Origin of the sequence: Streptomyces canus (assembly GCF_001514145.1) — a bacterium.
Classification (GTDB): domain Bacteria; phylum Actinomycetota; class Actinomycetes; order Streptomycetales; family Streptomycetaceae; genus Streptomyces; species Streptomyces canus.
The window spans coordinates 1-51,944 of sequence record NZ_KQ948689.1; the positions used below are offsets into that span (position 1 = coordinate 1).

General features: G+C 68.7%; 36 protein-coding genes and 3 pseudogenes. 15 read left to right on the forward strand and 24 right to left on the reverse strand.

Going from position 1 to position 51,944, the window contains the following annotated elements:
* Positions 1-92: 92 nt before the first annotated feature.
* Positions 93-293, reverse strand: a complete 201-nt coding sequence (locus AQJ46_RS49430; RefSeq protein WP_063803967.1) for a DUF6417 family protein — start codon at positions 291-293, stop codon at positions 93-95.
* Positions 294-1,164: 871 nt separating this feature from the next.
* Here AQJ46_RS49430 and AQJ46_RS56795 point away from each other — a divergent pair.
* The 3 genes from AQJ46_RS56795 to AQJ46_RS49445 all read left to right on the forward strand — a co-directional run bounded on the left by AQJ46_RS56795 (position 1,165) and on the right by AQJ46_RS49445 (position 3,793).
* On the forward strand, positions 1,165-2,241 hold the full coding sequence (locus AQJ46_RS56795) for a helix-turn-helix domain-containing protein (protein WP_079072841.1): 1,077 nt from the start codon (positions 1,165-1,167) through the stop codon (positions 2,239-2,241).
* A gap of 27 nt (positions 2,242-2,268) precedes the next feature.
* A complete protein-coding gene (locus AQJ46_RS49440; protein ID WP_059211922.1) occupies positions 2,269-2,829 on the forward strand; it encodes a sigma factor-like helix-turn-helix DNA-binding protein in 561 nt (186 codons plus the stop codon).
* A 148-nt stretch (positions 2,830-2,977) separates the two neighbouring features.
* Positions 2,978-3,793, forward strand: coding sequence for an SAM-dependent methyltransferase (locus tag AQJ46_RS49445; RefSeq protein WP_059211923.1), 816 nt, complete (start codon positions 2,978-2,980; stop codon positions 3,791-3,793).
* A 30-nt stretch (positions 3,794-3,823) separates the two neighbouring features.
* Here the strand turns inward: AQJ46_RS49445 and AQJ46_RS49450 are convergent, their stop codons facing one another.
* Together AQJ46_RS49450 and AQJ46_RS49455 are read right to left on the reverse strand one after the other, a co-directional pair.
* A complete protein-coding gene (locus AQJ46_RS49450; RefSeq protein WP_059211924.1) occupies positions 3,824-4,726 on the reverse strand; it encodes a helix-turn-helix domain-containing protein in 903 nt (300 codons plus the stop codon).
* Between the two features lie 33 nt (positions 4,727-4,759).
* Complete coding sequence (locus AQJ46_RS49455) at positions 4,760-5,053, reverse strand: DUF397 domain-containing protein (protein WP_079072838.1); 294 nt, start codon at positions 5,051-5,053, stop codon at positions 4,760-4,762.
* Positions 5,054-5,256: 203 nt separating this feature from the next.
* Between AQJ46_RS49455 and AQJ46_RS49460 the strand changes: the two genes are divergently transcribed.
* Both AQJ46_RS49460 and AQJ46_RS58685 read left to right on the forward strand, forming a co-directional pair.
* The gene (locus AQJ46_RS49460; RefSeq protein ID WP_059211925.1) at positions 5,257-5,802 is read left to right on the forward strand and encodes an ATP-binding protein; all 546 of its coding nucleotides are present in this window, start codon (positions 5,257-5,259) and stop codon (positions 5,800-5,802) included.
* A gap of 117 nt (positions 5,803-5,919) precedes the next feature.
* Positions 5,920-6,048 carry a hypothetical protein gene (locus AQJ46_RS58685; protein ID WP_263972923.1) on the forward strand — a complete coding sequence of 43 codons (129 nt, stop codon included), beginning with the start codon at positions 5,920-5,922 and terminating at the stop codon, positions 6,046-6,048.
* Between the two features lie 111 nt (positions 6,049-6,159).
* Here AQJ46_RS58685 and AQJ46_RS49465 read toward each other — a convergent pair whose 3' ends face one another.
* The 4 genes from AQJ46_RS49465 to AQJ46_RS49480 form a co-directional block, all read right to left on the reverse strand.
* Complete coding sequence (locus tag AQJ46_RS49465) at positions 6,160-6,828, reverse strand: HNH endonuclease family protein (RefSeq protein ID WP_059211926.1); 669 nt, start codon at positions 6,826-6,828, stop codon at positions 6,160-6,162.
* A gap of 491 nt (positions 6,829-7,319) precedes the next feature.
* Complete coding sequence (locus AQJ46_RS49470) at positions 7,320-8,162, reverse strand: DUF6461 domain-containing protein (RefSeq protein ID WP_059211927.1); 843 nt, start codon at positions 8,160-8,162, stop codon at positions 7,320-7,322.
* A 176-nt stretch (positions 8,163-8,338) separates the two neighbouring features.
* Positions 8,339-9,004: an Lsr2 family DNA-binding protein gene (locus AQJ46_RS49475; protein ID WP_059211928.1), complete on the reverse strand. Its 666-nt coding sequence runs from the start codon at positions 9,002-9,004 to the stop codon at positions 8,339-8,341.
* The gene (locus AQJ46_RS49480; RefSeq protein WP_225887656.1) at positions 9,001-13,665 is read right to left on the reverse strand and encodes an RHS repeat-associated core domain-containing protein; all 4,665 of its coding nucleotides are present in this window, start codon (positions 13,663-13,665) and stop codon (positions 9,001-9,003) included. The genes AQJ46_RS49475 and AQJ46_RS49480 overlap by 4 nt, the downstream gene beginning before the upstream one ends.
* A 133-nt stretch (positions 13,666-13,798) precedes the next feature.
* Between AQJ46_RS49480 and AQJ46_RS49485 the strand changes: the two genes are divergently transcribed.
* Both AQJ46_RS49485 and AQJ46_RS49490 read left to right on the forward strand, forming a co-directional pair.
* A complete protein-coding gene (locus tag AQJ46_RS49485; protein WP_059211930.1) occupies positions 13,799-15,286 on the forward strand; it encodes an NUDIX domain-containing protein in 1,488 nt (495 codons plus the stop codon).
* 294 nt (positions 15,287-15,580) lie between these two features.
* Complete coding sequence (locus AQJ46_RS49490) at positions 15,581-16,291, forward strand: class I SAM-dependent methyltransferase (protein WP_059211931.1); 711 nt, start codon at positions 15,581-15,583, stop codon at positions 16,289-16,291.
* 162 nt (positions 16,292-16,453) lie between these two features.
* On the opposite strand, the gene AQJ46_RS49495 is transcribed toward AQJ46_RS49490, so the two are convergent.
* Together AQJ46_RS49495 and AQJ46_RS49500 are read right to left on the reverse strand one after the other, a co-directional pair.
* Positions 16,454-18,337, reverse strand: coding sequence for an ATP-dependent helicase (locus AQJ46_RS49495; RefSeq protein WP_059211932.1), 1,884 nt, complete (start codon positions 18,335-18,337; stop codon positions 16,454-16,456).
* A complete protein-coding gene (locus AQJ46_RS49500; RefSeq protein ID WP_059211933.1) occupies positions 18,321-20,318 on the reverse strand; it encodes an ATP-dependent nuclease in 1,998 nt (665 codons plus the stop codon). Before AQJ46_RS49500 ends, AQJ46_RS49495 begins: the two co-directional genes overlap by 17 nt.
* A gap of 445 nt (positions 20,319-20,763) precedes the next feature.
* On the opposite strand from AQJ46_RS49500, the gene AQJ46_RS49505 reads away from it, so the two are divergent.
* Complete coding sequence (locus AQJ46_RS49505; RefSeq protein WP_159064242.1) at positions 20,764-21,699, forward strand: hypothetical protein; 936 nt, start codon at positions 20,764-20,766, stop codon at positions 21,697-21,699.
* A gap of 1,065 nt (positions 21,700-22,764) precedes the next feature.
* Here the strand turns inward: AQJ46_RS49505 and AQJ46_RS49510 are convergent.
* A complete protein-coding gene (locus AQJ46_RS49510; RefSeq protein ID WP_059211935.1) occupies positions 22,765-26,712 on the reverse strand; it encodes an nSTAND1 domain-containing NTPase in 3,948 nt (1,315 codons plus the stop codon).
* Complete coding sequence (locus tag AQJ46_RS49515; RefSeq protein WP_059211936.1) at positions 26,709-27,125, reverse strand: hypothetical protein; 417 nt, start codon at positions 27,123-27,125, stop codon at positions 26,709-26,711. The genes AQJ46_RS49510 and AQJ46_RS49515 overlap by 4 nt, the downstream gene beginning before the upstream one ends.
* A 623-nt stretch (positions 27,126-27,748) precedes the next feature.
* Between AQJ46_RS49515 and tap the strand changes: the two are divergent.
* Both tap and tpg read left to right on the forward strand, forming a co-directional pair.
* Positions 27,749-28,864: pseudogene (gene tap / locus AQJ46_RS49525) on the forward strand (telomere-associated protein Tap); the annotation flags it as partial.
* A gap of 97 nt (positions 28,865-28,961) precedes the next feature.
* Positions 28,962-29,519, forward strand: a complete 558-nt coding sequence (gene tpg, locus AQJ46_RS49530) for a telomere-protecting terminal protein Tpg (protein WP_059211938.1) — start codon at positions 28,962-28,964, stop codon at positions 29,517-29,519.
* A gap of 529 nt (positions 29,520-30,048) precedes the next feature.
* Here the strand turns inward: tpg and AQJ46_RS58200 are convergent.
* Complete coding sequence (locus tag AQJ46_RS58200; protein ID WP_404828538.1) at positions 30,049-31,938, reverse strand: SpoIIE family protein phosphatase; 1,890 nt, start codon at positions 31,936-31,938, stop codon at positions 30,049-30,051.
* A gap of 1,062 nt (positions 31,939-33,000) precedes the next feature.
* Between AQJ46_RS58200 and AQJ46_RS49540 the strand changes: the two genes are divergently transcribed.
* Together AQJ46_RS49540 and AQJ46_RS49545 are read left to right on the forward strand one after the other, a co-directional pair.
* Positions 33,001-33,198 carry a hypothetical protein gene (locus AQJ46_RS49540; RefSeq protein WP_059211939.1) on the forward strand — a complete coding sequence of 66 codons (198 nt, stop codon included), beginning with the start codon at positions 33,001-33,003 and terminating at the stop codon, positions 33,196-33,198.
* A 318-nt stretch (positions 33,199-33,516) separates the two neighbouring features.
* Positions 33,517-34,611 carry a hypothetical protein gene (locus AQJ46_RS49545; protein WP_059211940.1) on the forward strand — a complete coding sequence of 365 codons (1,095 nt, stop codon included), beginning with the start codon at positions 33,517-33,519 and terminating at the stop codon, positions 34,609-34,611.
* Between the two features lie 42 nt (positions 34,612-34,653).
* Here the strand turns inward: AQJ46_RS49545 and AQJ46_RS49550 are convergent, their stop codons facing one another.
* The 5 genes and pseudogenes from AQJ46_RS49550 to AQJ46_RS49565 form a co-directional block, all read right to left on the reverse strand.
* Complete coding sequence (locus tag AQJ46_RS49550; RefSeq protein ID WP_059211941.1) at positions 34,654-35,403, reverse strand: ATP-binding protein; 750 nt, start codon at positions 35,401-35,403, stop codon at positions 34,654-34,656.
* Positions 35,400-37,096, reverse strand: a pseudogene (locus AQJ46_RS59325) (Mu transposase C-terminal domain-containing protein). Before AQJ46_RS59325 ends, AQJ46_RS49550 begins: the two are co-directional and overlap by 4 nt.
* Before the next feature lie 202 nt (positions 37,097-37,298).
* Positions 37,299-38,765, reverse strand: coding sequence for an ATP-binding protein (locus tag AQJ46_RS55090; RefSeq protein ID WP_063803965.1), 1,467 nt, complete (start codon positions 38,763-38,765; stop codon positions 37,299-37,301).
* Entirely contained in the window at positions 38,702-39,448 is a 747-nt protein-coding gene (locus AQJ46_RS49560; protein WP_063803966.1) for a PIN domain-containing protein, read from the reverse strand. Before AQJ46_RS49560 ends, AQJ46_RS55090 begins: the two co-directional genes overlap by 64 nt.
* 121 nt (positions 39,449-39,569) lie before the next feature.
* Positions 39,570-40,568, reverse strand: coding sequence for a hypothetical protein (locus AQJ46_RS49565; protein WP_159064243.1), 999 nt, complete (start codon positions 40,566-40,568; stop codon positions 39,570-39,572).
* Positions 40,569-40,653: 85 nt separating this feature from the next.
* Between AQJ46_RS49565 and AQJ46_RS49570 the strand changes: the two genes are divergently transcribed.
* Positions 40,654-42,006 (forward strand): AlbA family DNA-binding domain-containing protein, encoded by a 1,353-nt coding sequence (locus tag AQJ46_RS49570; RefSeq protein ID WP_059211943.1) that lies wholly within the window; start codon positions 40,654-40,656, stop codon positions 42,004-42,006.
* Positions 42,007-42,499: 493 nt separating this feature from the next.
* On the forward strand, positions 42,500-43,396 hold the full coding sequence (locus AQJ46_RS49575) for a replication-relaxation family protein (protein ID WP_059211944.1): 897 nt from the start codon (positions 42,500-42,502) through the stop codon (positions 43,394-43,396).
* Between the two features lie 130 nt (positions 43,397-43,526).
* On the opposite strand, the pseudogene AQJ46_RS49580 reads toward AQJ46_RS49575, so the two are convergent.
* From AQJ46_RS49580 to AQJ46_RS49605, 7 genes and pseudogenes are all read right to left on the reverse strand, one after another.
* Positions 43,527-44,058 (reverse strand): annotated as a pseudogene (locus tag AQJ46_RS49580) (kinase).
* 179 nt (positions 44,059-44,237) lie between these two features.
* Positions 44,238-44,675 (reverse strand): SRPBCC domain-containing protein, encoded by a 438-nt coding sequence (locus AQJ46_RS49585; protein ID WP_059211945.1) that lies wholly within the window; start codon positions 44,673-44,675, stop codon positions 44,238-44,240.
* Positions 44,676-44,738: 63 nt separating this feature from the next.
* Complete coding sequence (locus AQJ46_RS49590) at positions 44,739-45,317, reverse strand: TetR/AcrR family transcriptional regulator (protein ID WP_059211950.1); 579 nt, start codon at positions 45,315-45,317, stop codon at positions 44,739-44,741.
* Between the two features lie 22 nt (positions 45,318-45,339).
* Positions 45,340-46,173, reverse strand: coding sequence for an alpha/beta fold hydrolase (locus tag AQJ46_RS49595; protein ID WP_059211946.1), 834 nt, complete (start codon positions 46,171-46,173; stop codon positions 45,340-45,342).
* 314 nt (positions 46,174-46,487) lie between these two features.
* Complete coding sequence (locus AQJ46_RS55955; protein WP_159064244.1) at positions 46,488-46,646, reverse strand: hypothetical protein; 159 nt, start codon at positions 46,644-46,646, stop codon at positions 46,488-46,490.
* 104 nt (positions 46,647-46,750) lie between these two features.
* Positions 46,751-47,710 (reverse strand): hypothetical protein, encoded by a 960-nt coding sequence (locus AQJ46_RS56440; RefSeq protein WP_225887658.1) that lies wholly within the window; start codon positions 47,708-47,710, stop codon positions 46,751-46,753.
* Positions 47,711-48,002: 292 nt separating this feature from the next.
* The gene (locus tag AQJ46_RS49605) at positions 48,003-48,524 is read right to left on the reverse strand and encodes a hypothetical protein (RefSeq protein ID WP_063803968.1); all 522 of its coding nucleotides are present in this window, start codon (positions 48,522-48,524) and stop codon (positions 48,003-48,005) included.
* Between the two features lie 687 nt (positions 48,525-49,211).
* On the opposite strand from AQJ46_RS49605, the gene AQJ46_RS49610 reads away from it, so the two are divergent.
* Positions 49,212-51,944 (forward strand): tetratricopeptide repeat protein (locus AQJ46_RS49610; protein WP_159064245.1); only part of this gene is annotated, 2,733 nt, incomplete at its 3' end.

Below are 51,944 nucleotides of genomic sequence, written 5' to 3' on the forward strand. Positions count from 1 at the left end.
GGGACCGGAGCGGAGAGTAGCTCAGCCCTGTCCGGCACGCTCTCTACCGTTCCTGCACGATGAACCTGCCTCGTCGTTGTCTCAGCCAGCCGCTACAGGAGCGATGGGACGCGGGCGGAGATCTCGCGGATCATCCGGTCAGCCGGGCCGGACAAGGGGCCGCCTTCCTGGGCTACCGCTCGGAGCAGGTCAAGCAATTCGTGCGCTTCGTCCAGGTTCAGTACGGGCAGTCGCTCCACGGTGTCCGGGAGCGGTGCGAAGTCCATGTCGTCGATTGCTGCGTAGTCGTCCATAGTCTGGGCAACGGGCGGCGAGGTCGTCTCGTCACGCCAGCTGGAACCGTCCTTGCAAATTTGCACGGACTACTGGAACTCCTGAGGCTGGCGGGTGCGGTTCGGTCACCTGCTGTCCATCAACAGGGCGTGCGTGGGGCGCGTTTGGAGTGGCGGACTCCGGTAAATCCTAGCTACTGCCCCGTATTTATGAGGAGGGGCGCGGTCTTTTCCCGTTCCGGTCGACTTCGTTCAGTGTCGGTCAGGAATGAAACCGTTCAGGTGTTCGCCTCGGCATTGTCCGGCAATTTGTCACCGCTGTGACATTCGAACTTTGCGCGATGAACCGTTTATATAGCGCCGGGTGTGACGGAGGCACTACCGTCCGTTGACGCGAGGGTGACCCCGGGCAGGCTCGCTACCAACTCCGGGGTCCCCTCATCCACAAGACCAAGAAAGGCAGATGAGTGCCCTGTGCTTGACCCGTTTTCCGTTGCGGCCCGGTGGGCGGCAACTCGCGACGACGCTAGCATTCCGCGTCTTCTTCGACCTGAAACCCGTAGTGCGAGTGCCTGGGCTGTCACGGTGCAGGCGAGTGTGTTCCTAGCTGTCTTCGTCCTGCCCGTGATCCTGATCCGCGGCTGGTGGGCGGCGCCCGCTACCACGGCGCTGGTGGCCGGGCTGATGGTGGCAATGCGTCAGTCGCGCTGCCACTACCAGCGTCTTCGGCTGAGCTGAGCCGTCCTGGCGCCCGGCGGTGTGCCTGCGGGCGCGTCGCCGGGCCGCCGGACGGGCGCCGCTGTTGCGGCTTTGGAAATTGCGAGTTCCTCTTCCGGGCGCGCAGGAACGCGCGCACTTGGGGGAGAAACGGCCACAGCATGTGGGAGGGACGATGGCGGGCACTACTCCCCGCTATGACATCTGCCGCTACTGCCAGGAGCGGTTCGCCCAGACCAGCGGTCCGGGGCGGAAAAAGGAGTACTGCGGCCTCGAGTGCCGGCGCAACGCCCAGCGCGAGCGGGACGGCCGGCTGGGGCATCAGCACGCGCGCACTGCGCTGCCGCTGGGGCGGCGGATCGCGGAGGATCTGCAGACACTGGCGGCGGCGTTACTGGAGGCCGAGTACGACGCACGGCCTTTGAAGGAGCTGCTGTGCCACGCGCGCGAGGTGACGCGCGAGGTGGAGCACTACACGGCCGCGGCGGTGCAGGATGCCCGTAACCAGGGCACGAGCTGGGAACAGGTGGCCGAGGCTGCCCAGTTGAGTGCGACGACGGCGCGTACCCGGTGGCCCGAGGGCCGGGTGAAGGAGCGGCTGAAACGACGGGCCGCGGAGCGCGCTGTGCTGCGGCAGCCCGCCACGCCGTTGGTGGAGGGCCCGGATACAGCGGAGGGTGGCACGCAGTCGCAGGCGGCCGAGCGGGCGTCGGCCAAGCTGGCTTCCGCGCTCTCCCACCTGCACCGGGCAAGCAACCTGACGATCCGGGAAGTGGCCGGGCAGACCTCACTGTCACCGTCGTACATCTCGCGCATTCTCTCGGGCGAGCGCACTCCGCAGTGGCCGGTGGTGTCCACGCTGGCCGAGTTGTTCGGCGGGGAGCCGGACGAGCTAAGGGTGCTCTTCGAGAGCGCGCACGGGCTGGTGGCGCCGGCCCGGCATGCGATCCCCGATGCAGTGGGCCGTCTGCAGGCGGCGCTGCGGGGCCTTCATCTGGCGGCCGGCCGGCCGCAGTCCGGGGTGATCCGCAAGGCCTCGCACGGGGCCCTGAGTACGCAGGCGATCGGCGAGATTTTGGGCGGCGTGATGATCCCTGGGTGGGAGCAGACGGCGGCGCTGGTGACCGCGCTGGGCGGCTGGCCTGCGGATGTGCGGCCGTTGTGGGAGGCCGTGCATTACACGTTCCTGTTGTGCACGGACCCCGAGGAGGGCCCCCGGCAGTTGTCCGCCGTGCGTCTTGAGACCGACTGATGCTTTCTCGCCCGGAGATGAGGTGCCATGTTCATGTCCTTGCGCCGCCGCGGTGATCTGCCGGCGCGGGCGTTCTGCCCCGGGCCGGCTGCGCCCGAGGCCGCACAACCGGTGATCAAACTGGTCCTGCCGCTGGAGTACACGGCGTTTTGCCTGCTGCACCAGGAACGCTATCTGCACTACACACGGGAGCGGGTGCAGGATGCCTGGATGAGCCGGCAGGTGGTGGAGGCGGTCCTGGGCAATCTCGCCACGCTCTGGCCGACGGTCATCAGCAGTCCCCGCCCGGCCGCGGTGGCGTGGCGGCTGCTGGATGCGCTGATCTCCTCGGCGCTGCGCGGCACGGCCCCGCCCGCGCGGCCGGTGGATGCGGTGCACCGGATGCTGCCGCCGGCGCAGGCGGATGCGGTGATCCTGCGCTGCCGGCTGCGTCTGAGTGAGGCGCAGGCGGCCGAGTTGATGGGGGTCGAGGCGCCGGCGGTCGCCTCGCAGCTGCGGATGGCGCAGCGGGCCCTGCCGGGTGAACTGACGGCGGCGACCTCTGGATGGGAGGGGGCGCAGCCGGGGGCGGGCCGCGTACGCCGGTAACAGCGTTCGGCGGGGCCCTGCTAGCGCACTTCAGCCCGCAGGGGGTGATTCTACGGAGAACCATCCCGGGCCAGGCGCGGCATTCCTACCATGAAGTGTCTGCAGCGTGCAGCGTGCTGCAGATGCTAGGACGGGGTGGGGAGCCGCATTGGAGCGCGGGCGGGTGCCGCTAGGGGACGTCGTCGACGTCACGTCGCCAAATCTTGCCCGGATGACCAACTATCTGCTGGGCGGCAAAGACCACTATCCCGCCGACCGCCAGGCATGCGAACGGCTGCTGGCCATCGCCCCGGGCGCCCGGTCGGTCGCCGAGGGCACGCACCGCTTCCTGCTGCGGGTGACCAGTCACCTGGCCCGTCAGTACAAGGTCCGCCAGTTCGTGGTCTTCCAAGCCGGGCTGCCCAACCCGGTGGACGTGCATCAGATCGCCCAGAGCATCGACGTGTGCTCACGGGTCGTGTATGCCGATGACGACCTGCTCGCGCTCGCTCATGGCCGGGCACTGCGGGAGGACGGACGGCGCACTGTGGTGGTGCAGGCCGATCCGCTGCAGGCAGCCTCGCTCCTGCTCGATCCGGCGGTGCGCCGCCTCGTCGACGCCCGTCTGCCGGTGGCGGTGCTGATGGTGTCCGTCCTGCACCAAATCCCCCAGCCCGCCCATCCGGTCGGGTTGCTGGAGCGGACGGCCCGCCTGCTGGCACCGGGCAGTTTTGTCGCGGCCAGCCATCTGGTCAGTGAGGACGCCCGGGTGCGGCGGCAGGCTGATGCGGTGCTGCTGGAAGCGACCGGCGGACGGTGGGGACGGGTGCGTACACGATCCGAGATCGAGCCGTTCTTCGGTGCGCTGCCGCTGCTCACCCCAGGGCTGGTGGATGTCTCCCAGTGGCGGCCGGGCAGTGACCGCACCGCGGGCCGGGGCAGCCGTGCCTGGGCCGAGTACGGCGGCGTGGCCATGGTGCGCTGACCTGGGCCCCGGCAGGAGCGCCGCGGGAGGTCAGCTCACGAAGTCGGCAAGCAGTTCGAGGCTGTCCTGCGGGGACAGGGCAGCCTGGGCGAGGCCGTCCAGGACACGGCGGTAGTGCTCGGTCGCCTCGGGCTTGTCCAGGTACTCGGCATCCTGCAGCTGCTCGAGATAGACGACGTCGGGCAACGCCGGCAGATCGAAGCGCAGGTGCGTTATGGGAAAGCCTCCTGCGATGCAGCCGGGCCGGTTGAACGGGGCGATCTGCACCGTGACGTGGTCGAGCCGTGCCATCGTCATGAGGTGCCGCAGCTGGTCGCGCATGACCTGCTCGCCTCCCATCGGGCGGCGCAGCACAGCCTCGTCGAGAACGGCCCACAGGTGGGGTGCATCATCGCGGGCGAGCACCAGCTGGCGGGTCCTGCGCAGATCGATCCGGGCCTCCACCTCCTCCTGAGAGGCCAACGGATAGGCCTGGCGCACGACGGCCTCGGTGTAGGCAGATGTCTGCAACAGGCCGGGCACTAGCTGCACCTCATAGGTGCGGATGGTGGAGGCCGCCTCCTGCAGGCCGACCAACTTGCCGGCCCAGTCGGGCAGGACCCCGTCGAAGCGGTGCCACCAGCCGGGCTCACGGGCGACGCGCACCATCTCCTCGAAGCCAGCCCGGGTCGGGACATCGCGGACGCCGTAGAGGGTGAGCAGGTCCATCACGTCGTCCATCTTGCAGGTGACCAGGGCGCGTTCCATCCGGGAGATCTTGGCTTCCGAGCTCCGGATGGAGCGCCCCGCCGCCTCCGCGTCGATCCCGGCCTGCCTGCGCAGGCTGCGCAGAAGGTGCCCCAGGACCAGGCGCACCGCGATCGGGCTGCGCGCCGAGGCGGCGAGGTAGTACTCCAGGGTCAAGGCATCGACAGGGCGGGCGGACGCGGGCATAAGGGGTCTCCTGTACTGGGCAGACGACGAACGTCAGTCTTCCAGGATGCCGCCCGGCAAGAGCCTCAATTGGGCTGTTTCTGTATGGCGTTGGGTGGCGATCAGATCGAACTCGCCGTCCTTCACCCCCGCGATGAAGGCCGCGATCTCGGCCTGGGTGTAGACCAGCGCGGGACCGTGCGGATCCCGGGAGTTGCGCACCGCCACCTCGCCACCGGCCAGTAAGGCCACCTCAACACAGTTGCCGTCCGCCGTACTGTGACGGCTTTTCTGCCACGTCACGTTGTGCAGGGAATCCGCCGGGACACCGTTGACGATCCGCATCATGTCCGCCTTCTTTCGGCGCTGTCTTAATTTCACTCACCTCTGGTCCATGCCGTTCTCCTTGCCGAGTACAAGCGTTCCCGTCCTGTCTCGTTCGGATGCAAGTCACGGATGCAATTGCATCCGGAGCGGGCAGGGGCGGATACTAACCAGCCGGGCCGCATATGCGCGCCCGTGAGCTGGGCGTCTTTCCGGGGGGATGAACAGTGGCACCACGCGTCATAGCGGCATCAGACCGAGTCACAGAATTCGACAATGCGTTCGCGCCCCCTGCCCCAGCCCCACTCGAACACCCCCCCGCGGCCTCATCCCTCACACCGGACTGGGGACTCGAACTGGGCATCAGCACCGCCGACTTCGCCGCCCGGGCCTTCACCACCAACCCGGACAGTCTCAAAACCATCCGCCGCTTCATCCGCGAAACCATCACCGACTGGGGGCTGAGCCCGCTCGCCGACGACCTCACCACCGTCGTCAACGAACTCACCACCAACGCCGTACAACACGCACTGACGCCGCACCGCGCCTCACGCAGTAGGGCCTGGCTGGGCATCGCCCGCACCGGAAACACCGTGGTGTGCGCCGTGACCGACCCCAGCCCCACTCCCCCGGCCTACCGTCGTCCAGAGTCCCTGGCGGAAGCCGGCCGAGGACTGCTCATCGTGAACGCCCTCACCAGCCAATGGGGCTACGCCCCCACCCCATCCAACGGAAAAGCCGTCTGGGCCCGCATCTCCACACCCGACCGCTGACACTTGTCGGGCGGCGCTCTGCACGGTGAGGAAGGCCGGGGGTCGCGACACTCACGATGAGCATGATCGGTGATCTCGCTGGGCGGGCTGTTTCTGCTTCGTGCGCGGCGACACCGTGTGCACGAGAAACCTGGACGGGCCGTACGCAAGGCCGGCACCGGCGGCCAGGCCATCGAATACCTCGGCGAATGGGACTACCCCCTCAACAAGGTCCAAGCCCTCGACCTCTACATGTCCCGCCGCTGACACTGGGGCCCGCCGCTTTGCCGACACGGCACCCCTTTGCCCGGGCAGCTGTGGCGCCGTGGAGCCCGTCCTGGCCCGCCGCTTTCCCCCGAGCGGCGGGCCAGGACGCGTTCAGCGGGCGAGGACGACGTCGACGGGCTGGTTCGGGCAGGAGGCGAGGATGCCAGTGAGCGCAGTCTGTTCGGCGGGGTCGATGGCGAGCTGCCAGCGGGTCTTCACTGCCACCCAGTCGGTGGCGTAGGTGCAGCGGTAGCCGGCCGCGGGTGGCTGCCAGGTGGCCGGGTCCTGATCACTCTTGGACCGGTTGGAGGCCGCGGAGACGGCGATCAGCGCGCGGTCGTCTGCGAGGTCGTTGGCGTAGTCCTCGCGTTCCTTGGCTGTCCAGGTGGAGGCGCCGGAGTCCCAGGCTTCGGCGAGCGGGACCATGTGGTCGATGTCGAGCGCGCGGGCCGCGGTGAAGTAGGTGTCGTCGTACGGCGAGTACCAGGAGCCGCCGGTGAGCTGGCAGCCGGCGCTCTGCTCGGGGGTCGTGACGGCCTCGGCCAGAAGAACCTCGGCCCGGGTGGAACAGCCGTCGCGGTCGGCGTCGATCCAGTGCCGGAACTTGGTGCGCTCGTACCCGGTGCGGTCCTCGTCCTGGACGGGGAGGGCGGCCAGGACGTCGCGGACGGGCAGGGCGATCGTGTCGCCTGGGTCGGCGGCATGGGCGGCGGGGGCGAGCAGCAGGGCGGCGAGCGCGGACAGTGCGGCAGCCGCGGTCCGTACGGGGGTGGAACGCAACGAAGCTCTCCTTCGAAAGATCACGGACAGGTCGTGATCTTCGTAGCTGGTCGGTTCCGGTCCGCGCCCGCTGATGGGCCGTCATCTCACCCGTGCGGGCGGTAAGTCACATCGCCGGGCCGCTGTCGTTGCAGGGCGTGGCCGTGGGGTGGTTGCTGCAAAGGGGCGAATGTGCGCCGTGAACTTCGGCGCCGCCGGATCCTGCCGGTGATCTGCCGCAGGGGGCCCGGAACATCAAGGGCCTGGGCAAGCTCCGCTACATTGTCGGGCAGCCCTTCGCCCTGCTGCACCAGTTCAAGCGCCTGGCCGTGCGCGGTGGGCGCGACGGCTCGACCTCCGCCATGCTTCGTCTCGCTGGGCTGTGGCCTCATCTGCTGGCGACGGCTCAGGAGGGCTGCCGGACCATGATCGCAGAAGCCCCCGTGGCGGCAAGTTCCCTTGTAGAGAGAGGGCGGCGAGTGCGCCGGGGTACCCTCCACGCGCCCCGCTCGCTACTCACCCGTCTCGTGCTCCGAACGATCCATGGCCAGCGGCTCGTTGTAACCGGTCACGACCGGCGCGTTTGCGTCCGCCCGTACACGGTCCGACGCCGACGCGATCTCCTCGTAGGTCCATTCCCTGTACAGGCGCTCCCCGTGGGCATCGGTGATGTCGATGACCACGCCGGTCCACTCCTCGGCGGGCTGTTCGGGGACGAGTCCCAGCTCGTACGTAGCGTCCTGGAGGAGGGATTCGGTGACGCGTATGCCGGTGAGTATCTCGGCCAGAGCGAGGACCGCCGCCTTCCGGTCGACGTCCGGGGCGCTCTCGTCGTGCTCTCCCTCGGGTGTCAGGGGGAAGCCGACTTCCCGCAGCAGGGGAACCAGTTCATCGGGCGTGTTGCCGTCGCGGGACGAGGGGCCCTCGAACGTCGTACGGAGCTCACCGTCTTCGAACCAGTGGAAGAGGTGGATGGGCTTGCCGCCGTTGGTCGAGTGCGCCACGACCCGGCCGCCCTGCGACAGTATCTCCACGCACTCGCCCGCGATCCCCAGGCCCCCGTCGAAGCCGAGGACGAGTGTCCAGTCGCCGTTCTCGCCCGGAGCGCTGAAGGCGCCCGCGACGTAGGACTCGTCCCCGTAGTCGTAATCCACCTCGGCGCGGTGAGCGTCGTCCGCCTCGATCAGCCCGGCCGTTCCCTCCCCGGTGCCACGCGGTTCCGCGTCCATCGCGCTCAACACCTCGCGCGGGGTCCGCCCCCATATCAGTGTCAGGGTGTATCCGCTCTCCATCGCGTGGCGGAAGAGCGGCGAGGTGCGGATCCAGGCATAGTCGCGCGCGGTCACCAAGTTCATACGGCGCAGTGTGCCTGATGCCCCTGACAACGCCCGGTGCAAGCCGGTTCATACAGTCGGATCTGGCACTCGGCTCGCGGCCAGCCCGTATCAGCAACATGATCTTGTTACGAGCTCCAAGCTGGACACCCTCAGTGCCAGAACGCAGAACGGCAGAACGGCAGAACGATCCAACTTCACTCCCCTCTTTCTGCGGCTTGCTGCCAGGCCTCGCGGATTGCTGCGGGGATGCGGCCGAGGTCGGGGACGTCGTAGCCGTTGGCGCGAGCCCATTCGCGGATGGTGTTGGTGTCGACCGACCGGCTCGCGGGGGGCGTGAGCGGTGCTGCGTCGTCTCGGCGGGAGGGTGTGAAGGTGGCTCCCTGGTGGAGGATGTCCGGGGGGAAGAGGGGGATGTGGAGTTCGCCGCTGAGGAGTGCGGTGAGGAGGTCGGTGAGGGTGCCGTCGAAGGTGTACCAGTCGTGGCCGCGGGCTTCGTTGATGGCGATGCGCCACGTGTCGGGCTCGGACTCGGGTTCGGTGATCCAGAAGAGGTAGTTGCCGTTGTCGGTGACTCCTGCGACGAGGAGGTGCCGGGGGTCGTGGGGTACGGGGAAGGTGCCCTGGTCCCGGTCGCGCTGGAGTTGTTCCTGGACGCTTGAGGCCAGGGGGCCCGTGAGGCTGCCGGAGGGGTGGTAGACGTGGAGGAAGTTGCAGAAGCTCCCTGGACCGTAGGTTGCGGCAAGTTCTTTGTAGTCCCGGGGCAGTGAGCGGCCGAGAGCACGTTCTGCGGCCGTCCAGTCGATCGCGGGAGGGGCTGCTGGGGGCGGGCAGAGCCGGGTGAGGTCGTCGATGGTGCTCACAGGAGTCCTCGTCGGTGTCGCTGTTGCTGCTCGTGGGCGGGGTTGTCCAGAAGCTGGTCCAGGGAGAAGCCACCGGTGCCGTGGGCTTCGAGCTGAATGTACTTCGGGACCGAGTCCGGCAGGTCGTCGCTGTATTCGAGGTAGACGTTGTAGGTGATCACTTCGCCGTTGTGCTGGACAGCGTTGTAGATGTCCTGCTCGTGGTCGCGCATGTCGGGGCTGTTGGTGGGGTTCTGGGTAATGGTGAAGAGGTTGTCGAGGGTGTCGCCGGATCCTCCGAGCATCCGGGCCAGCAGGTGGCCTCGGGCCTGGTTGTAGTCGCCGCCGAGGAAGCCGGGCGGCTCCAGCGAGTTCCTGGCGTGGGTGCCCTCGTCGAGCATGTCCCTGGTGATGACGGCGTTCATCTCGTAGGGGCGCCCGTGCTCGTCGCGGGTGAAGGTGACCCGTCCGCCCCAGGTCGGATCGGTCGTGCAGCCGGCCAGGCCGAGCGGGTCGGCGAGGGTGAACGGGTTGGGGACGTAGGTGTAGTGGTTGACGGCCGGGCCCAGACCCAGGGGGTCGGGTGTGGTGTAGCGGCCGAGTTCGGGGTCGTAGTAGCGGTTGAGGTTGTAGTGCAGGCCCGTTTCCGCATCGAAGTACTGCCCCGGGTAGCGCAGCGGCGTGTACGCGGTGGCATCACGGTGGGACTGGGTGGCGCCCCATGCGGTGCTGCGGCTGTGCCAGGCGATGGTGCCGTCGGGGGCGATGAGGTCGGAGGGGGCCCCGGCAAGATCGGTGACGATGGCGAAGAACCGGCGGTCGCTCTCGCCCTGCGCCCGGGTTTTGGCTTCGCGCTGCGCCAGGGGATGCAGGCCTGTGTAGTCCCAGATGAGGGTGACACCGTTGGCGTGCTGCTCGGCGAGCTGTCCGCCGTCCCAGCAGTACGTCGTCACGTCCTCGATACGGCCGTCCGCGCTCAGCCGGTGCTTGGCGGTGCGCCGGCCCAGCGCATCGTAGAAGTAGCGCCAGCACACGCCGCCGGGAGCCTGGACCTGCATGAGGCGGTCTTCGGCATCCCACGTGAACGCCCAGGTCAGGTGCTTGCCGCTGAGCGTGGTGACGCGCTTTTCGGCGAGACGGCCCTGGGCGTCGTAGGTGTAGCGGGTGCGTCCGGCCTGGGTTATCCGGCTACCCGAGTAGGTGCGCTCGCCGGCGGCGTCCTGTCCCGGGGTGCCCGGCGGCAGCGCGGCGTGGGCCTGGTCGCCGGCGGTGTTGTAGGCGTACTGCTCGCTCCAGCCCTCGGCGGTGACAGCGGTGATGCGGCTTGCTGCGTCCAGCGTGTAGGTGCGCCGGCCGGTGCGGCTGTCCTCGATGGTGTGCGGGGTGCCGTTCGGGGTGTAGGCGAAGGAGCGCTCGAAGAGGGTGTCGTGCGGGCCGGTGAAGGCCTGGTTCACGATGCGGCCGACGGGATCCCACGCCTGGCTGAAGGTGAGCTGGTCGTTAAGGGTGCGGCTGACTTCCCGTCCCAGCACGTCGCGTTCGAAGCGGAAGGTCTGCTCGCCCGCCGTGTAGGCCGCAAGACCCCGCTCGTCATAGGTGAGGGTGCTGGTGGCGCCGGACGGGGTGCGCCGGTGGGTGCGCCGTCCCAGCACGTCGTAGGCGCGGGCCAGGGCGCGGCCGTTGACGCTCTCGGTGACGACCCGCCCGCCCGGGTCGCGTTCGAGGTGGATCTGGGCGTGGGGGTTGGTGACCTCCACCAGGTGACCGGCGGTGTCGTGGGTGAAGGTCGAGGTGGTGCCGTCGTCGTGCTGCATGCGCACGATGCGCCCCAGCAGGTCACGCTCGTAGGTCAGGGACTGTCCGGCGGCGTTGGTGCGGCGCGTCAGACGGCCCACGGCGTCGTGTTCGTAGGTCAGGGTGCGGCCGTCGAAGTCCGTCTCTGAAATCAGGCGGCCGGCAGCGTCGTACTGGTAGCGCCACTGCTGCCCCTGGGCGTTCACTACGGTGGCCAGCCGCAGTTCGGTGTCGTGGGTGAACTGGTAGGCGGCGCCCTCGGTGGTGCGGGTGGCGGTGCGCCGGTCGAAGTGGGTGACCGCGTGCGTGGTGGTGTGCCCGGCCCGGTCGGTGTGGGTGAGCAGGTTGCCCTCGCCGTCCCAGGTCCACTCCTCGCGGGTGCCGTCGGGCAGTTCCCGCCACAGCGGCCGGCCCTCGATCGTCCAGGCCATGCGCAGGGTTCCACCAAGGGCGTCCGTCACCTCGGTGACCCGGCCGAAGCGGTCACGGGCCAGGATGACGCGGGCACCGTCGGGTGCCGTGACCTCCACCGGCAGCCCTGCCGCATCGTTGCGTATCCGGGTGACCTCACCGGCCGCGTTGCGCACCGCGGTGACATGACCGTGCTCGTCGACCTCGTACTCGGTACGGGCCCCGTCGACGTCGATCACCGCGGTGCGGTTGCCGCGCTCGTCGTAGGCGAAGTGGCGCTGGCGGCCACCGCGTTCGGTGACCATCACCGGAAGGTCCAGCTCGTTGAAGACCGCAGTGGTGCGGACCCCGTCGGCGGCGACGAACCCCACGAGGTTGCCCCGGCCGTCGCGCTCGAAGCGCACGGTGTGGCCCAGCGCGTCGGTCTGCTCCAAGATCCGGTCCCGCGCATCGAACACAGAGCGGGTGGTGTGGCCCAGAGGGTCGGTCTCCGCGACGATCTGCTGCCGCTCGTCCAGCTGGTAGACCGTCGTGGCACCCGTCGAATCGGTGTACCGCGTGATCCGGTTCGCCGTGTCGTAGACGAACGTGGACGAGAGCATCCCGGAAGGACCCACCGTCTGCACCACCCGGCCTACCGCGTCATAGACGTAGCGGTAGACGGAGTCGTTGCGGTCCGTCCACGACGTGATGCGGCCCTGCATGTCGTAGGTGAAGCGCAGCGGTCTGCCGGAGGAGTTGATGACCTCGGTGAGATCGCCGTCTTCGTCGTAGCCGAACTCGACCACAGGCAGGGCAGGTTCGCCGCCGGCCCGGCCGCGGACGGCGAGGGCGGTGACGCGGCCGCGGTCGCCGCTGACGTTGATGTCGTAGCCGCCGCTGTGGGTGATGTCGAGGGGGCGGCCGGTGGCGTCGCGGTGGATGTCGATCTGGTTGCCGTTGCGGTCCTCGATGGTGGTCAGCCACAGCTGCCAGCCCTTGCCGCCCGGCTTGGAGAAGTAGCGCGTCCAGCCCGTGCGCGGGTCGGTCGCCGCGAACTCCAGGTCCTGGGCGCCCGTCTCGGAGATCCGCCGCAGCGCGATACGCGGACCCTCCAGCGGCATCACCTCGGGGGTCTGTGGGCCGGGCAGCCGGTCGTAGATGAGGACGGTGCCGTCCTCGCGCGCCCACATCGCCTGGTTGCGGATGTCGACCTCGATGCGCTCGTCCAGCGTCGAGGCCCACGAGCGGCCGAACCACACCCCGAAGGTGTAGTCGGACAGGTGCGTGCGCTTAAGGACCAGCGGCAGCACTCCGGGAAGATCCAGGTCCCTTTGTTCCAGCAGCATCTGGCCGCTGGCCACATCGACCGGGTCGGTGCGGCAGACGCGCTTGTCCGGCTCCACACCATGACGGCGCGCCTCATCGCGGGCGCTGTTCAGCGGATCCGGCCCCCTGCCGTCCCGCCCGCCGCTGCGGGCGCCGGGCACCTTGGGGGTGTCCGACTCGCCCTTGGTGAGGGCCTTGAGCCGGTCGGAGATGTCGCTGTCGTTTTGGCGGTGGGTGCGCGAGGTGGCGCGCAACCCGCCGGGCACGTCCTCCGTGAGGTGCTTGCCGACTTTCTTCAGCGCCTTCTCCGCGCCGTTGAGGGCGCCGTGCAGCACGGAGTCGAAGGCCTGGGTGAACGGGTCGCGGCCCCGGGTGCGGCCGAAGGCGCCCTTGGCCCGGCCCAGCGAGCCGAGGGAGTCGGTGTGCATGGCCTCGCCGTGGCGGGACAGCTTGCCCGCGCCGTTCTCGTACTCCTCGTGATCGATGAAGACCCGGCCGCCACCCCCTCCCCCGCCGCCCCCGGAGGGCCCGCCCGCGGAGGCGAGAGTCATGCCGGTGTGGCTGCCGCCGTGACCGCCCGCCCCCGCGCCGCCGGAGGCGGGGGTAGCGGGCGGGAGTTTGATGAGGTTGTCGGTGAGTTCCAGGACGGTGTCCTCGACCATCTGCTCCAGCCGGCCGGTGATCGGCTCGGTGACCCGGGCAAGGAGTTCGTCGACGATCTGGTCGGCCGCCTCGTCGATGATCCGCTTGATCAGCTGGCGCATCGCGGCGGTCTCCGCCGCCCCAACGATCGCGGACAGGCCGCCCGTGACGACCGCGAGACCCAGGCTGATACCGATCGAGGCGGCCATCACCCCGAGCTCGATCTCAGCCTTGGTCTTCATCCCGTAGATGATGTCCGCCACCACGTCACAGGCGTCCGAGAACAGCCGGGCGATATCCGGCACCTTCTCCAGATGCCCGGACTTCACCAGGTCCCAGTGCTCCTGCAGGGCATCGACCGCGGCACCCTCACTAGAGGCCAGGATGCGGCTGACCGCCGCATGCGCCTCCGCACCGTGCCCCTCGAACTGGTCGGCGAACTCCCGCATGGCATCGGCCATTTCGCGGTAGTCGTCCTCATCGACGTTCGGCCAGTTGATCCCGATGAAGTCCAGGATCTCGTCCATCCACCCAGGCAGGACGTAGCCCATCCCCCGTCAACACCCCTCACCACTCTGGCCACTTCACGCGCACCAACCCAAAGCACACACCCCCGCCACCCTAACCGCCGCCCCTCTCCGCGCCCTCTGAGGTACACCCATGCCGCTGCCGCACGACGACATCCGCACCACCGTCGAGACCTACTTCGCCCGCCACCCTCACGAGCGCCCACAGCTCGGCGGCCTCCTGAAGGCCCTCGACCGGCCAACCAACATCGCCAGCCGCTCCCCCCTCACCGGACACGTCACTTGCGGCGCGATCGTCGTCGACCCCCTCGGCCGCGTCCTGCACGTGCTGCACCGTGCGAGCGGGAAGGTCGCTCCCGGAGGACACGCCGAGCCCGAAGACGAGTCCCTGGCACAGGCGGCTCTGCGGGAGCTGCACGAGGAGACCGGGTTCCCACCCCAGGCCGTGGCGCCGTGGCCCGGCTACGAGACCGTGCCGTTCGACATCGGCATCCACGACATCGACGCCCACCCGGGCAACGGCGAACCCAGCCACCAGCACTTCGAGCTCCGCTTCCTCTTCCGCCTGCTGACCGCGGCAGAAGTGCCGGCGGTGCTGCAGGATGAAGAGGTGGTCGGCGTCGAGTGGCATCTTGTGGACAGGGTGGCCTCCCCCTCACTGCGCGAGAAGCTGATCAAACTCCCACTCGCCGCCGAACCGGAGACCGCCAACGCCTCCGCCCTCATCTACAACGACCGCGGCGAGTACCTGCTCCACCTGCGCGACTACTTCCCCGGCCAGATCTGGGAGCCAGGCATGTGGTCACTGCTGGGCGGCGGCAGAGAGCCCCAGGACGCCACCCTGGAACACACCGTGCGGCGTGAGCTGGACGAGGAAGCCGGCCTCCACCTCACTGACCTGACCCCGTTCGGCGCCGAGGAAGCAAAGAACGACGCCGGCGCGACCGTGCCCATCGCCATCTACGCCGGCCGCTGGAACGGCGACCCTCGTGATCTCCACCTGACGGAAGGGGTGATGCTGGCATGGTTCGCCCCCGACGACCTCCACCGCCTGCGCATCGCACCCACCACCAGCGACCTCGTACGGCGTCACGCCGCCAGCCGCCCGGTCGGCGCATCCCGCACGGCTCCCCAGGGCGGGGCCGCATCGGAAGAGGAGCGCCATCCGGCCTCCCCACACGGCACGGTCCCCCACATCATCGGCGTCCACCTCTACCTGGAGCGGCCCGATGGAACGGTGCTGCTCGGGCTGCGCCACCCCGACTCCGCGTTCGCGCCCTCCACCTGGCACGCCCTGGCCGGCCACTGCGCGCAGGAGAGCGCCATCACCTGCCTGATCAGAGAGGCACAAGAGGAGGCCGGCCTGCAGATCCAGGCCCAGGACGTCGAACTCGTCCACGTCGTCCACCACATCGACCAGGCCGGGGACCGGCCCCGCATGGGCCTGTTCTTCCACGCCAGGACCTGGACCGGCGAGCCAGACCTGCGCGAGCCGGACAAGTGCACTCAATGGAAGTTCTGGGACCCGACCGCGCTCCCCAACAACCTCGTCCCCTACACCCGGGTTGCCCTCGAGGGCGTCCGCGTCGGCCGCCCCTACTCCGAAACGGGCTGGGCATGAGCACGCCCCACCGTCCACCCGCACCTCCACCCGGGGACGTGCAACAGCTCGCCGAGCAGGCGGTCGGGCGCATCGCCACCTGAACGGCCGCTTCCTGGGCCCGCGAGAGCAGCCGGGTATGGCGGGCCCGCGGAGCAGAGGGCGAGAGCTGGTACGTCAAGATCCACCAGAACACGCGGTTCCACCACCGCAAGGTGGGAGCAATCGTCAAGACCTGTGGATGGCTGCTCACCGGGTCTAGTGATCAAAAAATTTGTGTCGCCTGTGGGTGGCGAGTGACCGAAGCGTCCGCCTATGGATTGGAGCGCCTGGCACGACCAGTACGACGCGGCCGACTCGTGGATGGCACGGCGACTGCGGACAGTTCAAGCACATGTCCGCGCTGCCTTGTCTGATGCCCCGGCTGGTGGGTTGAAGGTGATCAACCTCTGCGCTGGGGAAGGCCGCGACCTCCTGGACGTTCTGGCCGAGCATCCCCGCCGCGGCGATGTGCGAGCGAGGCTTGTCGAGCTGGACCCGCGCAACACCGCCGTCGCTCTGGAAAGGGCTGGCCGGGCAGGCTTGCACCAGGTCGAGGTCGTAACAGACGACGCCTCCCTCATCGACCATTACGAGGACATGACCCCTGCAGATCTCGTCCTGATCTGTGGCGTTTTCGGCAACATCACCGACGCCGATATCGAGCACACGATCGCGGCCTGCAATCAGCTGTGCAAGACCGGCGGCACCGTCATCTGGACCCGGCATCGCGCCGAGCCTGACCGGGTACCGCTGATCTGTGAATGGTTCGAAGGGCAAGGCTTCGAACCGCTGTGGCTGTCAGCACCGGACACAGGCTTTGGGGTCGGTGTGCACCGGTTCGTCGGCGCACCTCAGCCCTTGCGGCGCAGCATTCGTCTGTTCGAGTTCGTGGGCTACGACGTGCTCCGTCAGGCCGTGGCAGCGGAATCCCTCGGCCCTAACGACCCCACGCCGCACGACCAACGGGCAGCTCCCGGTATCTGATCCGGATAGCGGAGCCTCTCCTCCGTGCCCTACCGCCCATCCTGCTCGCACATAGGTGGAGAGCATGCGGTGCTGGGTGCCGGCCCGACGGACGCCGCCGGGGTTGGCCGAGCGCAAGAAGCTCTCCGCGAAGTAGTTCCCCGCCACACGCCCCCTTCCCCCTCAGGTCTGTTGCTCCGACGAGCCCGTTGACGGCAGGCGTTGGTACATCTCGATCAGGAAGTCGGACGGTCCGTCCGAACGCCAGTATCCGCTCCTGGTGTGGTAGCCCGGGCCGTAGATCAGGTGCAGGGTGCTCTCGGCGCGGGTCAGGGCAACATAGAACGTGCGCTGTTGCTCGGCGAGTTCCTTTGCGGTGGCCGGACGCCACCTGCCCCGTTCTGGAACGTTGCGCGGAATGATGCCGTTGAGCAGCCCGGGCAGGATCACGGTGTCGAACTCCCGGCCCTTGGCTGAGTGGTAGGTGGTCAGGAGGACCTTCCCGATGACCTCTTCGCCCTGAGCCAGGTCCTCCAGGGCGAGGCTCTTGGCCTGGCACAGGTCAGCCAGTTTGTCGAGGCTGGTGTTGTTGTCCTTGTCCGGGTGCAGTTGAGCGATCGCGTCGAGCGTGAGGGCATCGCGCAATTGCTGGAGCCATTCGTGGGCGGGAGCGTCCAGGGGGTAGGGCGGCTGGGGGTCGAGGCAGATCTGCAGGGAGCGCAACAGGGCCAGGCGGGAGGCGGACGGGGGTAGTTGGGCTTCTGTGCGCAGGGCGGTAAGAGCGTGCTCCAGCTGCGCGAGCGGGGGCGCTTCGGCCCGGCGGAGCATGTCGGGTCGTTCGTCTGCGGTGGCGGTGTGGATCTGGTAGTTGGTCACCGCGCGGCTGGCGCAGCGTTGGATGAACCGGGAGAGGGTTCCGGTGGGGAGTTTGTCGTCGCGTTCGTAGAGAAAGTTGATTTCGCGTCGGGTCAGTTCGTCGAGCAGGGCGTCGAGGAGGGGGCCGCGTTGCGGGTAGAGGATGGCGATGCGTTCTGGTCGGACCTGCTGTTGCTCTGCCTGTTGGGTGAGGTCGCAGGCGAGGCGTGCGTGGTCGTCGAGGCCTGCTTCGACGGGGTGGAGGTTGACGTTTCCGGGAGGGGCCCCTTCGCGTGCACGGCGCTCGCGGGATGTGCCGAGAGCTGCTTCGGCGGCGACGATGATTTGTTGTCCGCTGCGGTAGTTGACGTCGAGAGGCAGGTCGCGGAAGTCGCCGCGCTCGGCCAGGGCGGTCAGGTACTTGGCGTCGGCTCCGCTGAACCCGTATACGGACTGGTCGGTGTCCCCGACGGCGAAGACCGTGATGCCAGCCAGGTCATGCAGTGCCACGACCAGTTCGTGGAGCACTCCCCCGAGGTCTTGATATTCGTCGACGATGAGGTGGGGAAAGCGTGCGTGCAGGAGGTCGCGCACAGGTTCGTGCTCGCGCACGATGCGCAGGGCCCGGGTCACCATGGACTCGAAGTCGGTCTGTCCCCGGGTGGTGAGTTCTTCTTCGTAGAGGCGGGCTGCCGCTACCTCACGAGGATCGAAGGCGTCGAGCAGTTCGCCACAGGCCAGAGCGCGGCGGATCCTGGTGCTCTCGCCGGTGCGGAACTGGGCGAGGGTCTCGGCGATGCCAATGCGGTCGAAGCAGTGCTGCAGGAGTATCTGGGCGTCTTTGTCGCCCAGTACCTGTCCTGCTTGGGGTGCGGGTTCCTTGGTGAGCGGGGCGAAAGCGCGCAGGATCTCGTTGAGGCAGAAGGCGTGGACGGTGGAGCAGGTGATCCGCCCGTCGGCCCGGACGCCGCGTTTGAGGACGCGGCGGCGGATCTCGTCGGCTGCAGCGTTGGTGTAAGTGATGCAGGCGACGCCGCGGAAGGCGGAGATCTGGGTTTCGAGCAGGTAGGCGGCGCGGGCGACGAGAGTGCGGGTCTTGCCGCTGCCCGGGCCGGCGCGCAGGACGACGCTGCCGGGGTGCACCACGGCGGCGCGCTGTGTGGGGTGGAGTTCCTTGAGTTCGCTCAGCAGTGCGTCACTGACCTGCAGCATCGGTGTCCCGCGACTCGGTGTTGTTGGTGTCCTGTGGGTCGATAAAGAGCGAGGTGCCGCGGACCTTGTAGGAGATGTCGTCCAGGGCGAGGAAGAGGTAGGAAGCGGTGCCCAGGCTGTGCAGGGTCGGGGTGTCCAGGAGTGTGTCCGGGGTGGTGATCTGGGCGGCCGTGCGGATGCGGGCTTGCAGGTCAACGGCGCGGATGTGCGCGGCAAGCCGCTGCGCGAAGCGGCCTTTGCCCACGTCGGAGATGCGGTCCAGCATGTCCTTGCGGACGTCGGCATCCACGGTCGGGTTCTGCTCGTTGGCGACGCCACGGCGCACGTCGTCGCTCGCGTTGGTGTTGCTGCTGAGTTCCGTGAATGCCTGCACGATCTCGTCGCCGAAGAGGGCGCACAGATCGGTTTCCAGGGTCTGGGCGCCGACGTACACGCCGATGCTCTGCAGGGCGTCGGCGAGGGGACCGCGGCTGGCGGTGTAGGCGGCCGTACCGTGCTCGGGCAGTTGCAGAACCTGAGTGAGGAGCGCTGCGGTCTGGGTGGGGTCGGGGTGGAGGCCCGCGCCCCTGATGAGGCCGGCCTCGCGCCGGCCTCGCTTGTCAGGGGCGGCGTCGCCGTCCGTGATGATCACGTGGGGGGTGTTCAGGCCGTGGGATCCCAGCAGGGCCCGGTAGGGCTTGAAGTCGGTTCCGTGGACGCTGGCGACGACCGTGCCATAGGCGTCGAGGTCGAATCCCGCAGCGGCGGCCAGGGCCGGCAGGACGTACAGCTCGGCCAGTCCTTCGACCAGGATGACGGCGGAGGCGAACAGAACCTCGGCGCGGCTGATGTCGATGTAGCGCTCGAGGTCCGCGGCTTCTTCGCTGGTGACGGGGAGGGCGGCGGTGCTGGCCCCGACGGTGCCGGTCTCCGTGGCGCGCAGGACGATGAAGGAGCGGATGGGGGCGACCGCGGCGATGTGGGGGCTGTGTGTGGTGAGGATGAGGGCCGGTCCGCTGCGCAGCAGATAGCCGAACAGGTGGCGCTGGAGGCTGACGTGGAGGTGTGCTTCGGGTTCCTCGACGGCGATCAGGGTGGCGACGAACTGATCGTCCCGGCGCTGTTGACTGAGGGCTTCCAGCAGCAGGCCGAGGTAGATGACATTGGCGCTGCCGAGGCTGGTGTCGGAAATGCCTCTGCGGCGGGCGGCGTCCAGGAAGAGGCGGACGGCGCGGATGAGTTCGTCGGGCTGGGAGGAGGCGAAGCCGAGGGTGGGCTCAACGGCCAGGCGCGGGCCGAGCATGGCCTGCAGCCGGTCGGTCAGGTGCTGCTCGAGCCTGGCGACGTTGGCGTCCTTGGTCAGCTGGTCGACCGCAGTGGCGATCGCGGAAGCGGTGGCCTGAAGGTTGGCTGGGTCCAGAGGAAGCCGCTCGAGCAGGTCCCGCAGCGGGCTGCGGCGCCAGTTGTGCAGGTCGGCTTCGGCGTCCCGGAGCGCCGGCAGGACGCGCAGGGCCACTTCGCGTCGGATCCTGCGCACGTCGTTGGTCTCGCTCGCCCCGGCGAAGACGACGAAGTCGTAGTCCTGGGCGGTCAGCGGCCGTCCGGTGACCTGGACCGCGGGACCGGCAGCGGTGGCGATCTCGGTACGCGGGGCGAACCGGTAGGTCAGTCGCGCGGTGTAGGGGGCGTAGTCGACGGTGGCCGCCGAGAGGATGCCCTTGGCGTCGTCGTCGGTGTCGTACCCCTGCAGCTCCACCACGATGGTCACCTCGGCCCTGACGCTCAGACCGCCCGGGTGGTCTTCCCAGATGTCCTCCTCGCGCAGCAGACGGCGTGCGTCGGGCAGTGAGGGGTCCAGGACCAGGCGGATCGCCTCCAGCAGGTTCGACTTGCCGACCCCGTTCTCACCGACGATCACCGCGTGGGCAGGGAAGTCATCGATGACCAGGTGCCGGAAGTTGCGGAAGTTCCGAATCTCGATCCGCGAGATGTGCAGGCCCATACGTCCCCTTACCGGCCCTCTGTGATGATCCGTACACCGGTCAGCATTTCAGAACGCCCCGTGTACCGGCCGGTGTTTGCGTGGGTCGGACTGGACCCGCCCGCGTGGCGAATGCATGTCGGCCAGCGACTGATACGACCGAATCCACTCAGATGGCAGAGTCCTCAACGCCTACGAGATCTCACCGACATTAGTCTGTGCCACCCAATCCCCTCCCCGAACTGGCATCCGCCGGAATGCACAGTCACCTGGCTGCTTCGGCCCCAGCATCAGCCAGCCTGGAGGCGCAACACCATCGCTCACTGCCGTCCCCGCCGTCCATGTGCCATGCGCTGGCTGCCAAAGCCAACACCGTTGGACACGTGCAGTCCGCGCCGCCGACCGTAACCCTGCCCAGATCAGAATCCGGCTGCCCGAGTGGTGAAGGCACCGGTACCTTCCCTTCATGGACGACTCCCTCTCCTTCGAAAGCTTCCTTGAAGGAGCCAAGAAGGCCGCTCACAGAGCCATGGATGATCACGGTCGCGGCGAGTACGACGAGTTCGCTCTCCACGGCGGTGTCGCTGTGGAGCGGCTCGGCAAGGCTGCCCTGGTCGCGAAGAACCCGGTGTACCTCCTGGAGATGCGCAACGGGAACCCGGACATGCTCTTGTACCTCGGCGGCCACCTGGAGATGAGCATGGACAAAGTCCGTACGGTCGGCGCCAAGGACACCATCAAAAGAGTACGTACGTTGGGACTGCTCCCCCCTGACTCCCAGCTTGATTTGCTGATCGAACTGCGGAACGGCACCGCGCATACGGCTGTCGGCGATCAGGCAAGGGTGCTGCTTCCAGCGCTGGCAGAGAATGTCACGGCTTTGCTCAAGGACATCGGCCTGTCTGTGGAGGACTTCTGGGGTCGATGGACGAGCGCCGTCAACGTGGCGGTCGACAAGCAGCGGAGCGAGACCGAACGAGACGTCGAGATCCGGATCAGGCAGGCCAGGCATCGCTTCGATGACCGGTTCGCAGGGTTGCCCGAGGGGACCAAGGAGAAAGTCCTGGAGGAACCCCGGCCCGCTATCGGGGGCTTGGTGATGGGGCCGATTTCGATCACAGTCGGTGAAGACCTGCTGGCCATGATCGCGTCCATGCCCTGTCCGGCTTGCGGAGGGAAGGCACAGGTCAAGCTTGCTCCGATCAACCCATCCTCGACCGGAGCCGACTTGATCCCGGAGAGTCTTCGGTGCCATCTGTGCACACTGGAGCTGAACAGCCCAGAGGAGATGAGAGCCTCCGGGACGGTCATCCAGGTGACCGGTCTCCCTTCCTCAGTCGCCATCTCCTGGGGACGGACTTTGCCGACTCGGCTCGAGTTCGGCGAGACCCACGCAGGCTGATCACCCCTTCCTAGATCCCGGCCCACAGCAGAGAGCACCGCATGAGCGCACGCCGCTGCTCGCCCGGGAGGTGCGAGAGAGCACTCTGCACGTCCTCACCCCCGTCTCCAGGCCGTGATCCTCGCGAGAGATGCAGACGGGTACCGCATGAGAACATCGCCCACCCATTTGGCCGGGCAGGCTCCCGGCGCGCTCCCTGGCGCTGCCGCAGACAGGTCCGATTTTGGTGGCCGACCGACTTGGCGAGCAACTCGCTGAGGGACCTGCGACGTTGGATTCCGAATGCAGGCTGCCCTCTTACGGGCCGCCCTGGGACAGGCCATGGAAGACATCCCAGACGACCAGGAATGGGTGAGGGGGACGGTTCAAAGCCGGACCGCGCAACAGTACGCACGTGCTGCGGAGCCTGCTCGATCTGCCGGACGTACTGGCGGACCTGATAGCTCAAGCATCAGATCGGCGATCTCCCGGTCGGGGACGACCACATGGCAGTATGGGATGGCGAGACTGACAGCGTCGATGGCGTGCACCGTGTTGAGGTTCCAGTTCCTGGCCGCGTTGCGGAACAGCTCCACCTCACGTCGATGGCGATACGCACTGACGGGATGCGGTCGGCGAAGGCGATCATGCGGCGTCGGGACGCTTTGGGACAAGCGGGATCGACTCCGGTTGCCTGCAGCAGATCCAGCCGGTACTCAGCGCACAGGTCGCTGAGTAGATCGTAGTGTTCGTAAACGATTTCACGTGCCTGGACGCGCACACGCAACTCGGGGCGGCTGATCACGTCGTCATCGGCCAACAGGCCGGCGAAGAACGTTTCCGAGCCTCTGGCCGTCGACGACGGTGAGCTGGCCGCGTGGAAGGTGCGGCTTCGGGCTGCCCCGAGCAGGCGGTGACGTACGAACCCGCACTCTGAGTACGCCATCCCCCGGCCCCGCCATGTGCGGTCGGGGCTTTGGCTTCGTCCTGTGCCGCATGCGAGGCACCCTTGGCGCCGGTTGGCTGATGCAGGAACTCAGCAGCCGTGCCCTCCTGCAGATCAGTCTGACCTCGCCTGGGCGGGCATCATGGACAGTTGGTGCGGTAGGGCAGGCCCGGAAGGTGTCGCTCCCATTCAGCCCGGGTGAGCGTGTTGCCCGTGGTCTGGCAGAGTTGGCGGACTGCATCGTCGGCTGCCAAAGGCCACAGGCGTGTGGTTCCCTCGCCACCGGAGCTGATCAGTACATGTCCGCTGGAGCTGAGGGCCAGCGATGTGATCGTGCGGGGATGCCCGGTCAGGGCCTGCCCGAGGGGCTTTGGGCGGGTGAAGGAGGAGAGGTCCCACAGGCGGATCTTCTGGTCGTCTCCTGCGCTGGCGAGCAGACGTCCGTCGCGTGCGACGGCGATGGAGTGAACGCCACCCTCATGACCGGTCAGCGGCTTCCCGATGCGCGTAGGACGGCTCGGTTTGCTCACGTCCCACAAGTGCATGCTGCCGTCGAAATCAGACGTCACCACGGTGCGACCATGGGGCAGAAATCGGAGGTTTGTGAGGCCGGCTCCGGCCGCGTGCACCGTTTTGAGGTCATGAGGGCGGTCGGGCTTCGTGACATCCCACAGGCGCAAGGAAGAGGGGTCGACGGCGGCGAGTAGGTGGCCGTCGGGGCTGAAGGACAGGGCGTGCACCGGGTCTTCGTGGCCCTCGTCCCAGCTGTCGATCGGACCGATGAGGGGCCTGCCGATCGGGGTGGGATGGTTAGGGCGGGAGATGTCGAAGAGGGTCATGCGCTCGCTCTCCGCGACGGCAAGCGTCTTGCCATCGGGGCTGAGGGCCAGGGAGCGCAGGTCCGACAACTTGCTGTAGGTGGTGATCGTCCCGAGTGGTTTGGGTCGGCGGAGGTCCGCAGTGTTCCACAGACGCACGCCGTCCCGCGATGTGCCGCTTCCCCCGGCAGCCAGCAGGTGTCCGTCGCGGCTGAAGGTGACGAGGCTGAAGTCGATGCCCGACGTGCTGCCGCTGCCGTCCGTGGAGTCTCGGGGGTCCGAGAGAGACGCACCGATCTGTCGTGCTTTTGCCGGGGCGGAGATGTCCCACAGTCGCACTCGGCCGTCCCATGATGCGCTTGCCACTACGTCTCGTTGAGGGTGGCTAGCCAGCGAGGAGACTTGTCCGGCGTGCCCCGGGAGCAGCCCGCTGGGCAAGCGCCACAGCAACAGGTCGCCGTTGTTACTGCCGCTGGCCAGGTACCGGCCGTCCGGACTGAACGCGACTGCGTACACCGTGTGGTGTTGGTTGTGCCCGAGCAGCGGCAGGGTGTGCGGACCGGGGTCGTTGATGTCCGCGACGTTCCACAACTGCACGACGGCGTCGGCGCCCACGCTGGCCAGTACGGTGCCATCTTTGTTGAAAGCGATTCCCTTTACAGAATCTGCATGCCCGGTCAGATACTTGGGGCGCGCTTTCGGACGGGCAGAGTTGCTGACGTCCCACAACCGGACATCCTGGTCCGCGGTGACCAGTGTCTTGCTGTCGGGGCTGAACGCCAGCGACACGACTCCATTCTTGTGCTCGTCGTATGGCTTGTCGTACGGCTGTACAAGCGGTTTACCGACAGCATGCGGAGGTTGCCGGTCGGCTACCTTCCACAGCCTGATGTTCTCCAACGAGGTCCTGGTGGCCAACGTGTTGCCATCAGGGCTGAAGACCACGTCACCAACAGGCTTTGCGTCGGGAGGAGGACTCGACAACGTCCGGGGGTTCTTCAGCTGCGTGATGTCCCACACCCACAGTCCGTCGGCGCTGCCAGCGGCGAGAGTGCGGCCCGAAGGGCTGAAAGCCACGGAGTCTGCGTCCGGATCCTGCACGCTGCCGTGCAGATACGCGCGCAGAGGGCTGCCGACCAGGGTGGGGTGATGGGGGTCGGCCACATCCCAGAGGCGGACCAGGCCATCGTCGCTTGCGGCGGCGATTATCCGGCCGTCCGCGCTGAAGCGGACCTGCCGAACCTCCACGGACTCAATACGCAGGGGCTTCAGCTGCCGGGCATGTGGAGAGGCGGCGAGATCCCACAACCGAACCGTTCCATCCGAGCAGGTACAGGCGAGCAGGTTTCCCCGAGGCGAGAAGGCCACCGCGTTGACGCTGTCCGACGGACCATGCAGTTTGATGGCCTGCGGGCTGCTCGCGTCTGTGATCAATCGGCTGGTGAGATCGGCGTTGTCGTCACCCACGCGGCGGCGGTATGCCACAAGATCGAACTGCGCGGCCAGAGATGGCTGTGTAGGCCGCACCCGGTCGCCTTCAACCATGACTCGCTGGAATATGGCCCTGTCCCGCTCGATCCGGGCCTGGGAGCGTTGGTGGAATGCGACGACGGCAGCCGTGGAGGCGATCAACGCCAAGGCGGACAGCAGGGCGATCATCGCTCGCCGCACATGTGTGGCGCGCTGTTTTTGCCGTATCGCCGCGCTGAGGAAGGCGGATGCCCCGGGGCTGACCTGCTCGTGGTCGGCAGTTGCCCACCAGTTCCGCGCCTGATCCAGCTTCGCCCCCCGGTACAGCCGTCCGGCATCGCACTGCTCGCGCTTCCAGGCGGCGGCGTCCTCTTCGAGGTCCTGTCGGATGAGCAGACCGGCACGGTCGGTCTCGATCCATGCGCGGAGGCGGGGCCACGCACGCAGCAACACCTCATGCGTGATCTCCACGCCGTCCTGCCCTCGGGTGAGCAGGCGGCCCTGCGTGAACGCGTCGATGACAGCAGCAGCATGGTCGATGCCGTCGGTCAGCTCCGTGTGAGCGACACGGCGGCGGGTGTCCTCCACGCCGTCACCGATTTTGATCAGGCGGAGAAACACCAGACGTACGGCGGCCTGCGCTTCCGCGTCCAGTACGGCGAAAAGCCCTTCGGCCGTGTTGGCCAAGGCGCGAGGGATGCCACCAGTTGAGCGGTAGCCGTCCACCGTGAGTATGTGGCCATGCCGGGCCTGCCAGGTCATCCGTAGGGCATGCGCCAGCAGCGGCAGCCGTCCCGCCTCGTATGCCCCGGCTCCCTCCGGAGGGTAGGCGTCGGCACGCACGGTGGTGCCGGCGGCCATGGGCTGGTCGAGGTCCTGGAGCAGGACCTCGACCAGCCCCGGTTCGATCTCAAGGCCGGCGGCCGAGGCCGGGAAGAGGATCGCCTCCCGCACACCTTCCCGCGACAACGGTCCGACGAGGACCTGTCCCTCCTGCAAGACCGACCTCAGCTGTGGGAAGTCGGCACAAGGCGTATAGAAGTCCGACCGCAGCCCGTAGACGATCAGCGCAACCGGGGCCTCGCCGTCCGAGCCGCAAGCGGCCAGCGCGGACAGCACATCGAGAAAGGAGTGCTGTTCCGGGGCGCTCTTGCACAGCGTGAACAACTCCTCGAACTGGTCGACTACGACGACCAGCCGCCGTCCAGCCGCTCCTTCGGTACCGGCGCTGTCTTCGCGTGACCGCATCGCCTCACGCACCATCGCCGTACACGCCGCCGCCCCGTCCCGCACGGCCTCACGCAGGCGCTGCGCACTGATGCCAAGTGCGGTCGCCAACTGCGCCGTCAACGTGTCCAATGGTGTGCTCGTAGGCGTGAAGGACAAGCAGGGCCAGTCGGCCGAGCCGGCCAGTCTCCCCTGGGCTATGCCCGACAGCAGCCCCGCATGCAGCAGAGAGGACTTTCCCGCCCCCGACGGCGCGACCACGGCCAACGGCCCGCCCCTGTGCAGTCGTTCATCGAGGCGGAACAGCAACTGTGCGGTGAGTTCCGCCCGCCCGAAGAACCAGCGGGACTGCCCGGTGTCGAACGGCGCAAGCCCCGGATACGGGCACCGTGCATAAGGGCTGCCTGCCTGCGACTGCCGACGCCGGTGAACCCCGTCCTCGTAGTGGAGGTGCAGGTCCCGCTCTGCGATGTTCTGGTCCCGCCCGGCCTGAAATACACGCGCCTGGTCCGAAGCTGCGGCCCACAGTCGGGCCTGTGGCTCGTCCTCGGCGGAGTCGCCCGTGTGCGTCATCGCTCGTTGATGCTCTGGTCACGCCCGGCTTGATAGACCCGGCCGTGACCGGAGGCGGTCGCTTTCATTACCTGCGAGCTCACCGCCTGTTGCTCCTGCGCCGACAGGACGGGAGCAAGGTGGTCGTCCAGGAGCACCCGGAGCTGCTCGGCAAGGCCCGGATTGGCGCGCAGCAGCACCTGCAACCGCATCTGCCAGTCGGTCACCAGATCCTGCTCGCGGTTCTCGTCGTTCTCCCGGCGCGCCGCAACCACATGGGCGCGCGCGTCGGTGAGTTCCCTGTGAACGGACTCGGCCTGGTCCGGTCGAACCAAACGCCACCACTCGACCACGTGAGTACGGGCCTGCTGCCACGCATCTGTGGCCATCGCCCCGACCAGAGCCGTACCAGCTGCCATCACGATCGGATCCATGGCACCCCCCCCAAGCCGTGTCCGACTCCATCACCGTACGAGGGAACAGCCTGATACGCAGCCCCTGGACTCGGTTTGTTCACCGCGAGAGCTGAGTGGATCGGTTGAGCCAACACTCGACTGAACTCGACCGTGGGGAAGTGCAGTCCCGGACATCGACCCACGTGCCAACGCGGCTCACACCAGACTGCCCAGCATCGTCCAAGAGGGGCGCTGCGGGCGCGTGAAAGCGGCTTTGGGGGTTGAGCCGTTCACTATGTTCAGCTTCGCGCAGGCGATCTGTCGGACGTCGTGTACGTCAGTCAGAGGCCGGGCCGTCCTCGGCATGCTCGGCCCCGGGGACCGGGACGACGACATCGCGCTGCTGGCAGCGCGTCTCGACGGCCTCACTGCGGCGGACCAATCGATACGATGAGACCCCACACCGGCCGAAGCCTAACGTCTCTGACCAGCACAAACGCGGCCCCCGTTATAGGAGTCTGCACGAGAATGACATGGCCTCTCGTAACTCATGTCAGTGCCAGATCAGCACCATCCGTCAGCGCCAATCACGAGGTCAGGAAGCCTGTTCTACTGACACTCAGATGACGATGTTCAACTGACACTTCCCTGCAGCCCTGCAGCTGCGGCCACCCACCCGCGCCACGCAGGACCCCGCCACCGGCAACTGGGTGCCCGGCCACAACCCCGGCTCGCTGGGGACGGAGCCGATGGACCCCGCGCCGCCGGAGGCCACCCCTGAGCACCCCGTCGTCGTGGACTCCGGCTGGAGCGGCGGCTTTCTCAACGAGGAGGCGTACCAGTGGGTGCGCGACGTCAGCCTGCTGAGCGATGAGGAGTGCGTGCTGCCCTTCGCGGTCGGCCTGGACCTGAACACCGCCTTCCTCGCCGCCGCGGCCCGCCTGGTCGTCGGCCTCTCCGCCCCGGACCACTTCCACGCCCCGACGTTCAACCCGAAGATCCCCGGCTCCTGGCTGGTGGATCTGTCCCACGTCGAGGTGGACCCGCGCCTGCCGTCGCCGTTCACGCCGACCGGTGAGCGGCCGACGGGGCCGGCCTGGTACCAGACGCACACCGTCGCCTACGCCCAGGAGCTCGGCTACAACGTCGCCCCGATCGAGGGATATCTACGCCGGGAGACCGGCGCGTACCTGGACCCGTGGCACGACCGGTTGAAGGCCGCCTACGTCGACACCCTCGCCGACCTCGGCGTCACCAAGGAGCTCACGGACGTGGAGTTCCTGGCGGCGATGGAGCGGCACAAGGACGCCGACCCGGCGATGGCGGCCGTCCTGGCCGCTATCAAGGCCACCGTGAAGGGCGGCATCGGCAAGCTCCGCGAACGCCCCCAGGGCAGGAAGTACAAGGAGGGCGAGCGGTGGCCGGCCCTCCAGCGGCCGACCTGGCGCCCCGACATCCGCGCCGCCGTCATCTCCAAGGCCCGCATCAACATGCACCGCAAACTGCGCAACATGGCCACCATGACGGGCCTGTACCCGCTCGCCGTACTCTCCGACTGCGTCGTCTACCCCAGCCCGGGCGACAGCCCGCTCGACTTCCTCCCCTACGCCGCCTCCGGCAAGCCCCAGCCCGGCGCCTTCCGCCTCGGACCCACACCCGGCCTCGCCAAACTCGAAGGCGTCCAGACGATGCTCTGGGCCGTCGATCTCATGGAACAGGGCCACAACCCCGCCCGCCACATCAAAGGCGGCGACGCCGTCCACGACGAAGGAGAGTAGGCCAGTGCCCGACACCGGCCGCCTGCCGCACAAGACCTGGCTCCCGCCGGCCGACACCGGCGGCCAGGACTCCACCGTCGTCGAGAAGGGCTGAACTGTGGCAGAGATCGAGGACGCCATCGAACGTGCCGACAGGGAAGCCTTCACCCGCCAGCCGCCCAAGACCCTCAAAGGGCAGATCGGCTACCTGATCCGACAGTTGGGCAGCGCCCGCGCGGTCGCACGCGAGATCGGGGTCACCGCCGACTCCGTCAACCGCTACCGCCGCGGCGCCCGCAAACACGCCCGCCCCGACATCGCCGCGAAAATCGACGACGCCGTACGCCAGCGGTGGCAGCCACAGATCCGCAAACGCCGCCAGAAGCAGGCCGCCACCACCGGCGGGATCACCGTGGAAACCCGCGCCCGCTTCGGCTACACCGCACCCATCGGCACCACCGACGACGGACGCTTCCGCCGCCTCACCGTCCACCTCCCCCCCACCTACGCACAACGCCTCTTCAACGCCCGCGAACAGGGCGCCAGCGACCGCGAGATGCGCGGCATCATCGCCGAAGGATTCAAAGAGATCTACTTCCAGGACAGCGGCAGCCGCGCCCAAGGACTCACCGACGTCACCCTCAACGACATCGACTACCTCGACCTCGACTACTAACCCCCACGGGGCTCCGGGCCAGGGTCAGTGGCTGCGTCCGCTGAGTCCCCCGACCGGTGTGTCCTTCAGCGCGTCCAAGCTGGCGGTACCGGCTGCTCCTAGGTGCCGCGCGCCAGGCCGCCGATACCTGGGTCCGAGGCGCGTGGCGTTCTTCGCCGCTCGGCACTCGGTGCAGCGGCAGCGGCCGTGCCGGTAGGCCATCGCGGTGCCGCGAACGAGGTCCGGATCGCGTTCCGCGTCAGGGCCAGGTCCAGGGCGCGGCACCAGGTCGGGGCGTACACGGCGTAGCTGCGAGCCAGGTGAACGCAGATCTGAGGGTCGGCGCCGCCCTGCTGATGTGCTCGCCGCTGGCCGCGCACCCCAGCAGGGCGGCCAGGGCGGCGGGCGGGAACAGCGCGTCCACAGTCCCCGCGCACGACCTGGTGCGTGAGGACTGTGGTGCGGAGGTCAGCAGCAACGTGGCAGCAGGCCAGTGGGGAGGATCGCGCCATGCTGCACTGAGGTCTCCTGCGTTCGTGCCAGCCCACTCTTACCGGTTGAGTTCAAACCAGACCACCTTGCCAGTGCTCAGCCGCGTCACGCCCCAGCGCCTGGATAACCGGTTGACGACGTACAGGCCCCGCCCAGTCTCCTCCAAGGCCCGAGCCCGGCGCAGGCGGGGTGCCTGCGGTACGTCGTCGCCAACCTCACAGCGCAGCACGTCTGTGCGTAGCAAACGCATGGTGATCGGCCTGGTGGCGTACCGCACGGCATTGGTGACGAGCTCGCTGACCAGCAGCTCGACGGAGTCCGTGAGATTCTCCATGTCCCAACGGGACAGGGCCTGCCGCGCGAGGCGCCGGGCCCGTCTCGGTGCCGCGTCCTCCGGCTCCAGGAACCAGTACGCCACATCGCTCGGCGCGATCCCGTCGAAACGGGCCGCGAGCAGCGCGATGTCGTCGTCCCGGTCGCCCGGCCCGAGCATGTCGAGCACCTCGTCGCACAGCGCCTCCAGCGGCGGCGGATGATCCGGCCCGGTCAGCTGCGCGGTGACGGCGAGTTTCTCCCGCAGCTGCTCTATCCCGGTCCACACGTCCCGCAGCCGCGACTCGACGAGCCCGTCGGTGTACAGCAGCAGGGTCGCCCCGGCCGGAGCGTCCAGTTCCACCGCCTCGAAGTCGACGCCCCCGACACCGATCGGCGCGCCCGGCGGCACCCGCAATACCTCGGCCCGGCCGCCCAGATGCAGCAGCATGGGTGGCGGATGGCCGGCGTTGGCGATGGTGATCCGGTGTGAGACCGGGTCGTAGACGGCGTACAGGCAGGTCGCTATGTAGTCAGGTCCCAGGCGCTGGGCTTGCTCATCGAGGGCGTGCAGCACTTCCTGCGGGGGCAGGTCCAAGCCCGCGAGGGTTTGCGTGGTGGTGCGGAGTTGGCCCATGAGGGCTGCTGACGCCATGTCATGGCCCATGACGTCACCGACGACCAGCGCGATCCGACTGCCCGGCAGCGGAATCGCGTCGTACCAGTCGCCGCCCACCCGGGCCGTATCTGCGGCAGGCAAATAGCGCGATGCCAAGCGCACGCCAGTGCAGCGAGGGAGCGCCCTCGGAAGCATTCTGCGCTGCAGCTCGCCGGCGATGAGAGCCTGACGCCCGTCCAAGACTGTCTTGTCGATGCCCAGCGCGCTGTGCGTGGCGAGTTGCGCAGCCACCAGCAGGTCGTCGTCGTCGAATGGGCGCCGGTCGGGGTTGCGCAGGAACAGCGCGGCGCCGATCACTCGGCGTCGCCCGCGCAGTGGCGCGAGGATCGCGTGCTTTCCGGGTACGACGCAATGCTCAAAGCCCTTTCCGAGCAGCTCGGTCAGGGCCGCCCAGGCTTCTGGCGCGTCGGTGAAGACCGGACGCACCCCACGCAGCACCTCGGCGAGCGCACTGCCGGGCAACACCTCGCACAGTTCGGTGCCGAGGCCGTCCAACTCGGAGAGGTTCTCCGGCGCCGGCAGGATGCCGTCCTCCAGATCCCGTTCCTGCTGCGGAATCCGGTCTGTGCGGCTCATCCGGAGCACCAGCGGGCCGGTGGGCCGCTCGTCGCCTACGGGCAGCGGGTAGCGCAGATAGACGAGGATCGCGTCCGAGAAGGTCGGCACCGTCGCCCGGCACAGACCCATCACGATCTCGTCCAGATCGATGCCCCGGGCAATGCGCCGAGTCGCGGCACCTATGTAGCGCAAACGATCAGCCGACAGGCGCGATGAATCGACGGCGAAAGCGGCATCATGGCTGGTCATCTGGTTGTCCCGGGTTGTCCCGGACAACGCTGAGGACTCTGGATGTGCCTGAGACAGGGACTGTTCGGGGACCACGTGCTGGGCCTGGGCCGGCACCCCTTTGAGGGTGACACTGGCAGGAACCAAGGACGGGGATGCCCGATATCCCATGTCGTGGGCAGCTTGTTGAACGGCGTCGTGCTCCTCATCAAGCACAGCACGCGCCTTCTGCAAGGCAAGATCAACGTCGTCGAGAGCCGCGTCATCATCAGAGACCGCTTGCAAACCGGGCTGAGCAACCTGCACGGCCGTCTCTTGCGCGAGGTCGCGATCGTCATATCCCGCCCACTCCCGCAGCTCAGAGAGTTCTGCCTCCAAGATATGCATGCGGCGCGCGGCATGGTCGGCCACCTGCTGGGCGGTGTCTCTCTCCTGCTCGGCACGTGCCAGCTGCTGACGCAGGTCGATCTGCTGGCGCTGCGCGCGGGACAGGCGCAACTCCAGCGCTGTGTGCGTCTCTGAGTCCTTCGGCGGCAGCACCTGCAGGGCGTCAACCCTGCGTTTGAGTTCCACCGTCTTGGCCTGAGCCTGGCCCAGCATGGCGAACAGGAGGGTGGCGATCTGAAGCGCCTGGGCTCGACTGCGTTCGCTGGCCTCGAAGGCCCCCCGGACGACCTGGAGCTCCTGATACACCTCAATGGTGCGGTCCTTGGCCGCCAGCAGGTCACGAGCGAGGGCCAGCTCTTGCATGCCCTGCGCGATCGGCGTCGGACTGGCGCGTGCCCTTTCCCATAACTCTCGCGCCACCTGCAGGCGCTGCCCGGAGCGGTCGACCGGTTCATTGGGAAAACAGACGTCCGCCACGGCTTCAACCAGGTCCCACGTCAGCGCTTCACCAGACAACAGATCACGCAGTCTGCGCAGTTCCGGCACTGCTCCAGACGTGAAGTGATCCGGCGTAAGGCGCTGGTGGAGCTGCCTCACCGATATCTCGGCATCGTCCAGCCAGGACCGCACCTGCTCAACCAACTGGTTGATCTCAGCACACGAACCTCTGGGTGGTGCCCATGGCCGGCCTGGTCGTTTCCCCTTGCCGCTCACGCACCCTCCGGCTCAGTTGTTCATCGGACAACCCCCTGTTGTCACGGGAGAACATTCAACCGGCTCACCAGCAGGTTTTACTCAGAAACGTCGCAATCCCCCTCCGTGAAACCCCATCAAGGCGGTGCACTCGTGAACCACGGCTCCACGGCGTTCCTGCTCCTCGTCCTGGCGGTCGCCGTCTTGTTCGCCGCGGTTGCCGCAGTGATCGCCTTCGGCCTCGCCCGCTGGGAGGGAGTCGCTGTCCCAGCGGCCCTTTCACGCAGCAGTGTCGCCTTTGCTGCAGCCCTGACCTTGTGTCTTGCCATCCTCGCCTTCCTTGGCCGGTAGCCCGTCGACAGAGCCTGCCAGCTCCTTTAGGTGATGGTTACGCTGTGCGCCCATCGGCCACCGGGCGGGGCGTGAGGCGCGCACCTCGAACCGGCCGTGGTCCAAACGGGCCGCTGAACAAGCGATTCCCGAGCACATGTCGCCGGCCGTGTCGGCCCGAAGCAGCAGTGGGCTCCGTACGCCGACCCACGGAAATCAGCCGGTGGCGTCCCCAAGCCGGGGCAGATAAATCCCGCATACGCGAAACGGCTGAAAAGTGCAGCGTCACTTCGCGAGCGGGCGGAAAGGGATGTCCCGGTCATCGCGAAGGGAGGGCGCGTGGCACGACGGGACATCGAGAAGATCATCGGTGAGCTCGGCGAAGTCCGCCGGATGCTCACCGATCCCCATACCGGGGTCACGGCACTGCACCAGGTGCAGGAGAGCCGGCACAGCAAGGTCCTGGAGCACGTCACCTACAGCACCACCGGCGTGCGGGAGGAGAACCGCGAACTACGCCGACGGCAAGAACGCATGCTCAACGACCTCGGCCAGGTCCGCGCGGCTGTCGACGACCTGCGCCGGGAGATCGCCCAGGCCTGGGCCCACACCCTCGGCCTGCCCCACATCCCCAGCACCGTGCAGCCGGCCGAGGAAGCCATCGAGACCCGGCCGGCCCCGGCCCTCGAGACCGGGGCCGGCCTCAACGACGAGCGGAAGGACGACACCCCCGTGCCCGACCAGCACGCCGCCGACGACCCACCGCCCGCCGGGGCCGGACACGTCTTCCGCGATCAGCCCGAGCCGACGGACCAGACCGGGGCGGCAGACGGCCAGGGCACGGAGCGAGCACCCGGTGACCTTGCCGGCTTTTCGCACGCTCCCCCCGTTCACCACGAAGTGGCAGACAGCACGGGTCTCTTGCCGTCCGCGCCTGCTGCCCGAGAGAACGGCACCGAATCCACCGCGCCCGGCCCCGCCCCGGCCGCGGCACCGCCCTCAACACCTGCCGAACCCACCGGCACGGCGAGCAGCGAGCCTACGGTCATCGACGAGCAGCAGTCCGAGTACCGGCGCGGGCTGCTGGCAGCGGCCGCCGTCTCCTCCGCCCGGCTCATATGCCACAAGGACACCTGGGCGTTCCTGGTGGAAAAGTCCCTCACCCACGCCCACTTCCGGCTGCCGGACACAATCAGCGACACCGACGACGGACAGATCGACACCCACCTCTCCGGCCGCTCCCTGCTCGCCGTACTGGTCACCACCCAGCACATCCTCGACCAGCCCGCCGACAACGACCTCGCCGCCTGGGCCCTCGCCCACGCCATCCACACCCGCACCCACCAAGCCGTCACCACCGCCAGCAACGAGCGCTCCCACAACGGCGACGTGACCACCATCGTCCTCGATGACCGCCCCCCAACCGCAGACTGACGAGCTCACAACTCCTGCTCGGCGCGCCTCACCGGCTTGCTTTCATGGTGAGGCGCCCAGGCGGCTGAAGACCCAGCGCAGCACCTCCTCGTCGACGCGGGGGCGGCCGGTGCGGGCAAGTGCGGTGCGGGTGTGGGCGGTCAGTCTCGCCCAGGCGCGGAAGTTGCCGTGCGCGGCGCGGCTGTCGGCGAACGTGATGTCGTCGGGGTCGGCGTCGGCCCAGACCGGGTGGAACAGCGGGATCGTCTCGAGGACTTCGCTGGGGGTGAGGCGGGTGAAGTGCTGCCAGATGAAGATGCGGGAGGAGAGCATCGCCTCGCGGCGCAGCACGGTGTGGCAGCCCTCGCCGCCGACGAAGATGATGGCGAGCTGGGTGGAGGGTTCGTCCCACAGGTAGCGGAAGTACTCGAACGCCTCCCCGTTGAGCCACTGCGCCTCGTCCACGAGGAAGGTGCGAGGGCGTTCGGCCAGGGCGGTCTTCAGCAGGCGGTCGAACTCGCTGGGATGGCGCGGGGGCTGGCCGGGCAGGCCGAGTGCGGTGAACAACTCGTAGCGCACCGCGCGGGCCGTGGGACGGGCCCGGAAAGTGATCCTGCGGACATCCTCGTGCTCGAGTTCGCGCAGGCAGACATTGACCGCCAGGGTCTTGCCGAAGCCGGCGCCGCCGTGAATGCACATCATGGCCCGCGCTGCGACGGTGTCGGTGATGTTCTCCCGGGCGGTGAGCAGGGCGCGAGTGGCGACCACGGACGCGTTCGGCAGGTCGACGTACTGGTAGCTGGCCGCGGTCACAAGGCGTCTCCGTCGTCGCGTGCGTCAGGAGCCGCCACCCGAGGGGGCGGGTGGTCGGGGGCGGCTTCGGGCGGGGGCGGAGCCGGCCGGCCGGGTGTGGTCCGGGCGGTGAGGGAGGGCGGGGTGCGCCAGTCGGCCGGAGGTGCGGCGGGCGGGATGAGGTCCGGCAGGGCCAGCTTCGAGGCGTCGGTGTGCTCGGCGGCGGCCAGTTCGTGCTCGGCCTGGACGGAGGTGAGCGCTCCCAGCCGCTGGGCCGGTCCGGCTGTGGTGGCCGGGGCGAACCGTTGTCGGCGCAGCGTCTCGGCGGCCTTCACCTCCGCGCGCAGGCGTCGGGCCCGCTGCGCGCGGGCCGTGCGCACGGCCGCCAGTTGTTCGGGAGTGGCCGCGTCCGCGAGGTGCGCGGGCCCGAGATACGCGCCGTGGGCGTCGCAGACGTCGATCTCGTGGTCGTGGTGCGGCATGTAGCGCACGGTGACGGTACGGCCGGCCTGGCCGGTCATCCAGGGCGCGATGTAGGTGCGCCCGCGCCACCGCACACCATGACTGGACAGCTTGCGCGTCCGGCCGTCGTCCTCGAGCGTGAACGTCCACAGATCGGCGGCGGGAACGTCCGTGATGGGGGTCGGGTCGGCCTGCCACGCCTCGAGCGGCGTACGGCCGGACAACGCCCGGGGCCGGTGCTCGGTGTTCCACCAGCACGTCCAGGCCAGGACCTCGGCGGTGAAGTCCTCAAACGACAAGATCCCGGACGTCTCCGGCCTGGGCCCCGTGCCTTTGCGTCGCCGGCTGGCACGGAGCTTGGCGGGGGTGAGGGTGTAGCCGGGCAGGGCCGCGAACAGCATCCGGTCAACGGCCCGGTTGGGTTTTCCACCGTGCCCTTGAGATGGGGGCTGTAGGCAGGAAGGTCCTTCACCGTCACGCCCATCGTGCCGAACGCTGCGGTGACGGTGGTCGACAGGAAGTCTTTTCCCCGGTCCACCCGCACCTGCTCCGGGGTCCCTCCCGCCGGCCCATACGGGTCTTCCCGCAGTACGGCGGCGCGCAGCGCGGCCAGCACGGAGGCGCGGGACGGAGTACCGGGGGTGACGGCGGTGCCGGTGATGACTTTGGTGGCGGTGTCCATGAACCAGGTCACCCATGGGCGCACCAGTTCGCCGTCGGCATCGACCAGCAGCGGCGCCTGCACATGGTCGGCCTCCCACACGTGATTGCGCCAGGAGAGCGCCCGTTTGCCGAAGACGTCGTGCGCGCGGGCTGCGTCCGCTCCCGCGGCAAGACCGGCCCGCTCCCCCGCGGTGAGATCACGGCGCACCGCACGCAGGAACGTCGACAGCGACGGCACCGGCTCCAGCAACGGCACCGCCGCCGGCGGCGCGCCCCCAGGAGGCGCCACGGATCCAGGCGCCGTCGCCGACTGACCGTCACGGCTGCCGGTTGCGGCCCGGGCCACCAACTGGCGGTGCACGGCGGAGGCGTTGCCGTGCCAGTACGCCAGCAGCACCCGGATCTCCCCCGTGATCTCGAACCGGCCACCGCCACGCTCACCGGGACGCAGCGCGGCCCGCGGCGAGCGGGAAGCCTCCGCCAGCCACCGCCACACCGTCCGCTCCGACACGCCCAGACACTCCCCCGCCAGACGCACATGCTCCCGCGACAGCCGCCGCTCGCCGCGCAGCGCCAGCAGCCGACGCACCGCCGGCCCCCGCAACGCCCTCAACGACTCCTTGCCCAGCACACCCGCCGGATCCTCCGGCGGCGCCAGCGACAACCCGTCCACCACCCCATGCCCCCTTCGTCCTCGTCCGCTTGCGTGGAGCGCGTCTTCGTCCGCCCCGTTACCTCGTCACCAACAGGCGACGGCCCGCGTGCACGGGCCCTGCGAGCAGCCCGGGCGGTCACGGGTAGGGGCCAAGGCGCGCGCAGGCTTGCTCGATCAGCTCCCCATCCACACGCAGTGCGGGGCCGCGCTCACAGGCCGCATAGACATGCGACGTGATCTTCGCCCAGGTGCGGAAATTGCCGTGCGCGATCTGCTCGTCCACCCGGGCAAGGTCGTCCGGGTCCGCCTGCGCCCACACGGGGTGGAACAGGCTCAGCGTCTGCGGCAGTTGAGACGGCTCAAGCCGGCCGACCTGGTGCCAGGTCAACACGCGCGAACGCAGCGCCGACGCCCGAGCCACCGCGCGTTCGCTTCCCGCCCCGCACAGCACCAGCGCCGCCGCGCAGCCCGGCGCGTCCCACAACTGCCGCAGGTAATCCAGCAAGGGCGGCGTCAGCCGCTGGGCGTCATCGACGACCAGCACCCCCGGCTCGGCCAGGGCCCGCTCCAGCGCCTGTCCGGCCGGCCCGGCCCGATGCGTCAGCGCCCCCGACGGCAGCCCAAGCGCCTCACACAAGGAGGCCCGCAACTGCGGCAGACCGGGCGCTACCCCGGCCACCGCCCGCCACACCGGCACCCGGCCCGGCACAAGACGCACCGCCTGCTCCACCGCGACCGACTTGCCCAAACCCGGATCCCCGAACACACAGCACATCCCACGGGCCGCGACCGTATGCCCCACCGCCTCCACCACCCCGGCCACCTGCCGCGTCGACACCAACCGCGCCCCGGGCACGTACAACCGCACCCCACCGCCCCGCACCCCCGCATCCGCGGTACCCGGCTCGTCCTGCGCCGCAGACGTATCGCTGGCCGGCCTGTCGACCATCAGCGGGCCGCCCGCCCCGTCTGTGAGCCCCAACTCCGCCAGCGCCCGGTCATACGGACTCGGCTCCACCCCGGCGCGGGCCCCTGCCGGACGGGCCACCTCAAGCACCCGGCCCGCTCCCAGATCCCGCTTGATCACGCGGTGCAGCGTCGGCAGCGAGGGCACGCACTGCGCACCCCACACCTCCAACGCCCCTTGTTCTTGGGCTTGGAGCATCCTGCGCCGCAACTCCGCGACGTTCCCGCCCGCCTGAGCCAGGACCTCCCACAAGGCGTCACTCAGCGAAAACCCGTCCTGCCGCGGCCGCGCCTCGACATGACCCCGGCGTCCATCGGCCAGCCACCGCCACACCGTCCGCTCCGACACCCCCGCCAGCTCCGCCGCGATCCGCACGTGCAGCGTCGACAGCGTCCCCTCCCCCTCCACCGCAAGAAGCCGCCGCACCACCACACCCCGCGCCAACGGCACACCACCAACCGGGCCAGACCCCGCCGAACCCCCCTTGTCGTCGCTGGCCACGTAAACGGAAGACCCGGGATGCCGGGACTGCAGCAGCAGCGTGGAGGCCACCAGGCGGTCATCAGGCACGTCTAGGTCCAGCCAGTTCGGCAGCCCGTCGCCCTTGGGTTCGATGTGCTCGAAGACGGCGTGCACGTCGCCGGCGACTCGGACGCCGCGCCGCCCGCATCGCCGTTGGTCCGCAGTCCCTTCAGACGGCGGTCGGCCTTCTTCGCCGCCTCCCGGATATCGGGGTTGCGTCCGGCGCGCTTGTGGTCGTCCAGTTCCCGCAGGACAGCGGGCATCAGGTGAACCATGTACCGCTTTCCCAGCAACGGCGTGTAGATCGCCACGTCCGGGTCGTCCAACAGCACGTTCGTGTCGACCACCAAGCGCACCGCCCAGGGGTCAGAGGGCAACAGCTCACCCAGATTCCGGAGTGTAGTCACTGCGTCGCGTACGTGGTCGATGGCCCTGTCGATGGTGGCCGGCACCGTCTTGTCACGGGGGCGCTCAAGCCAGCGACTCAACAGCTCAAGGTTCTCCTCAAGACGCTTGGTGACCTCGGGCGTCGGATGCGGGAACAGCAGCCGGAACAGCGGCTCCCAGTCCCTCACACGCCCGAGCAGCTCCATTCGCCGCGTCTCGAGTTCAGGGCTGCTTGGCACCCATCCCCACTTCGGAGCGCCAAGGTGCATCACATAGTCGCGTCCCCGGTTGGGGTCGGTGTTTCGGATCTGCGAGTCGGCGAGGATCTGCACGAAGTCCGCTTCGATCAGGTCCAGGTCCGACTGCAGGCGATCCAGATAGGTTGGTGGGGCTGCTGGTGTGGAGGCCATCCACCGATGATGTCGCACACCGCTGACAACTCACCGACCTTGCCTGATCCCCGTTGAGGCCCGGCTCTCGTGGTGTCGGGCGGTCGACAAACGGAGCCGTGCCCTTCTGCCTCATCGGCGGCTATCGTGGGCGCCCCTTCACCGGCCTGGTCCCGGGAGACCAGGCGGAACGGTCAGCCGGGTTGGGGTAGAGCGTGGCTTCGATTCGGTCAGCGACTGGTGTGTCACACCCATGTGCACCGAGTACGAATCCCGCCGCATAGGCGGTCGCATACAACGCGGTGCACCGCAGTTGGTCAGCCGCCGTCCCAAGGCTCGGGGCCGCCCTCACTCTGACGAACGAGTCGCTCGGTCGGGTGGGCACGTACTGGTCGAGAACGGTCATGCTGGCGTGAGTCCCGAGTCCAGACAGCAGGCGGTAATAGAAGTAGAGGGTGCGAAAGCTCTCCGTGGCAAAGCCTCGCGTCGGCCCCCACTTGGTGAGGGTGTCCACCATCTCGGAAACCGTCAGCTCCTGGGCCGCCAAGGGTCCGAACCCCGCAATCGCCTCACTGAGGTCAAGGCTGACCGGCTTCAGTTGCGGCACGTGCGGCAACTCGTGCAACGGCTTGGCCCCTTCGTTGGGGTTGGCTGCGTTCCACCGGGCTATGCCGACGTTCGCCTTCTCCACCTTCTTCCGTCGTCTGCGGGCCTCCTTGCGATCGGCCGCGAGCATGGCATCGATGGCGTCGGCCTCTTGCTGGAGTCCGATCAGATGGCGCAGTTCGGCCTGACCGAGCCGTTCCAGGGCCGGGTACTCGCCGAATCGGATGTACAGGCACACCACCCAGGCCTCCAGATGTGCCCGCCCTAGAAGTCGCACCGCCATCTCCTGATCAGCGCGGCCCGCCGTCTCCATCTCAGCCAGCAACCGACAGCAGTGGCTCAGCGCGGCCCCGGCATACACCAGCCACTTGACCCGTTCGGTGCCGGAGTTGATCAACGCCCAACGGGAGCTGGCGAAAGCCTGCTTCACCTCGGCAAGGAGGAGCGGGACGAGTTCGGAGACGTCGTCGGAGGTGAGTGGCCGCGCGGTGGAATCGGCATCCATGCCAGTCTGAGGCCCGTGCATGTGGTTCACCCGGGGAACGGTAGCCCGCCCTTGGACGCTTCTGTCGTGAATATCTGCCGCCACCTGCACCTGCAAGCGCGTAGGGTCCGTCGACATGGCCGCCGACAGCATGGTCCAGCTCATCTCCTATCTCGCCGCGCAACAGCCGAACGAGATCAAGGGCACTCCGGAGAGCGAATGGGTCGACTTCAAGACCATCTCGCCTAATGGGCCGTACGACCTGAGCACCGATAAGGGCAAGTTCGAGCTGGCGAAGGACGTCGCCGCCTTCGCGAACGCTGGCGGTGGCCTGCTCGTGTGCGGGTTCAAGGCGAAGAAGCGTCCAAACGAGCTCTACGAGGTGGCGGAGAAAGCGACGCCCTTCGACAAGAAGCTGGTGAACATCGACTCCTACAAGGACATCCTCACGGAGTACGTGCGCCCGCTGATGAAGGTCAAATTCTTCTGGTACGACCATCCCGAGGGTGATCTGGAGGCATCCGGGCACTACTTCGTGATCGAGGTTCCGCCGCTGCCCGAAGCCGACCGGTGGGCAATGGTCACCCGGGGCATCACCGAAAACGGCCAGTTCATCAAGAACAGCTGGACCATCCCGATCCGCAACGGCGACACCACGGCCTTCCTCCCGCAGGACGAGGTCTACCGGCTCCTGAACGACGGCCTGCGTGCGCGGTCCACGACCGATGCCACTGTGCCGGCGCCCGCACCGGCCGCGGACCGCGTGAAGGCCCGAGAAATCCTGCGCGCCGCCCTGAAGATGGAGGAGACGCCCGTGCTCTTCTTCCAGAGCGCCCCTGATCGCCCGAGCGGGCTTGTCCCCGGCATGTACGCCGACGGCGGCCTGCGCGACGTCCTGAGCAATCAGGACACACTCCGGGGTACCGCCGCCTTCAACTGGTCCTCGGAATACACGCGTCCGACACCTCGCGAGGGCGGTCTCCTGCTTCCCGATGCTCCCCGCCGCGGACTGCTGATCGAGTCGGACGGCGCGGTGACAGGGGCCGTGTCAGCGACCGCGGAAATGCTCGGCTGGGCGATGGAGCGGTACAACGACGGCAGCGGCGTGCGCAGGATCAACGTGTTCGTGCTGACCGAGATCACCTTGGAGTATTTCCGGCTGGTCGACCGGCACGTCCTGCCGCTGGTCGACGGCGCGTGGACGCACCGGATCGTCGCCTCGGACTTCGCCCGACCGCCTGGACGCGTGCTCGCGTCCGGTGAGGACCCGGCCTTCCCGCTCTGGGGCTCCACCGAGATGGCCACGAGCGACGACTGGAACCACAGTTGGAGGGCCCTGGGCGATCCGGAACGCGACGCCTACGAAGCGCTGCGCTACGTCTACGCGCTCTTCGGCCTTGATGTCTCCGTCAACCCGTTCGTCGACGGAGACCGCGTGAGCGCAGCCAAGCTGCGGGAGAAGGCAAAACGGCTGGAGACCGGGCAGTAGCAGGTCCCTTGCCGAGGGAGCCCCAAGCAGCGGGATGACGGCGGTCGCATCCACATCGGCGTTCAGCTGACCGACACGACCCAGCCCGGGCGCCCGCCTGCCCGGCTTCGCGCGCGGCCCCCGCCGTCGCGCGCGAGGAACACCGACGGCGCCCGGTCCCCTCGCCCGCCGCCCGGGACCTGCCCACCCACCCACTTCTCTTTTCTTCCTGCTGTGGGGCGTGGACTCGGGGGCGTAGAGGGGATGTCGGCCTCCCGACCACGGCACGGTCAGCGTGGTGACCTGCGGATTCACGGATGGGCGCGGCAGAGGGCGCGGGCGGTTGTCGGACGGGTTGTCGGCGGGGATGTGGGCCTGGTCAACGGAGGTGTTGTCGCTTCGTGACCGGGTCTTCGTGGTCGGTGATCCGGTCGGGGCCGGCTGCTGCTGTGGCCGGTACGCGCGGCGCCGGGCAGGCCGGTGCCGCACCGGCAGGGAAGCGAGCGGATCCGTGATGATCGGCGTGGACGTTGGCAGCGGGGACCGGCTGGCGTTGGGTGTGCTGGCGCAGTACCGGATGGCCACCACCGAGCAGATGCACCGGGTGATCGCACCCGAGGTGCGTGTCGAGCAGACCCGGCGGCGGCTGGCCCGGCTGCGGGAGGAGGGGCTGGTCGACCGCATCACCTTGCCGCAGGCCGGGCGGACCCGGGTGTGGTTCCCGACCGCGTACGGCGTGCAGCTCGCCTGCGAGTGGCCCGAGATGCGCGGGCACCGGCCGTCCAGGGCCGTGTCCGATCCGACCGCCGTGCGGCTGAAGGCCGGCCACACGCTGACGGTGACCGAGACCGCGCTCATCTTCCTCGAGGACGCCCGCCGCCGCGGCGATGTGTGCGAGCCGCTGGACTGGATCCCCGAGGTGCACCACCCGATCGGGAGCGGCGAGGCCGTCATCCCCGACGCACTCCTGTACTACCGGCGCGGCCCCGTCGACGGCGACAACGGGTCGATGCTGCGGGCGTTCGTGGAAGTCGACCGTGCCACCATGGGCCCCGAACGCCTCGCCGCCAAGCTGACCTCGTACGAACGCCTTCACCGCTACGTGCCCGTGGTCCCGGGGCGCCGGCCGACCGTCCAGGAACCGGCCGTTGAGGAGTGGCGGCGGCGCTACCCGCTCTTCCCCCGCGTTCTGTTCGTCCTGGACGGCGCCGGCCCGGCCGGTGTCGAGAACCGGATCCGCGCCCTGCACGCGGCGGTTGGGCTGCTGGCCCGCTTCCCGTACGACGTCCCCGTCCTCGCGGCGCCGCTGCCCGACCTGCTCCACCACGGCCCCTCCGAACCCGTGTGGCGCCCCGTCCACGACCCCGACCAGCAAGTCCCCTGGACCGGCCCCGGGCATCGGCAGACATGAAGCGCGGCCGCCGCACAAGAGGCGTCGGCCGTGCGCTGACCAGCCATGGTCGGGGCTGGGCACGGCATAGCCATACCCGTGGTCGGCCTCATGGTCGGGGCGGGGTCGGCGCGTCGCAGCGGTGCTCCGGTCAGCAGTCCACGGCGGGCAAGTGGGCCAGGCCGGTGTCGAGCATGATGCGGTCGACGGTCTCGTGCAGGGCGCTGTCGGCGCCGATGACGGTCACGGTGCCGCAGGGCAGCAGATCGCGTGCCCGGTACCAGTCGCGCAGCTGCGTCTCGCTGACGTCGTCGGCGATCGGCTTGGTGGCGTGCCGGGCGAGGGTTTCGCCGAACGGGACGTCCAGGTAGTAGCCGTGGGTCGGGCCGCGGTGGTCCGCGCAGCGCGGTGAGCATGTCGCCGTAGCGGTCGGCGTAGAGGATGCCTTCGACGACGACGTGGAATCCGGCGTCCAGTGCGTAGCGGGCGGTCAGGTCGATCAGACCGATGTTCGCCACTCCGGGCCGGTCCCGTTTGCGGAGCACGATGCGGCGGAGGTTGTCCTGGCCGACCACGGCCAGGCCGCGGCCGAACCTCTCGCGCAGGCCGGCCGTGACGGACGACTTCCCCGAGGCGCTGTTGCCGCGCAGCACGACCAGTCGGGTTTCTTCGGTGCCCACCATCACGACGGTCACGTTATCGACGGCCAGTGACAGCGCCCGCCCCGCCGGACCCCGGGCTTCTTGAGCCCCGGAGTCTCGTGCTGCCGGGGCTGGCTGTTCGGCCCTGGCCCTCCCTCCAGGACCTGCAACGCGCTCCCCTCCGAATCCGGCCCGTGCGGATGTTTCGGCAGGTGAGTGCGTCACCGTGTTCTGTGCCCGGTGAGGCCTTCCACTCGCTGCTTGAGGCCCTGGTTGAACGCGGCGTACCCGTCGTGCTCGGGTGTCTTGAGGAACCGGCGGGTCAGGGTGGTCAGGGCTCCGGAGAATTCCTCGCGGTTGGTCAGGCGGGTGGTGCCGTCGTGGTTGGGGGCAAGGACGAAGGAGTGCTGGCCCTGAAAGAGCCGCTTCGTGCCGAGCGTGCCGACCCACCGCAGCTCCCGGCCGGGTGTCGCGACGGTGACCGTGGGCCTGAAGGTCATGCCCGGCATGTGCATGGTGAGCTTGCTTCCCACCTGAGCGGTTCCCTCGGCAGCAGTGAATTTGCTCCACTCACCGTAGGTGGCGAAATCGGTGAGGACGTTCCACACCTCTTCCGGGGTGGCGTCGATGTCGATCACGGCGGTGAGTACTGCGTCCATGACGGTTTCCACTTCTGGCGGGTGGAGTCGGGAGGAGGGGGTGGCGGTCCGGCGAGCTGTGGTCTACCGGTGATGATCGGCGGGGTCCGCGGCGGCTGAGTCTGCGTCCGCAATGGAGCGAAGTCCGCGGTCGACGAGGTCGATGAGGTACTCGAAGCTCTCGCCGATATCGGTGGACCACTGGAATCCGCCGGATGCCTGCAGGTTGGCGAAGCCGTGGAAGACGCTGCGCACTGCCCGCAGCGCGTGCGTCATGTCCTGCGGTGGGATGTCGTATCCCCGCAGGACCGCTCCGAAGGGGCCGATCCCTCGTCGGCCGGCGAGCATGATCGGGTCGTCGGGACCGGTCGGCGTGACGCTGAGGGTGGCCGCGTAACGGCCGGGGTGAGTGAGCACGAAGTCGCGGAGCGCGCCGGCCGCGGCGGCGAGGGCGTCGCGGCCGGCGCGGCCCTGGATGGCCGTGCCGATCGCGGCACCGGCTTCGTCGAAGGCGAGCGCCGCGATGCGCCGGTGGAGGTCGTCCTGGTTGGCGATGTGCTTGTAGAGCGAGGGGGCGCGCACCCCGAGCCGCTCGGCCAGCTGGCCCATGGTCAGTTCGCTGAAGCCGATCTCGTCGGCGAGTTCGGCGGCGGCGGCGACGATCGTGGCCGCGTCCAGGCCTGCCCTAGGCACCGACGCTCGCCAGGAAGGTCAGGACCGCGGCGAGAGTCTGCTGGGGGAACTGGACGTGCGGGTAGTGACCGGCACCCTCGATCATCTCCAGCCGGCCCAGTCCGGACGGCAGGTCGGCGACGATCGCCTCGCCCTCGGCCCGCGGCGAGGCCCAGTCGGGGTCGAGGGTGCCCTGCACGATGAGGACCGGGCAGGTGACGTTGCCCAGCTGCTCCCCGGCGTCGGCGGGGGAGATCTTGCCCATCGCCTGCAGGACCTTCATGCGGCCGGGCTCCTCCAGCATCGCGGTGATCTGGCCCATGCGTGTGTCGAAGTCCGCGGGCTTGGAGCCGGGGTAGGCGACGTCCAGGTACTTGGCCCACTGCCGGGTGCTGCCGAGGATGGTGGTGCCCATGAGATGGGTCGCGCCCCGGCGGTAGCTGGCCACCCGCAGGTCACCGAGCCGGACCTGCTGCTTGCGGGTGAAGGGCGCGAGCTCGACCAGCGCGGTGATCAGTTCCGGGGCCTTGGCCGCGGCGATGGTGACGGCACCGCCGGCGATGGAGTGGCCGACGAGTATCGCCGGCTCGCCAAGGTGCTTCACCAGGGCGATCAGGTCCCCCGCGAGGTCGGTGCGCGTGTAGGACGCCCAGCCGACGCTGGACTCACCGTGGCCGCGCAGGTCCACCGCGACGACCCGGTACCCGGCCTCCACCAGGGCGGGAGTGAAGAACCGGTACGCCTCACGGCTGTCGCCCATGCCGTGGGCGACCACCACCAGCGGCCCCGCGGTACCGGTCACCTCGTACGCGATGGTCCCACCGTCGACGTTCAGGAACTCGGTCACAACTACCTCCAAGTGGCCCGCTAGCCCGGCGGCTAACTGCATTAACTAAAAGCTATCAGCATTAGCTGACAAGTCAATCCCGCAGACAGAGCTGTGGGCAGGGCTGCGCCGCACAGGGGGCCACCAGGCATGCCACCTCGCAATGGGGCGGATGTCCCGCGCTGCCTGGCAGGTGGCAGGCGGCCACCGGCACCGACACAGCCAGAACGGGGGCCTGCATGGTCAAAGCAGAGACGGGACTGCCGATGGGGCCGGGGTGGCGGTGCGCCGATGAAGCCGATTTTTGCCTGCAGTCGTGCTGGGAGGCTTGCGGTCTAGCGGTGGCCGTTCAGGGTGGCGAGCAGGAGGTTGGGGTCCTTGGCCGTGGTGTAGGCGGCATTGAGGACGTACACCTCTTTGCCGCGCAGTGCAGCAGTGACCTGTCGGACGAACTTGCCGCCGGGGCCAAGGCCGTCGTGCTGCACTTTGCCCAAGCCGCGCAGGCCCCCGTACAGCGCTAAGCCAGTCACTCGGACGCCGCGCCCCACCGGCCAACGAACTCCTCCAGGGCGCGGCGCTGCTGTTCCTCGCGGGCGAGTCAGTTCCTGCGGGCGGGACGGGCGTCCAGCGCCGTGTGCAGGCGCCCCGCGATGGGCTGGTACCGCTGGACGAAGCGGAGGTCCTTCAGCTGGTCGGGCTCGGGCAGCTGCCGGTGCGGGGAAGGCCGGCGCTCGGAGACTGCCCATCCAAGAGGGCGCAGCCCGGCGCGGTTCATGTCCCGGTCGACGCCCGCCAGGTAGTCCGCGTCGACGGGCAGCTCCCCGTTGGACTGCCAGATCACGCCGTCCAGATGGATGGGCAGATGAGGAGATCCGAAGAGGAAGTCCAGACACCGCTCGCGCAGAACCGCCGCGCTCTGCTCGGGGCTCAGCGGGACACCCTTCTCTTCGCCCTTGGGGCCGGGGAGTGCGGTCCTGCAGTCGGTGTGCGGGAAGATGTCGATCTCCCCGAGAACGACGTGCGCTGTCGCGTTCTCCCGGTCGGGGTAGGACCAGTACCTCGGCAGAAGGACGATCACGTCGTAGGCGTCGAGGGCGTCGGCCACCGCTGCCGTGAGCGGGCTGCGGTCGGTGCGGGGGAAGCCGCGGTCGCTCTCCTGTGCCGGATGGCGGACCTCCCACATGTAGGTGTGGCGTGTCAGGAGGCCGGGGCCGTCCGGCGAGGCCCACAGCGTGCTGGTCGTCGGCTCCGGCGGGGTGGCCGGCTCGATCTCCTTCTTGCGGCGGCTCCGGCTGCGACCCGCGCCCCTCATGGTCCAGCGCCAGTAGTCCTCGGCTTCCTCGAGGAGCAGGCCCCGCTGTCCACTGTGTGCCCAGGCCGCCGCGATCCCGCCGACCAGATAGTGAAGGTTCCCCGAGCGCTCCGCCAGGAACCGCAGGACATGGGGTGCGTGCAAAGCATCGCCGGTCCCTGCGCGGCGCAGGGCTTCGGTGTACTTCTCCCCGCTCCGGCTGGCCCTGCGGGCGCTCTGCGCGGCGGTGGACTGGTTCTTCGGCATGACGTACTCCTTGGCCGGGCCGGGCCACGCCCCCGACACCAGCTCGTACGACTGCCGTGGACACGACGGACCGCAGAACGGGAAGGAGCGGGCCCCACAGGACCTTGACCCCCGCGTCCGGCGGCGTGGCTCCGGAGGCAGGCGGTGATCGGCAGTACGCACTAGCCGGGCAGGATGCTAACCGGCGTGAGCGCACCGGCCGAAGACACCAGCCGCCGAATTCCCTCAAACGGGCGAGGTCTCCGGCCCGCCGGGCGTGCAGAGGCCTCGGGCCCTAGGAACTGGGTGATCTCTACCCGCTGCTGGAGTCAGAGGCATCACCCGTCAGAGAGCGGCCGTTGCGGCAGTCGTATATCGCAAGCGACAGTTCCTTCACGGTAGCGCGGGCACGTTCGGCGTCCGCTCCGTCGTCAAGAGCCTCCAACGCGGCGGCCGCCGACACGCGTACTGAACGGGGCGGGCCGTCGTAGGCGGAGAGCCGGTACGCGACGGTGCGGCGGGCATCCTGTTCCTCGTCGCTCGCCCCATCAGGGGTCAGTGGGAAGACCGCTGCCTCGTACATCGCGATGCTCAACAGGACGGTGTCGGCGATCCCTTCCGCATAACCGTCGCCGCTGACGGCCTGTACGGAAGCCACCGCGGGCCGGGGGCGGGCAAGCATGCCGAATCCCGCGCCCAGGCTGGTGGTAGCCGCGCCCACCACGGCGCCCACCCAGCCGTCCAGGACGAAGCCGAAGCAGGCTCCGCTGCCCACCACGGACACCAGCACCGCGACGGTCATCACGTATACGCGGGTACGGAGCGGGTTCGTCATGGCCAGCAGCATGCCCACGCCTCTGGGGAGTGCGGCTGGGGCCCTCGTGTTGTTGGCGGGCGGAGTTGTACGTCGCTCGCCGACGATGCGCAGTCACTCGGGTGGCGGACAGTGCGGGTGGAAGGGATGGGAGGTGACATGGACGCTGCCGGAGCCGATGCTGACCACCCCCGTGTCCGTGCCCGATCTGCGGCCCGGCTGTGCTGCGGAGCCGAAGTTATGGACAGGGTTTCATGCTGTCCGTTGTCCGAGCCTGAGCGGCCAAGCGCCAGATCTCTCCGCTGCATTGGGGAGTGACAGTCAGTTATGGGGACAGTTGGTTGAGGAGCCAGGTAGTGACGGCTCGGGCGATTCCGGCGACCGTGCCGTTTAGGGCAGTGCGGCCCAGGGCCAGTCGTTCGCGGCGTGTCAGGCGCTTGTTGAGCACAGGGGTGCCTCCACGGATGTGAGTGGACGAGTGGGCAGCCGGCCGGCTTGGTGTCCACCTTGAAGGCCACTCGAAGATCCACTCCAAGTTGCGACAAGCCCTCAATTGGGGGAGGTATCAGGGCTGTTCACGCCGTATGCCGGAGAAGGTCCAGCCATGATGGTGCGATGAGCGGCGACACGGGGAGTGGTCCGATCAGGCGTCCGAGGAGACTGGCCCGGGCCGTGGCCGGGCCGGGTCCCTTGCGGGAGTTGAAGGACTTGCTCTTCGAGGTCTACACGGCGGCTGACGAGCCGAGCCTGGATGAGATTGCCGCGGCCATCGCGGAGAACGACACGCTGCTCGGGTCGCCGTCGCGGGACACGGTCCGGCGGTGCATCAGCGATCCGAGCGTTCCCGCCCAGCAGAGTGACGCCGTGGCGGTCGCCGCTGTTCTGGCCGGCTGGGCCGGCTGGGATGCCAATGCCCTGGCCTACCGGGTCGCCGAACTGTGGGTCAAATCCCGGCTGATGGACCCGCCGGGCAAGCCGCTGGCCGAGGTGACCGATCCGTTCGCATTGGAGGTGCATCACGCCATCAGCACCGACCTGCTGGACACTGGCCCAGGACGGTCTGTCCTGCCGGTTTATGTGGAGCGGGCTCACGACGCCTGGCTGCGCGCCGCCGCCGAGGACGCCAAGCGCGGAGTGAGCCGGCTCGTGATGCTGACGGGTGGATCCTCCACCGGGAAGACCCGCGCCTGCTGGGAAGTACTGCGCCACCTCCCCGCTGGGTGGCGGCTGTGGCACCCGTACGACCCCACCCCTCCCGAAGCCGCCCTTGCGGCCATCGAACAGCTCACGCCCCACACAGTGGTCTGGCTCAACGAAACCCAGAACTACCTGCTGACCGCCTCCGACCTCGGCGAACGCCTCGCGGCGAAGCTGCGCACCCTGCTGGCCGACCCGGCGCGGACGCCTGTGCTGATCCTGGGCACCCTGTGGCCCGAATACTGGCGCACCCTCACCCTTCAGCCCGAACCGGGGGGCAAGGACCCCCATGCCCAGGCCCGCGCGTTGCTGGTCGGCCACGGCCTGCCCGTCCCACCAGCCTTCAGCAACACCGACCTGCGTGCCCTGGCCGATCGGGCGGTGGAGGACCCGCGTCTAGGGTACGCCGCCGACCATGCCGAGAGTGGAGCGATCACCCAGTACCTGGCCGGAGCCCCGTCCCTGCTTGAGCGCTACCGCAGCGCACCAGACGGCGCGCGGGCACTGACCGAGGCTGCCATAGATGCCCGTCGACTCGGCCACGGCCCCGCCCTCCCCCTGGCTCTGCTCGAAGCAGCCGCCCCGGGCTACCTCAGCGACACTCAGTGGGACCTGCTCGACGAAGACTGGCTCGAACAAGCCCTGGCCTACAACGCAAAGCCACTTCGCGGCACCCGCGGCATCCTCACCCGCATCCGCCCGCGCCCCGGACAACCCGCCCTCGCCCAACCCCACTACCGCCTGGCCGACTACCTCGAACAGCACGGCCGCCGCCACCGCTACACCACCCGCGCCCCCGCCACTCTGTGGAACGCCCTCATCGACCACGCACCTGCCACCAACCGCCTGACACTGGCCAATGCAGCCCAAAGCCGTGGCCTGCTCCGTATCGCCCTCCACCTTTGCGCTACCGCCAGCACTGACAGGGGCGACGCTCTGCGGTTGGCGGCAGGGTGGCTGGCGGCTGCCGATCGGCTGGACGACGCACTGCCCTGGCTCGAGCGCGCCGTCGCCGCCGGTCACACCAAGGCCCTGCTGTGGGCGGCCGACCTGCTGGCGGCGGCCGGACGGCTGGATGACGCACTGCCCTGGCTCAAGCGCGCCGCTGAAGCCGGCCACACCGAGGCCCTAGGGACCGCGGCCGTCCTACTGGCAAGAGCCGACCGGTTGGACGAAGCCCTCAACTGGGCCGAGCGGGCTGCTGACGTCGGCGACACCGGGCTCCTGCGGTGGGCTGCCGGACGACTGGCGGCGGCCGGACGACTGGATGACGCACTGCCCTGGCTCAAGCGCGCCGTCGCCGCCAGCGGCACCGACGCCCTGCTGTGGGCGGCCGACCTGCTGGCGGCGGCCGGACGGCTGGATGACGCACTGCCCTGGCTCAAGCGCGCCGCTGAAGCCGGCCACACCGAGCCTCTGGAAAGCGTGGCTGTCTTGCTGGCGGTTGCCGGACGGCTGGATGAAGCACTGCTCTGGCTCGAGCGGGTTGCTGACGCCAGCGACACCGAAGCCCTAGGGGTCGGGGCCGCCTTGCTGGCGGATGCCGGACGGCTGGGCGAGGCCCTGACCTGGGTCGAGCGCGCCGCTGGGGCAGGCGACACCGAGGCACTGCGGTGGGCGGCCGAACGCCTGGTGGTTGCCGGACGGCTGGATGACGCACTGCCGTGGTTCGCACGGGTTGCTGAGGCCGGCCACACCGAGGCCCTGCGGTGGGCAGCCGACCTGCTGGCCGCCGCCGGACGGCTGGACGACGCACTGCTCTGGTACGAGCGCGCCGTAGACGCTGGCGACACCGAGGCCCTGCAGTGGGCAGCCGACTTGCTGGTCGCTGCCGGACGACTAGCGGGAGCTGACCGGCTGGACGAAACCCTGAACTGGGTCGAGCGGGCCGTCGAGGCTGGCGGCCCCGAGGCTCTGCGGTGGGCAGCTGAATCCCTGGCGGCGGCCGGACGGTTGGACGAGGCCCTGACCTGGGTGGAACGCGCCATGGACGCCATGGACGCCAGCGCCGAGGCTCTGCGGTGGGCAGCCGACCTTTTGGCGGCGGCCGGACAGTTGGACGAGGCCCTGACCTGGTACGAGCGTGCTGTCGCCGCCGGCGACACGGAGCTCCTATGGTGGGTGGCTGACCTGCTGGCAGCTTGCGATCGGCTGGACGAGGCCCTGAGCTGGGCGAAGCGCGCCGTGGACGCTGGTATCACCGAGGCACTGCGGTGGGCGGCCGAACGCCTGGTGGTTGCCGGA

What these genes read in the sequence shown, in the direction of transcription:
- AQJ46_RS49495 (WP_059211932.1), bottom strand. Translation starts at nt 18,337, where the DNA reads ATGCTGCAGGTCAGTGACGCACTGCTGAGCGAACTCAAGGAACTCCAC.
- AQJ46_RS49605 (WP_063803968.1), bottom strand. Translation starts at nt 48,524, where the DNA reads ATGACGAACCCGCTCCGTACCCGCGTATACGTGATGACCGTCGCGGTG.
- AQJ46_RS58200 (WP_404828538.1), bottom strand. Translation starts at nt 31,938, where the DNA reads ATGGGATATCGGGCATCCCCGTCCTTGGTTCCTGCCAGTGTCACCCTC.
- AQJ46_RS49480 (WP_225887656.1), bottom strand. Translation starts at nt 13,665, where the DNA reads ATGGACGAGATCCTGGACTTCATCGGGATCAACTGGCCGAACGTCGAT.
- AQJ46_RS49500 (WP_059211933.1), bottom strand. Translation starts at nt 20,318, where the DNA reads ATGGGCCTGCACATCTCGCGGATCGAGATTCGGAACTTCCGCAACTTC.
- AQJ46_RS49505 (WP_159064242.1), top strand. Translation starts at nt 20,764, where the DNA reads ATGGACGACTCCCTCTCCTTCGAAAGCTTCCTTGAAGGAGCCAAGAAG.
- AQJ46_RS49510 (WP_059211935.1), bottom strand. Translation starts at nt 26,712, where the DNA reads ATGACGCACACGGGCGACTCCGCCGAGGACGAGCCACAGGCCCGACTG.
- AQJ46_RS49455 (WP_079072838.1), bottom strand. Translation starts at nt 5,053, where the DNA reads ATGATGCGGATCGTCAACGGTGTCCCGGCGGATTCCCTGCACAACGTG.
- AQJ46_RS49450 (WP_059211924.1), bottom strand. Translation starts at nt 4,726, where the DNA reads ATGCCCGCGTCCGCCCGCCCTGTCGATGCCTTGACCCTGGAGTACTAC.
- AQJ46_RS49440 (WP_059211922.1), top strand. Translation starts at nt 2,269, where the DNA reads ATGTTCATGTCCTTGCGCCGCCGCGGTGATCTGCCGGCGCGGGCGTTC.
- AQJ46_RS49490 (WP_059211931.1), top strand. Translation starts at nt 15,581, where the DNA reads ATGGATTGGAGCGCCTGGCACGACCAGTACGACGCGGCCGACTCGTGG.
- AQJ46_RS49470 (WP_059211927.1), bottom strand. Translation starts at nt 8,162, where the DNA reads ATGAACTTGGTGACCGCGCGCGACTATGCCTGGATCCGCACCTCGCCG.
- AQJ46_RS56795 (WP_079072841.1), top strand. Translation starts at nt 1,165, where the DNA reads ATGGCGGGCACTACTCCCCGCTATGACATCTGCCGCTACTGCCAGGAG.
- AQJ46_RS56440 (WP_225887658.1), bottom strand. Translation starts at nt 47,710, where the DNA reads ATGCCGAAGAACCAGTCCACCGCCGCGCAGAGCGCCCGCAGGGCCAGC.
- AQJ46_RS49560 (WP_063803966.1), bottom strand. Translation starts at nt 39,448, where the DNA reads ATGGCCTCCACACCAGCAGCCCCACCAACCTATCTGGATCGCCTGCAG.
- AQJ46_RS49585 (WP_059211945.1), bottom strand. Translation starts at nt 44,675, where the DNA reads ATGGACGCAGTACTCACCGCCGTGATCGACATCGACGCCACCCCGGAA.
- AQJ46_RS49485 (WP_059211930.1), top strand. Translation starts at nt 13,799, where the DNA reads ATGCCGCTGCCGCACGACGACATCCGCACCACCGTCGAGACCTACTTC.
- AQJ46_RS49575 (WP_059211944.1), top strand. Translation starts at nt 42,500, where the DNA reads ATGATCGGCGTGGACGTTGGCAGCGGGGACCGGCTGGCGTTGGGTGTG.
- AQJ46_RS49515 (WP_059211936.1), bottom strand. Translation starts at nt 27,125, where the DNA reads ATGGATCCGATCGTGATGGCAGCTGGTACGGCTCTGGTCGGGGCGATG.
- AQJ46_RS49570 (WP_059211943.1), top strand. Translation starts at nt 40,654, where the DNA reads ATGGCCGCCGACAGCATGGTCCAGCTCATCTCCTATCTCGCCGCGCAA.
- AQJ46_RS49430 (WP_063803967.1), bottom strand. Translation starts at nt 293, where the DNA reads ATGGACGACTACGCAGCAATCGACGACATGGACTTCGCACCGCTCCCG.